39 protein-coding genes (1 of these 39 cut by a window edge) are annotated in these 41,576 nt (G+C 66.2%); 18 read left to right on the forward strand and 21 right to left on the reverse strand.

The features are described 5' to 3' along the window. The 3 genes in view from GVL61_RS13460 to flhB are tightly spaced (at most 4 nt apart) and all read left to right on the forward strand, a layout consistent with a single transcriptional unit that may run on beyond the window. Positions 1-211, forward strand: partial view of a flagellar biosynthetic protein FliQ gene (locus GVL61_RS13460; RefSeq protein ID WP_159980854.1) — the 3' portion only. Its footprint begins 53 nt before the window's first position; 211 of the gene's 264 nt are visible here — the last part of the coding sequence; the start codon falls outside the window, past its left edge; its stop codon occupies positions 209-211. A gap of 4 nt (positions 212-215) precedes the next feature. Further along, the gene (gene fliR, locus GVL61_RS13465; RefSeq protein ID WP_159980856.1) at positions 216-995 is read left to right on the forward strand and encodes a flagellar biosynthetic protein FliR; all 780 of its coding nucleotides are present in this window, start codon (positions 216-218) and stop codon (positions 993-995) included. Position 996: 1 nt separating this feature from the next. After that, entirely contained in the window at positions 997-2,070 is a 1,074-nt protein-coding gene (gene flhB / locus GVL61_RS13470) for a flagellar biosynthesis protein FlhB (RefSeq protein ID WP_159980858.1), read from the forward strand. Positions 2,071-2,099: 29 nt separating this feature from the next. Here the strand turns inward: flhB and GVL61_RS13475 are convergent, their stop codons facing one another. Continuing rightward, on the reverse strand, positions 2,100-2,486 hold the full coding sequence (locus tag GVL61_RS13475; RefSeq protein WP_159980860.1) for a hypothetical protein: 387 nt from the start codon (positions 2,484-2,486) through the stop codon (positions 2,100-2,102). A 244-nt stretch (positions 2,487-2,730) separates the two neighbouring features. Here GVL61_RS13475 and GVL61_RS13480 point away from each other — a divergent pair, with 244 nt between their 5' ends. From GVL61_RS13480 to GVL61_RS13490, 3 genes are read left to right on the forward strand one after another with little or no spacing between them, the layout of a single operon-like run. Beyond that, positions 2,731-3,843, forward strand: coding sequence for a flagellar basal body P-ring protein FlgI (locus tag GVL61_RS13480; protein ID WP_159980941.1), 1,113 nt, complete (start codon positions 2,731-2,733; stop codon positions 3,841-3,843). A 1-nt stretch (position 3,844) separates the two neighbouring features. After that, the gene (locus GVL61_RS13485) at positions 3,845-4,168 is read left to right on the forward strand and encodes a rod-binding protein (protein ID WP_159980862.1); all 324 of its coding nucleotides are present in this window, start codon (positions 3,845-3,847) and stop codon (positions 4,166-4,168) included. Next, positions 4,158-4,580, forward strand: coding sequence for a flagellar biosynthesis protein FlgN (locus GVL61_RS13490; protein WP_159980864.1), 423 nt, complete (start codon positions 4,158-4,160; stop codon positions 4,578-4,580). The genes GVL61_RS13485 and GVL61_RS13490 overlap by 11 nt, the downstream gene beginning before the upstream one ends. Positions 4,581-4,637: 57 nt before the next feature. Here GVL61_RS13490 and GVL61_RS13495 read toward each other — a convergent pair whose 3' ends face one another. The 7 genes from GVL61_RS13495 to GVL61_RS13525 form a co-directional block, all read right to left on the reverse strand. Further along, a complete protein-coding gene (locus GVL61_RS13495) occupies positions 4,638-5,099 on the reverse strand; it encodes a hypothetical protein (protein WP_159980866.1) in 462 nt (153 codons plus the stop codon). Further along, positions 5,071-5,517 (reverse strand): hypothetical protein, encoded by a 447-nt coding sequence (locus tag GVL61_RS13500; protein WP_159980868.1) that lies wholly within the window; start codon positions 5,515-5,517, stop codon positions 5,071-5,073. Before GVL61_RS13500 ends, GVL61_RS13495 begins: the two co-directional genes overlap by 29 nt. Before the next feature lie 58 nt (positions 5,518-5,575). Then, positions 5,576-5,914, reverse strand: coding sequence for a hypothetical protein (locus GVL61_RS13505; protein WP_159980870.1), 339 nt, complete (start codon positions 5,912-5,914; stop codon positions 5,576-5,578). 49 nt (positions 5,915-5,963) lie between these two features. Next, a complete protein-coding gene (locus GVL61_RS13510; protein ID WP_159980872.1) occupies positions 5,964-6,473 on the reverse strand; it encodes a helix-turn-helix transcriptional regulator in 510 nt (169 codons plus the stop codon). 261 nt (positions 6,474-6,734) lie between these two features. Then, positions 6,735-7,829: a helix-turn-helix transcriptional regulator gene (locus GVL61_RS13515; RefSeq protein WP_235037684.1), complete on the reverse strand. Its 1,095-nt coding sequence runs from the start codon at positions 7,827-7,829 to the stop codon at positions 6,735-6,737. A 501-nt stretch (positions 7,830-8,330) separates the two neighbouring features. Beyond that, positions 8,331-8,759: a flagellar basal body protein gene (locus GVL61_RS13520; protein ID WP_159980876.1), complete on the reverse strand. Its 429-nt coding sequence runs from the start codon at positions 8,757-8,759 to the stop codon at positions 8,331-8,333. 23 nt (positions 8,760-8,782) lie between these two features. Beyond that, the gene (locus tag GVL61_RS13525; RefSeq protein WP_159980878.1) at positions 8,783-11,488 is read right to left on the reverse strand and encodes a hypothetical protein; all 2,706 of its coding nucleotides are present in this window, start codon (positions 11,486-11,488) and stop codon (positions 8,783-8,785) included. A gap of 104 nt (positions 11,489-11,592) precedes the next feature. On the opposite strand from GVL61_RS13525, the gene GVL61_RS13530 reads away from it, so the two are divergent. Together GVL61_RS13530 and GVL61_RS13535 are read left to right on the forward strand one after the other, a co-directional pair. Further along, on the forward strand, positions 11,593-12,621 hold the full coding sequence (locus tag GVL61_RS13530; protein WP_159980943.1) for a flagellar motor switch protein FliG: 1,029 nt from the start codon (positions 11,593-11,595) through the stop codon (positions 12,619-12,621). 11 nt (positions 12,622-12,632) lie between these two features. Continuing rightward, the gene (locus GVL61_RS13535) at positions 12,633-13,334 is read left to right on the forward strand and encodes a FliH/SctL family protein (protein WP_159980880.1); all 702 of its coding nucleotides are present in this window, start codon (positions 12,633-12,635) and stop codon (positions 13,332-13,334) included. 347 nt (positions 13,335-13,681) lie between these two features. Here the strand turns inward: GVL61_RS13535 and GVL61_RS13540 are convergent, their stop codons facing one another. Beyond that, positions 13,682-13,876: a hypothetical protein gene (locus tag GVL61_RS13540; RefSeq protein WP_159980882.1), complete on the reverse strand. Its 195-nt coding sequence runs from the start codon at positions 13,874-13,876 to the stop codon at positions 13,682-13,684. Between GVL61_RS13540 and GVL61_RS13545 the strand changes: the two genes are divergently transcribed. The 7 genes from GVL61_RS13545 (at position 13,876) to GVL61_RS13575 (ending at position 21,720) form a co-directional block, all read left to right on the forward strand. Then, positions 13,876-14,757: an OmpA family protein gene (locus GVL61_RS13545; RefSeq protein ID WP_159980884.1), complete on the forward strand. Its 882-nt coding sequence runs from the start codon at positions 13,876-13,878 to the stop codon at positions 14,755-14,757. The genes GVL61_RS13540 and GVL61_RS13545 overlap by 1 nt on opposite strands. A 206-nt stretch (positions 14,758-14,963) precedes the next feature. Next, complete coding sequence (gene fliF, locus GVL61_RS13550) at positions 14,964-16,502, forward strand: flagellar basal-body MS-ring/collar protein FliF (protein ID WP_159980945.1); 1,539 nt, start codon at positions 14,964-14,966, stop codon at positions 16,500-16,502. Between the two features lie 10 nt (positions 16,503-16,512). Next, the gene (gene fliN, locus GVL61_RS13555) at positions 16,513-16,881 is read left to right on the forward strand and encodes a flagellar motor switch protein FliN (protein WP_159980886.1); all 369 of its coding nucleotides are present in this window, start codon (positions 16,513-16,515) and stop codon (positions 16,879-16,881) included. Then, positions 16,881-17,348: a helix-turn-helix domain-containing protein gene (locus GVL61_RS13560; protein WP_235037685.1), complete on the forward strand. Its 468-nt coding sequence runs from the start codon at positions 16,881-16,883 to the stop codon at positions 17,346-17,348. Before fliN ends, GVL61_RS13560 begins: the two co-directional genes overlap by 1 nt. A gap of 103 nt (positions 17,349-17,451) precedes the next feature. Next, a complete protein-coding gene (gene flhA, locus GVL61_RS13565) occupies positions 17,452-19,551 on the forward strand; it encodes a flagellar biosynthesis protein FlhA (RefSeq protein WP_159980890.1) in 2,100 nt (699 codons plus the stop codon). Between the two features lie 609 nt (positions 19,552-20,160). Then, entirely contained in the window at positions 20,161-21,033 is an 873-nt protein-coding gene (locus tag GVL61_RS13570; protein WP_159980892.1) for a flagellar hook-length control protein FliK, read from the forward strand. Between the two features lie 12 nt (positions 21,034-21,045). Then, positions 21,046-21,720: a flagellar hook assembly protein FlgD gene (locus tag GVL61_RS13575; protein WP_159980894.1), complete on the forward strand. Its 675-nt coding sequence runs from the start codon at positions 21,046-21,048 to the stop codon at positions 21,718-21,720. A gap of 63 nt (positions 21,721-21,783) precedes the next feature. Here GVL61_RS13575 and GVL61_RS13580 read toward each other — a convergent pair whose 3' ends face one another. Next, on the reverse strand, positions 21,784-22,128 hold the full coding sequence (locus GVL61_RS13580; RefSeq protein WP_159980896.1) for a hypothetical protein: 345 nt from the start codon (positions 22,126-22,128) through the stop codon (positions 21,784-21,786). 199 nt (positions 22,129-22,327) lie between these two features. Further along, a complete protein-coding gene (locus GVL61_RS13585) occupies positions 22,328-23,812 on the reverse strand; it encodes a DUF2779 domain-containing protein (RefSeq protein WP_159980898.1) in 1,485 nt (494 codons plus the stop codon). Positions 23,813-24,186: 374 nt separating this feature from the next. Between GVL61_RS13585 and GVL61_RS13590 the strand changes: the two genes are divergently transcribed. Then, a complete protein-coding gene (locus tag GVL61_RS13590) occupies positions 24,187-25,443 on the forward strand; it encodes an MFS transporter (RefSeq protein WP_159980900.1) in 1,257 nt (418 codons plus the stop codon). A gap of 43 nt (positions 25,444-25,486) precedes the next feature. On the opposite strand, the gene GVL61_RS13595 is transcribed toward GVL61_RS13590, so the two are convergent. From GVL61_RS13595 to GVL61_RS13620, 6 genes are read right to left on the reverse strand one after another with little or no spacing between them, the layout of a single operon-like run. After that, positions 25,487-26,533 (reverse strand): glycosyl hydrolase family 8, encoded by a 1,047-nt coding sequence (locus tag GVL61_RS13595; RefSeq protein ID WP_200844892.1) that lies wholly within the window; start codon positions 26,531-26,533, stop codon positions 25,487-25,489. Beyond that, complete coding sequence (locus tag GVL61_RS13600) at positions 26,523-26,984, reverse strand: hypothetical protein (RefSeq protein ID WP_159980902.1); 462 nt, start codon at positions 26,982-26,984, stop codon at positions 26,523-26,525. The genes GVL61_RS13595 and GVL61_RS13600 overlap by 11 nt, the downstream gene beginning before the upstream one ends. Beyond that, positions 26,985-30,530 (reverse strand): cellulose biosynthesis protein BcsC, encoded by a 3,546-nt coding sequence (locus tag GVL61_RS13605; RefSeq protein WP_159980904.1) that lies wholly within the window; start codon positions 30,528-30,530, stop codon positions 26,985-26,987. Then, the gene (bcsA, locus tag GVL61_RS13610; protein WP_159980906.1) at positions 30,527-34,984 is read right to left on the reverse strand and encodes a UDP-forming cellulose synthase catalytic subunit; all 4,458 of its coding nucleotides are present in this window, start codon (positions 34,982-34,984) and stop codon (positions 30,527-30,529) included. The genes GVL61_RS13605 and bcsA overlap by 4 nt, the downstream gene beginning before the upstream one ends. Continuing rightward, entirely contained in the window at positions 34,981-35,733 is a 753-nt protein-coding gene (locus GVL61_RS13615; RefSeq protein WP_159980908.1) for a cellulose synthase operon protein YhjQ/BcsQ, read from the reverse strand. The genes bcsA and GVL61_RS13615 overlap by 4 nt, the downstream gene beginning before the upstream one ends. After that, positions 35,733-36,083 carry a hypothetical protein gene (locus tag GVL61_RS13620; protein ID WP_159980910.1) on the reverse strand — a complete coding sequence of 117 codons (351 nt, stop codon included), beginning with the start codon at positions 36,081-36,083 and terminating at the stop codon, positions 35,733-35,735. Before GVL61_RS13620 ends, GVL61_RS13615 begins: the two co-directional genes overlap by 1 nt. Before the next feature lie 434 nt (positions 36,084-36,517). Here GVL61_RS13620 and GVL61_RS13625 point away from each other — a divergent pair, with 434 nt between their 5' ends. After that, complete coding sequence (locus GVL61_RS13625) at positions 36,518-36,796, forward strand: hypothetical protein (protein ID WP_235037686.1); 279 nt, start codon at positions 36,518-36,520, stop codon at positions 36,794-36,796. A gap of 4 nt (positions 36,797-36,800) precedes the next feature. On the opposite strand, the gene GVL61_RS13630 is transcribed toward GVL61_RS13625, so the two are convergent. Beyond that, positions 36,801-37,865 (reverse strand): LD-carboxypeptidase, encoded by a 1,065-nt coding sequence (locus GVL61_RS13630; protein WP_159980912.1) that lies wholly within the window; start codon positions 37,863-37,865, stop codon positions 36,801-36,803. 102 nt (positions 37,866-37,967) lie between these two features. Here GVL61_RS13630 and GVL61_RS13635 point away from each other — a divergent pair, with 102 nt between their 5' ends. Next, on the forward strand, positions 37,968-38,843 hold the full coding sequence (locus GVL61_RS13635) for an LOG family protein (protein WP_159980914.1): 876 nt from the start codon (positions 37,968-37,970) through the stop codon (positions 38,841-38,843). Between the two features lie 42 nt (positions 38,844-38,885). Here GVL61_RS13635 and thiD read toward each other — a convergent pair whose 3' ends face one another. From thiD to glmM, 3 genes are all read right to left on the reverse strand, one after another. After that, entirely contained in the window at positions 38,886-39,635 is a 750-nt protein-coding gene (gene thiD, locus GVL61_RS13640; RefSeq protein ID WP_159980916.1) for a bifunctional hydroxymethylpyrimidine kinase/phosphomethylpyrimidine kinase, read from the reverse strand. A gap of 152 nt (positions 39,636-39,787) precedes the next feature. Further along, positions 39,788-40,015 (reverse strand): DUF1272 domain-containing protein, encoded by a 228-nt coding sequence (locus GVL61_RS13645; RefSeq protein ID WP_159980918.1) that lies wholly within the window; start codon positions 40,013-40,015, stop codon positions 39,788-39,790. Beyond that, on the reverse strand, positions 40,015-41,355 hold the full coding sequence (glmM, locus tag GVL61_RS13650) for a phosphoglucosamine mutase (protein ID WP_159980920.1): 1,341 nt from the start codon (positions 41,353-41,355) through the stop codon (positions 40,015-40,017). The genes GVL61_RS13645 and glmM overlap by 1 nt, the downstream gene beginning before the upstream one ends. Positions 41,356-41,576: the final 221 nt, after the last annotated feature.

Below are 41,576 nucleotides of genomic sequence, written 5' to 3' on the forward strand. Positions count from 1 at the left end.
GACCATCACGGGGCCGATGCTGATCTCCGCGCTGATCGTCGGCGTCGTCATCGGCCTGGTCCAGGCGCTGACGCAAGTGCAGGAAATGACGCTGACTTTCGTGCCCAAGCTACTGGTGCTGGGCGTGGTCATGCTGATCAGCCTGCCGATGATCGGCCATGCGCTGGGCGCCTTCATGGACCGCATCGCCGACGTCATCGTCTCGGGCTGAGACCGTGGACGCGCTCGACCTGGCTACGCTGCTCAGGCTGCCGATCGATACGGCGACCTTCCTGATCCTGTTCTGCCGGGTCGGCGCGGTGCTCATGCTGCTGCCGGCCTTCTCCGAGGAATCCGTGCCTCCGCAGATCCGGCTGGTGATGGCGCTGGCCTTCACCTTCGGGATGTACGGAATGCTGGAAGGCCGCGTGGCCCCGGCGGTGAAATCGGACATCTCGCTGCCCCTTCTGGTGATGGGCGAGGTCATGGTGGGCCTTGCCATGGGCATGGTGGTGCGCATCATGTTCAGCGCGGCCGCCATCGCGGGCGCCATCGCCGCGCAGCAGGTCGGACTGTCTTCGGCGCTGGTGAACGATCCGGCAATGGGCGGGCAGGCACCTCTGCTCTCGCGCCTGATCGGGCTGGCCGCAGTGGTGGTGTGCATGGGCACTGGAGTCCATCACTTGTGGATTTCCGCGATCTTCGGCTCCTACGCGACTTTCCCGGTGGGCGGGATGCCGCCGGCAGCGGATTTCGCGCACCTCGCCGTCTCGGTGATGGGACAGACGCTGGCGCTGGGGCTGAGCCTTTGCGCGCCGCTGATCCTTTACGGGATGCTGTTCAACCTTGGGCTGGGGCTGGCAGCGCGGGTAGCGCCTTCGATCCAGGTGTTCTTCATCTCCCAGCCGCTCAACCTGCTGCTGGGCCTGTCGGTGCTGGCGATGTCGATCGGAGCGATGCTGACCGCCTTTGCCGCCGCGATGGCCACGTTCATGCAGGACGGGTGGAAGCTGTAGGATGGCCGACGAAGCCGACAAGGACCAGCGGACTCACGAACCTACCGCCAAAAAGCTGGAGGACGCCCGCAAGCGCGGCGAAACCGCGATGGCGCCGGAGATGCGCCATGCCACGATGATGGCGGGCGCGCTGGCGGTGACCGGGTGGCTGGGCCTCTCGGCGATACAGCGGCTGGGCACCATGCTCAAGCGCCTCTGGGGCAGCGCAGATGACTATCCGCTCGACCCGGACGGCGCGCAGAACCTTGTCACCGGGGTCATGTGGCACACGGGTTTGTCGCTGCTGCCGATCTTTGCGGTGCTGCTCGCCACTGCCATCGCCACCGTGTTCCTGCAGGGCCGTGCCACGCTGAGCTGGTCGCGGGTGGCGCCCAAGTGGTCCAAGCTATCTCCCGCCAGCGGGGCCCAGCGCCTGTTCGGCACCCGCGCGCTGGTGGAATTCGCCAAGACCCTGGCCAAGATCAGCGCCATCGGCCTTGTCGTGTGGATGGTGCTGGCGCCCCGTCTCGAAGGGGTGGACGGGCTGGTCGGCCGGGCACCCGGCGCGATCGGCGCGGCGGCGGCGGGGCTGGCGTTCGAGGCGCTGCGCGCGGTCGTGCTGCTGGTTGCCGCGTTGGCGCTGTTCGACTTCATCTACCAGCGCCGCGCCTTCCTGAAACGGATGCGCATGACGCTGCAGGAAGTGAAGGACGAGCACAAGCAGGCTGACGGCGACCCCAAGATCAAGGCCAAGATCCGCCAGATCCAGATGCAGCGGGCCAGCAGGCGGATGATGTCGGCCGTGCCCGGCGCCAGCGTGATCGTCACCAATCCCACGCACTATGCCGTCGCGCTGAAGTACGAGCACGGCGTCACCGCCGCGCCGACGGTGGTGGCCAAGGGCGTCGACGCGGTCGCCTTGCGCATCCGCGAAGTCGGCGCCGAGGCGAACGTGCCGATCTTCGAAAGCCCCCCGCTGGCCCGCGCGCTGTTCGCGGCGGTGGAAATCGACCACCCGATCCCCATCGAACACTACGCGGCCGTGGCCGAGATCATCGGCTATGTGATGCGCCTCGCCCGCGAGAAGAAGAAGTAACGGCGCGGGCCCCTGCCCGGATGCCTGCGCTAATGGTGGACGGCCTTGTGCTGCAAGGAGGCGGCGACTTCTTCCGCCGGAGCGGCTTCGCCCTGATCCTGGCTTTCATCAGCAGCCATGTCGCCGTTTCCGTAGCACCACTTCATCAGGCGAGTGAAAGACGGGCTGCCGGCAAAGGCCACCTCACCGCCGCCGTAGAAGAAGGTTTCGGTTCCGGTGAACGGCCCCCGATCGTTCACCGCCTTCACCCTCCCGTGGTAAATCTTCCTGTCGCCGGAGCACTGTTCGACGGATTCGAATTCCGCTGAAGCGCCTTCGACGAGGTTCCTCTTCACGGCCTCCTCGACCTCGTTCTTGCACCCGCTCAAGGCGGCTGCCGCTCCCAGCAGCAGTGCTGCAATATGCACGGATTTCATGCTATACCCCTAGGGCTGCCCCGCCCCGGATAGTGTGTTTAACTATTTGAGGTCCGGCAATAATCAGGATCAACGTCCGAAAGCAGGGAGGTGGAATTGCCCCACTTGCGCGCATTGCATTTGTCCCCATGCTAGAGCGCCAAAACCTGCCGGGCAGGGGTTAGCCATCCATAAAGTTCTGCGCGGCGATAAAACCGCATGGCCTGCGCCCGGTCCGCGTCCGATTCGTCCTATAATGACCACGATGCCCAGGCTTTCGCTCTCGATGCTTCTTGCCGCCTTCGCGGTATGGCTGCTCATGCCGGCGAACGCGCTCGCCGGGCCGCAGCCGCGCATCAAGGATATCGTTGACGTCGAAAACGTGCGGACCAACCAACTGGTCGGCTATGGCCTCGTGGTGGGCCTGCAGGGCACCGGCGATCGTATCCGCAACGTCCCCTTCACCGAAGAAACGCTGCAGGCCATGCTGGAGCGCATGGGCGTGAACATTCGCGGCACCCAGATGCTCACCCAGAACGTCGCAGCGGTGACGGTGACGGCGACGATGCCGCCCTTCGCGCGCTCCGGCTCGACGGTCGACGTGCAGGTTTCCGCCTTGGGCGACGCCACCAGCCTTCAGGGCGGCATCCTGCTCGTCTCCTCGCTGCGCGCGCTCGACGGAGAGATCTACGCTGTGGCGCAGGGGCCTGTCGCGGTGTCGGGCTTCAAGGCGCAGGGCGCGGCGGCCAAGCTGAGCCGCGGCGTGATGACCACGGCCCGCATCGCTGGCGGCGCCATCATCGAGCGCGAGGTCGCCTACGACCTGCGCTCCGCCCACAGCCTGAAGCTGGCTCTGAAGAACCCCGATTTCACCACCGCCCGCCAGATCGCCGCTACCATCAACCGCGAGGCGCCCGGCTCGGCCGAAGTGCTCGACCCCGGCACCGTGGAACTGCGGCCTTATGGGAGCGGCTCGATCATCGACCTCGTCACCCGGATCGAGAACCTGCCGGTCCAGGTCGACCAGCCCGCGCGCATCGTCATCAACGAGGCGGCGGGCACCGTGGTCATGGGCGCGGACGTGCGGGTCAGCCCGGTCGCCATCGCGCAGGGCGGGCTGACGATCAGCGTCACCGAAACGCCGATGGTCTCGCAGCCCGGACCGCTTTCGGGCGGACAGACCGCCGTGGTCCCGCGCACCACCATCCAGGCCGACGACGGCAGCGGCGCCTCGCTCGCGGTGCTGAACAGCGGCACCTCGCTGCAGACGCTGGTGGCGGGCCTCAATTCGCTGGGCGTCAGCCCACGCGACCTCATTACCATCTTGCAGGCCCTGCGCACGGCAGGCGCGCTGCAGGCCGAAATAGCGGTGCAGTGACATGACCGATCCCGTCGTTTCTCCGCCGGCCGCGCCGGTCAGGCCCCGGCCCCAGGTCGTCACCCCGGACCGCAGCCCCGCAGGCGTCGCGCGGCAGTTCGAGGGCGTGTTCGCAGGGCAGATCACCAAGATCATGATGGAAACGGTGGACCAGGGCGACGAATTCTCCGGCGGTCACGGCGAGGAGATGTTTCGCGGCATCCTGGCCGAGCAGATCGGCAACCAGATCGCGCAAGGCAAGGGCCTGGGCATAGCCTCGGCTGTGGAAGCGCAGATCATCCGCCTGCAGGGAGGCCAGAATGCCGGAGCAGCCGATGGCAAGTGACGTGATCGAGATCATGACCTCGCTCTCTGCGGTCATGCGTGAGGAAACCGCGCGGCTGAACGCGCACGAGCGGGTGCTGGATCTTGCCGAGCTGGCAAGCGCCAAGGCGCGCCTCGTCGGTGCGCTGGAGGAGCGACTGGCCCGCCTGGGCCGACAGGAGCCCAGTTGGTCGGCGCAGATGGACGATGCTACGCGCGAACGGTTTGCCGATGCACTGGGCGAACTGCGCGCAGCCTCGATGGTCAACGCCGCACTGCTGGAACGACAGATCGAACTGTCTGCCGACATGATGTCTGCGATCTCCGCCGAGGCGAAGCGGCTCACCGGCAACCGCGCCTATGCCTATGGCGCCAGCGGCAACCTTGCCCGCACAGACCTGACGACGCCGATCTCGCTCAACGGCGAATTCTAGGACGCGACCCGAAGCGCACAACCGCCACGCGGCGGTGCGCCGCCCTGAAAACGCGCCTCAGGACGGGCTACGACCGGGCAGTGTACGAAGCGCCGACACGATGGAACCTGCCGTGACATCAACCTGTCTGCGCGCTTCGTGGTGCATCAGCGCCAGCCATTCGCTGATGACGTTAATGCCCTGCTGCGTCAGTACCAGGTAGACACGGCGCTCGTCCGAGCTGTCTTTGATATGTGCCACCAGGCCCTTTTTGGAGAGCTTCGAAACATGGTCGATGGCCGTCGTCGTCGGATAGGTGGAAGCAGCGCAGGCGCGTGACACGGTGGTGCTGCCGCGCCCCTGGTTACGATAGAGGTCCAGCAGCATCAGCCAGCCGCATTCCTCCACTTCCGGCGCGACCCGGCGTCTGACGGCTATGGCGTCCAGGTATACCTGGACGTTGTCGATCTCGCATTCGATCCGGGCGTGATCACCCAGAGCCGTCTGCAGTTCATCTTTCAATTCTTCGATCTTCAGCACTGCGCAGCTCCTGCGAAGAGGACTGTCGCAGGTCCAGGATCGGACCCACGCACAGCACGATAAGTTCCGGTATGCTCCAGATGCCCGAAATCGCCTTGAACAGCAGCGGCGAGTTCGGCACGAACTGCCAGGCAAGGAACGACAAGACACTGAGCATGTGGAAGGCGCAGATCCAGAGCGGCCAGTACCGGTCCGTCCTGACCGCCACATGCAGCAGGCCGCCGAGCAGGATGAGGTCGACGATGATCGTCGCATCCGGCAGCGTGACCAGTTTCTTCAGTGTCGTGGCGCCGAAGTACGTCGCCAGCGCGGCGATGAGAAACATCAGGCATATCTTGCGCCCTTCCGACCCGCCCCAAACGAGCGCGGGCACGCAAGCGGCGATCATCAGAAAGGAAAAGGCGAAGTTGAGAAGCATGGCCTTGAGTTTAACCTTTGAGAGCCTCCGTCAAGGTCACCTTTCCAACGGGATCGGATCAGGCGCGTGCCATCTCGACTGACTTCAGCACGCCGTTGGGGCTGTCGTCGCCCAGGCAACCCCAGTCGGTCTCGCAGTGCTGCGACTCGCCTTTGATGACGGCGAGCTTGCGGTGCATCTGCACCATGTCCTTGCGGCTTTCGACGAGCTTGGAGAAGCTTGCTGCGGTCGAATCAAGTGCGCCCTGCAGGCGGGCGGGCAGGACCGACGAGGCGGCGTTGGCTTCCATGATCGTGGCCGCAAGACGCGCCACGTCGAACAGTGCGGTGTCTACGCTTTTGAACATGCACGAAATATCTGCAGCGACGGCACGGCCGCCAGCATCCGAAAGGCGCATAATACTTCTCCGTTGCGTGAAGCACGCTGAGGTAGCTCTGTGATGGAGTTCACCTGCCGAGCAGGTTGAGGATGCCGATCATGATCGTGACGATGGCTGCGAGCACCGCAATGGCAACAAGTCCGATCTGACCCATCGCCATTATGCGTTGCACCAGCGTCAGATCATGACGAGGCCCCCCGACCGGAGGAAGTCTCAACTGCGAGGGGAGCACCGTCCGCGGTGTGGACGATTGCGCCTGATCCTCGCCGAATGTTGCGATTTGCTCCGGCTGACCTGCTTGTGCACCGGGACGAGCGGCCGGGTCGAGGCCTTGCGAGGTACTAGGTAGCCGCTCCCTATGCGTTGAAATATCTAGGAAAATCCTGGCGGCATCGGCGCGGCTCGAAACGCCCAGCTTCATCAGTAGGTCGGCGACGTGATTGTCGATCGTCTTGTACGAAAGACCTAGGCGCACGCCGATCTCCTTGGACGACAGGTGCCGCGCCACGAGTGACAAAACCTCATACTGCCTAGCCGAGAGCTTCTGCCGAAGCTCGGCCTCACTCCATTCCTGCATCGTGCGACCCTTGCACCCTGCCCAAGGGCAGTTCTTCGCGTCCGAACCTCGGCTGAATATCAAAAGTTAACGATTTGCAATAATTAACATTATTCAGTGACGGATATAGTTCGGCGACCCGCAGGCATACCCGGATCGGCGCCGCCAAAATCAGCCCCATCCGGCGGCGAGGCGCCCGGCTGCGGCCATCATTGGTGAAAAGAAGGTGGCGGCGTTTTCGCAACCTGCCCCCGTCCCTGCCGAAGGCGGCGACCGGAGTTGCTACTCGAAGACGGCTGACAGTACGGCGGCGACAGTGGACGGGTCCAGTGCGTCGATGGCGACTTCGAGGTCCGGGCTCATGCTATAGCCCTGCATCCTGCCATGCCGGTCCGCGGCGACCGAGAGGACGCGCAGACCGCCCTCCTCGCGGATCACTGCCAGACCGCCGGTCGCGGGATAACGGTCGGGGTCGACCACAAGGGTCGCGCGGCCGGGCAGGCCGGCGCCCAGCGTGGGACGGCTCAGGCGCAGGCCGTAGGCGCGCGGGCCAGCGCCGCGCGGGGCCTCGACGACGGCGCCGGTGGGTGTCTGGGCAATCAGGCCCTCGGGCAGCGCGGTGCCGAAAACGGGGAGCAGCCGGATTCGCGCGGTGCCCGCTTCGGTCTCGGCGGGTTCCTCGGCAGCGGTTTCGGCGAGCGGGGCAGCCTTTTCCGGGATCGGCGCGGCGCTGGCAGGGACTGCCAGTTCCTCACGCAGGGCGGCGATGCGGGCGCGCGACTTGGCGAGCCGGATTTCGGGGTTGGCGACCAGCGGCAGCACCGGATCAAGGTCGCCGCGCGCGTGCATCGCTTCCACCTGGGCAACAAGCGCCGCATCGCTGGCCGCACCGAACAGGCGGCGCAGGGCGGCGCGCACATCCTCGTTCCAGCGGTCGAGCGGCTTCAAGGCGTTTTCGATGCGCGAGAGTACGACCGGGGCGATGCCGTAATCCTGTTCCAGCACGGCGATCGTCAGCGCCGCATCACCGCCGCGCCGCGCGCGCAGGGCAGCGGCAAGCAGAACCGCGCCGAGTTCACCCTCTGCATCGGCAGGAGCGGCGCCGTGGAGCGGTTCGGCCCATGCAGCGATATCGAAAGCGGGGTCGTCCACGTCGACCAGAAGGTCGTCCGGCTCGACGCCGAGCGCTTTGCCGAGAGCGCGCAGTTCGTCGGCGCGGGCGAAGATCTCTCCGCGTTCGATCTTGGACAGGCGGATATAGGTGATCGTCGGAAGCCGCTCCGACAGTTCGAGCAGCGAACCGATATTGAGTTGCTTGCGGAACTTGCGAATACGGTTCGGGAAGACCAGAGTACGATAACAATCGATTTCAGTCACGACCGTGCCCGTTACTTTTTCCTGTGCCGGTTGCTGCCATAACCTTGGCGATTTCTCGCTCATCGTGTTTCTTGTCCGTTCGTGGGGTGGGCAGGCTTTTTCATGCCTGTCCTGTGCGGTCAATGTGGCCAACCGGGGCCGTTCCGAATCGGGTCTTTTTCACTGCCATGCCCCGCGATCCTGATAACTTGGCGGTGTGGCCGCTATCCTGCTTCGATCTCCTTAAAATTACGGATATTTTACGCAAAATTGGTGCGCAATCCGCAAAAAGGGCGCTTGGACACGCAAAATGCCGGAAATCAGCGGTTTCGAACACGGGCACCGCCACACCGGATGGGCAGTCTGCACCTCCGAAATGGATGCAAAATTGTGGATCACAGGCTCGCCCTCGTCGCGCCCCCGCATTTTTCGAGGATCAATCCTTTAAACTCGCACGCCCGATTGCGGTTCCCACGGCCGCCTTTCCAGGAGCGACTCGGTGCAGCGGGAACGCTCCTGCCTTTAGCCCTTGCCGATCGCCGTCTTCATCAGGCCGATCTGCTTGCGGTAGAGGTTCGTCATCGCGGCATAGTCGGACTGCACCTGCCCCAACGAAAGGAGCTGGTCTTCCAGCGTCACGTTGTTGCCGTCGGGCTTGGTTTCGCTTGTCTCGCTGTCCAGGATGACGCGGCCGCCAGCCTGCGGGGGCCTGGCGCCAAGGGCAGCCATACCGCCCGACAGTTCGACACGCGGCCGCGCGACGCGCGGCGTGCCGCCGACGCCCGCCTGGCTTTCCACCAGTGCGGAAAAGTCCGGCGCCTCGACGGTACGGGCCTTGTAGCCGGCGGTCTCGCTGTTGGCGATGTTCTCCGAGATCACGCGCTGGTGCTCGGCCATGGCTTTCATCGCGCGGCCCATGCCGTCGAAGATGGGGGGGAGGGAAGAGGACATGGCGTTCCTTTACGAACCGGCGATCACGAGCCGGTCAGCCGCGAAAGCGCGGCCTGGTAATTTGCGAGCTGGGCCTTCTGATAGGCGGAACCGCCGCCGGTGGGCAGCACTCCGTTCACCAGCGAGGCCTTGGTGGTATCCCAATAAAGCGAGCGATAGGCCGACTGCGTCATCGAAACCGCCGACTTGATCTTCGACAGCGCCGTTGCCGCCGTCTTGGCATCGAGCAAGGTCAGCGCATCGCTCAGGCCCAGGTTGTAGCGCCCGCCCGGCGTGACCTTGGGATCGGTCTTCGCGGTGATCTTGGGCGGCACGAGACGTACCGGATCGAGGCCCAGCTTGCCCAGCGCATCGCGCCCGTCCGCACCGGCGACGAGTTCCAGCGTATGGCCGGACATAACCTCGATCTTCAGGCTGGAGCGGCCATCGGTGAACGGGGTGGTGATCTTGGCATCGGTGCCGGTGATCCGGCGAATCTTCTGCGCGAGGGTCACCATGGTCTCGCCGTCCTCGATGGTGACGGTGCGGACGGTCGCGCCATCGACGCTGATCTTGAAACTGTCGCCGACGCGCAAGCTGGTCTCGTCCACGAGATCGCCGGTGGTCTGCTGGTTAAGCAGGCCGCGGTGAAGTCCCAGCGCGCCCAGCGCGGTTGCCCCGCCGGCCACGGCGGTCAGGCGCACCGGCTCGACCGAGGAACTCAGCCGGCCCCACTGCGACACGGTCTGCACCGATCCGTCGGCCGCGTCGACGCGGGCCACGAAGCCGTCGACCTTCCCGACCTTGCCACCGTTTAGGGTACCTGCCGTGCGCCCGCCCACATAGAGAGCGCCATTTAGGAAGGCGACGCTGTCGGCCTGGTCGCTATCGGCCGTGCCGATGTAGCTGGTACCGGCAACGGTCAGGTCGGAGCCGATCAGGGTGACGAAGGCGTCCTGCCCGCCGCTGGGGGCATTGACCTGCGGACCGTTCAGCGCTGCCCCGGTCGCACCGACGACCGCGATCTGGCCGGTTTCCGAAACCGCGATAGCCCGCGCCGAGGCGTTGCCCAGAGCGACGGAGCCAAGGTCCTGCGTCAGCGATCCGGCCGCGATCCGGCGCAGGGTGGCAACGCCGCTCTCGTTGGTGAGGGCCAGCAGGTTGCCGTCGTTGTCGATGGCCAGCGCGGAGATCGAATCCGACCCGCCGCTATCGATCGTGCGCCGCTCGGTCAGCTTGCCGCTGGCATCCAGCTTGACGATCACCGCATCGCCGCCCCCGCTGGAGGCGCGCCCTGCGACGTAGATCGAGCCGTCGTTGCCCACCGTCAGCGCCGAAGCGGTCTCGTTGCCGACCTGCCGGATCGCCGTGCTGGAAAGTTCCTCGCCCTTGGTATTGAAGCGGGTGACGACAAGGTCGGTCTGGGTATCGTCGCTGCCATTGAAGGCGCCGCTTACCGTTCCCGCGACGACGATCTCGCCATTGGGGGCGATGCCCACCGCCGCGCCCTTGGCGCTGCCGGCCGCGCCAAGGCTGCGCTGCCATACGACATTGCCTTCGCTGTCGACCTTGGTGAGGAACAGGTCGTCCTTGCCGTCAGTGATCTGCGCGCCAAGATCGCCGTCTGTGGTGCCGACGATGTAGCTGTAGCCCTGCGCGTCGGTGACGATGCCGTTTGCCGCCGTGTCGGCGAAGACGGTATAGTCCTTGCCCTCGACGTCGTCCTTGCTTGCGGCCGCCTTGGCGCGTGCAGTGGCGGCGGTGTCCACCGCGTTGATCTTGTTCAGCCGCTCCCAGGTGAGCGAACCTTCGAGGTCCTCTATACGGTAGATGTCGGCGCCCGTGGGGGAGGAAGGTCCCGTCACACCGCTGGCCACCATCAACGCATCGCCGGCGTCGACCTGATCAATCGATACCTGCTCGATCCCGGCAGGATTGAAGACGAGGCCCCATTTGCCATCTGCCTTCTCGACAGTGAAATTCGATTTCCAGTGGCTGGTCGCATTGCCATCGGCATCGAGTACCGGATTGCCCTGAGCGTCGAGCGCGGGCCGCGCACCGATCGCGGCGTTGATCGCAGCGGCGACCGAATCGAGCGTCGGCGGCTGGCTCGTTTGCCCCAGATCGACCTGGACGACCTCGCTGGCCCCACCTTTCGAAAGTGTGACCTGAAGAATTTCGCTACCGGAAAGTCCCTCGATCGTCGCTGCGCGGGTCTTGGAAACGCCGGTCCCGACCGTGGCGCTGGTGGAGTAGCGCGCCTCTACGCCGAGCGTCCGGGTGCTGCTTGTGGTGTTGCCGAACGCCAGCGTCAGCAGGTCCGTATCGGCCGATCCGAGGTAGGATTGCAGGTCCGCCATGCCCTTGGCAAAGGTCTTCTGCAGGGCCGCGCGCTCGGTGGCGGAGATCGTTTTCGAGGTTGCCGCGTCAGCAAGAATACGAAGATTTTCCAATGCTTTGTACGCAGTGAAAGCGGTCTGCACATCGGGCAGATCTTCCAGCGCGCTGTCGCCCTTGGCGTCGATGATCGTGGACAGGCGCTTGATCGCGGCGATCTGAGCGGCAGTGCTGCCGGTGGGCTCGGTCAGCCCCTGCCACGGCGGCGTGGTGGCAGGTGTGGTGAAGGCCTTCCTGGCTGCGACCACCGCCGGGCTGTCGGTCGAAGAGGCATTGCTGAGGTAGGAGGAATAAGCCGTGCTTCCGCCCAGGACGGACAATCCTATCAACCCGTTATTCAGACTTATCGTCAATTGTGCCTCCTGGGCCGGTTGCGCGGGTGTTCCTCCTATAAATAGAAGGAACTCTCCGGGATCGGATTGAATCGGACAATTTTCGAAGGGTCTCGCAGGTGAACATGATGACCGCGGTGGGTGAACCACCGGAGCTCAAGAAGTACTCAGGCCTCCAGCGCGCGGCCGCGCTGCTGCTGGCGCTGGGTCAGGAGCACGGCATCCCGATCTGGCAGCAGCTGAGCGACGAGGAGATCAAGGAGCTTTCGGGCAGCATCTCCCAGCTCGGCCGCGTGCCCGCCGTCGTCGTGGAATATCTGCTTGCCCAGTTCTCGGGCGAGGTGTCCAGCATCACCACGCTGCACGGCTCCTACGAGACGACCGAGCGCCTGCTGGAAGGCGTGCTTGCGCCCGACAAGGTCAAGGACATCATGGAGGACATCCGCGGTCCTTCGGGCCGCACGATGTGGGACAAGCTATCCAATGTCAGCGAGGGCGTGCTGGCGGGCTACCTCAAGAGCGAGCACCCGCAGACCGTGGCGGTGATCCTGCAGAAGCTGAAGCCCGATCATGCCGCGCGCGTGCTGGCTTCGCTGCCGCGCGACTTCGGCACCGAGGTGGTGATGCGCATGCTCAAGACCGAGACGGTACAGAAGGATGTGATCGTGCAGGTCGAGCAGACGCTCAAGACCGAGTTCATGACCAACCTCTCGCGCTCGCAGCGCCGCGATCCGCACGAGAGCATGGCCGAGCTGTTCAACGCGCTTGACCGTTCCACCGAGGAAGACATGCTCGGCGCGCTGGACGAACGCGCGCCCGAAGCGGCGGAGCGCATTCGCGGCCTCATGTTCACCTTCGAGGATCTGGGCAACCTGCTGCCGTCCGCGATCCAGGTTATCGTGCGCAACTGCAACAAGCGCGAACTGGCGCTGGCGCTCAAGGGATCGCCGGAGGACATGAAGAAGCTGTTCTTCGGGGCCATGACCGAACGCGCGGCCAAGCTGATGCGCGACGACATGCAGGCGATGGGGCCGGTGCGCGCACGCGAATGCGAAGCGGCGCAGGGCAACCTGGTGCGCCTCGCCAAGGAACTGGGCGAACGCGGCGAGATCATGCTCGCGGATCCCAAGAGCGACGACGCGATGATCTACTGATGAGGTCCTGAGTGAAGGCAACAATGGACGGCTTTGCGACGATACAGCCATTCGGTTTCGACCGGGTGTTCCACCTCGTGGACACCCATGCGCCGGAGCCGCTGGCAGGCGGGGAAGCAGGCCTCGTCCTGCCGCCTGAGGACCTTCACGAAAAGGTCGCCGAACTGGAGGCGCGCATCGAGCGCCTCCACGCCGACCACCGCGCCGAACTTACCCGCGCCCGCGCCGACGGTTTCGAGGCCGGGGCCACGCAGGCACGCTCCGAACGGGCCGAGGCGCTGCTTTCGGCCACCGACGCGCTCCACGCGGGCCTGAGCGACATCAATGCCCGCTTCGACACTGCCACACGCGCCATGCTGGCCGAGGCCGGCGCCGTCGTGCTCCACGCCGCGCAGCTGCTCGCCGGCCATGCCATCGACGCGGCGCCCGCGCGCGCCGTCGACGAAGCGCTAGGGCGCGCCCTCGAACAGGTCGCACAGGGCACCGCGCTGGTGGTGCGCGCCAACCCGGCGATGCGCGGTGAAATCGAAGCGCTGGTCGCCGAACGCAGGGCCCGGGCAGGTCGCAATCTGGCGGTTACGGTGGTGGATGACGTAGGCGTGCCGGAAGGCGACGCGCGGATCGAATGGAGCGCAGGCGGCCTCAACGTTGATGCCGAGGCGCGGCGTGCGGCAGTGATGGCGGAACTGGCCGGGACGCTGGCCGCCGCATAGGCGCGTGTGGCCGGTGCTCAGGCAGGCATTTGCGGGGGGACTGAATCGCAAAGGCTCTCCTTTGCGAATAATCCCGGTAATTCAATGCCGGTCAAAGAATCGTCGCAAGCACATTTAAAGATGCTATCCGACAAATTCTTCTAATTATTTGAAAATCTGCCCCTGGCTCTCCCTCGCAAGCCCAGCCTTGCGCCGTTCGGAACAACTTCCTTCGAATTGAAGCCGTACCGGCAAATCCTACCTGATAAATCTACCCAGGTATGAAGGTTTGCGCGATCCGGTCTGCATCGGTTCACCGCATGATCCACTCGAATTAGCCTGACAGCCACCTGTGTTACGGGGGGTGTTCATGTACCCGCAAGGTTGGGATGAACACGCAGGATGTCCATGATGTTCAGGTTCAGGTGCAGCTCCATGCCGCACTTCTCATGAAGCCAGATGGAGGGGTTCCGACAGCCCGATACGCCATCACGGCGGTGGTAGTTGGACGAAAAGCTGCGATCTCGCAGGCCCGACAGGTCGAGTTTGAAGGAGTAGCCCAATGAGTGTCATTTCCCACAGCCCCCGCGTTCTTTTGATGGTGGCCATGCTTGCCGGCACAGCGGCAGGCAGCGTGTCCGCCCAGACGCAGGGATCGCCCGACGGCGATCTCTCGGTGACCGTGTCCGACACCAGCCCGACCGACCGGTCGGCAATGACGGAAGGTCCCGAAGTGAAGGGCATCATTTCCGCACGCAGCGGCGCCAAGGTGCAGGTCACCTCCGACGACGGTAACCGCACGGTCGTCACCGTCGACGATGCCACCAAGATCAGCGCCAGCAAGGGCCTGTTCGGCCTTGGCAACAGCAAGCTGGCAGCAACCTCGCTGCTCAACGGCCTGCCGGTGAGCATCAAGACGCTGCAGGGCGGCGGCACGCTTCTGGCGAGCGAGATCAAGCTGCAGAACAAGGATCTCAAGACCGCCACCATGATCCGCAACGGCACCGATCAGGGCTTTGCCGAACAGACGGCGGCCACTGAAGCGCTGCGAGGCCGCATGGGCGATATCGGCAAGTACAACATCAAGGGCACGACCAACGTGAACTTCGATACCGGCAAGTATGCCCTGTCGCCCGAGGCGAAGCAGAGCCTCTGCGCCGCGGCATCGAGCGCCGAGGGCATGGACAACGCCCTTCTGCTCGTCGTGGGTTACACCGATTCCACCGGCAACCCGGAATTCAACCAGGTGCTCAGCGAAAAGCGGGCTGGCGGCGTCGTCAATTTCCTTCAGCAGGCCTGCCACTGGAAGCCCTACCGGATGCTTACCCCAACCGGCATGTCCGAAGCGGACCCGCTGGCGGACAACTCCACCGAAGAAGGCAAGGCACAGAATCGCCGCGTTGCGGTCAACATTCTGGTCAGCAAGGGCCTCGACGGTCTGTAAGGCGTTTGGGGGCGGGCTTTGTCCGCCCCCATCCCATTTTCAGCGACACGCGCCGGGCGACAGATTTTTCCATCGCCCGGCAAGTCTTGCCTAGTTCTTATCCTATAATGCCCGGGGGCGACGCAGGGGCGCGACGCCATTGACCTTAGAGGCCGGGCTTGGACGCGCTACGCAACTTCATCGGGCAGATCGGTACGCGCCGGGCCATGGCGATGGGCGGTGTCGCGCTTGCGCTGCTGCTGGCGCTGGGCTGGATGGCCATGCGCACGCCGCAAAGCGCGATGGGCTATCTCTACACAGACCTCGACCCGTCCGCTGCCGCCACGATCACCGAGAAGCTCAAGGGACAGGGCGTCCCATTCCAGCTTTCGGCGGACGGTTCGGCGATCATGGCCCCGGTCGACAAGCTGCCCGAACTGCGCATGGCGATGGCGTCCGAACAGCTGGGCGGCAAGATCGGCTATGAAGTACTCGACGAGGAAGAGCCGTTCGGCATTTCATCCTCCCGCGCGCGCCTGAACGAGACGCGCGCGGTCGAAGGCGAACTGGTCCGCTCGATCGAAAGCCTCGACCGGGTCACCCGCGCCCGCGTCCACGTCGTCATGCCCGAGCGCGCGATGTTCGAGACCGAAGCGCGCAAGGCCACCGCCTCCGTCACCGTGAAGACCAATGGCCGCCTGCCCGCAGAAGCGGTGCAGGCGATCCGCTACCTCGTCGCCTCGGCCGTGCCGGACCTGTCGCCGGAAGCCGTCTCGGTGGTGGACCAAACCGGCGCGCTGCTGGCCCGCGCAGGCGAGGGTGAAGGCGCCGCCAGTGACCTGGAAGACCGCCAGAAGGCCGTCGAGGCCCGCCTGCGCGACCAGATCGAGACGATGGTCGAGCCGATCGTCGGACGCGGCAAGGTCCGCGCCGAAGTGGCCGCCCTGCTGGAACGCGATCAGGTCCGCGAGGAATCCGAGACCTTCGATCCCGATGCCCAGGTCATCCAGCACCAGGTCACCGTCGAATCGGGCAGCCAGAGCAACGAAAACGACCCCGGTGCCCAAGGCGCCAGCGTCGCGACGCAGCTTCCCGACAATCAGGCCGCCCCCGCCGGTACGCCCGGTGACAGCCGCCGCTCAGCCCAGAACGAGACTTCCGAGGACGTCACTTACCAGAACAGCCGCACCCAGAAGGTCGCGGTGCGCAACCCCGGCCAGATCAAGCGCCTGACCGTGGCAGTGATGGTAGACGGCGGCGAAAAGGGCCTGCCCGCGCCGCAGATCGAACGGCTCCAGCGCCTGGTCGAAAACGCGGTCGGCTACGACGGCCAGCGCGGCGACAGCGTGGTGGTGGAGAACATGCCCTTCGCCGCGCCCGGCGACCTTGACGGGATCGATGGCGGACTGCCCTTCGGCCTGACCGTGGACCGTATTCTCGACGTTCTGAAGATCCTGCTGGTGGGCGGCATCGTGCTGTTCGCCATCCGTATGCTTCGCCGCCCCAATGCCCCGGCATTGCTGCCGCCTCCCGGCGAGCGCCTCGACGACGACGAGCGCCGCGATCTGGCCGGCGGGGTGACTTATGCCCAGCTTGAACCCGGCGAGGAAGGTTCGCTCGAAGCGGGCGGGCTGCTCGATCAGGAAGTGGCGCTCGCCCATGTCGACGGGCGGATAAAACTCTCCGCGCTGCGGCGCATCGGCGACACGATTTCGGCTAATCCAGCCGAATCCGCCTCCGTAATCCGCCAGTGGATGAACACGTGAAAGGTATCCGATGAGCGACGAGCCAGAGACCCGGCAGCTCGCCCCCGTGCATTTGCCCGAAGACGACGCCGCCGGCGATGCGGCCGCAGGCCTTGGCACAACCTCGCTGCCGCCGCGCCCTTCGGCGCCGCCCTCGCCCGACGATCTCCAGGCCGTGTTCGACGTGCCGGTGAAAGTGCAGGCAGTACTGGGCCGCTCGCGCATGGACATCGGCGACCTGCTGCGGCTCAAGCCCGGCATGGTGGTGGAACTGGACCGCCGTGTGGGTGAGCCGGTCGACATCTTCGTCAACAACCGCCTGATCGCGCGCGGCGAAGTGGTGCTGATCGACAGCACGCTGGGGATCACGCTCACCGAAATCATCCGCAAGGAAGGATGATGACCACCCGTCTCATGCTCGTGGGCGAACTGGGCGACGCGGTGGGGCTGGCGACCGAGATGGTGCGTGGGTCCGCCGCGCGGATCGGCGTGGAGACGGCAGGCCCCGCAGCCCTCGAAGCATGGGCCGAGCCGGGCGAGGAGCCGGACGGCGATGTCGTGGTGGTGGACCTTGCGGTGAACCTCAAGGACGTGCTGGCACGGCTGCGCGGTGACCGCCGCGATTTGCAGTCAGTCCCCGCTTCGGTCTCCGGGCTGGTCGGGCAGAACATCGCCGACGTCGAGCGTGAGCTGATCCTGCAGACACTGCGCCACTGTGACGGCAACCGCAGCGCGGCCGCAGTGATGCTGGGCATTTCGGTGCGGACCATGCGCAACAAGCTGCGCAGTTTCCTGGCCGACGGGATGGCGGTGACGCCCTCGCTGGCCGGCGGCGCAGTGCGCCACGAAATCGCGGCCGGGGCCTGAACCTTTCATGCCTGCATGCAACCCTGAAGCGGCGCCGTGCCTTGAGCGCCTGGGCGTCGACGGGGCCTCGTCCTAAACCATGGCCTCCGCCCCGAACGAACCCATGAAAGACCTGCTTTCCGGCAGGATCGCCCCGATCCTCGCCCGGCTTGGGCCGGGGCGCGATCTGGCGCTGGCGCTGGGCGTGGGCGCGATCATCGCGATGCTCATTCTGCCGATGCCGGGTTGGCTGCTCGACATGGGGCTGGCGCTCTCGATCACTGCCTCGGTGCTGATCCTGATGACGGCGCTGTTCATCGAAAAGCCGCTCCAGCTATCCAGCTTCCCCACGATCCTGCTGATCGTGACGATGCTGCGCCTTGGCCTGAACCTCGCCTCGACCCGCCTGATTCTGGGCCACGGGCACGAGGGGCATCAGGCGGCGGGCGGCGTGATCGCGGCCTTCGGCGAATTCCTGATGGGCGGCGAGACGGTCATCGGCCTGACCATCTTCGCGATTCTGATCGTCATCAACTTCGTGGTCATCACCAAGGGCGCGGGCCGCATCGCCGAAGTGGCGGCGCGTTTCAGCCTCGATGCCATGCCCGGCAAGCAGATGGCGATCGACGCCGATCTCAACGCCGGCACCATCACCGAAGTGCAGGCCCGCGAACGCCGCGCCGAGATCGAAGCGGAAAGCGGCTTCTACGGCGCGATGGACGGCGCCTCGAAGTTCGTGAAGGGCGATGCCGTCGCGGCACTGCTGATCACCGCGATCAATATCGTGGTGGGCCTGATCGTGGGCGTGGCGATCCACGGTGTGCCGTTCGGGCAGGCCTTCACCACCTACACCCTCCTCACCGTGGGCGACGGACTGGTCAGCCAGATCCCGGCGCTGATCGTCTCGACGGCGGCGGGCCTGCTGGTGTCCAAGGGCGGCGTCGTCGGCAAGACCGGCGCGGCGCTGGGCGACCAGCTGGGCCGCTACCCCAAGGCGTTCGGCATAGCGGGCGCGCTGATGGGATCGCTGGCGCTGGTGCCCGGCCTGCCGTTCCTGCCTTTCGCGGTGTTCGGCGGCCTGTGCGGATGGCTCGCCTGGACGATGACCAAGAAGGCCGAAGGCGAGGCCGCCACCGCGCGGGTGGAACACGCGGCCGAACAGGCCCGCCAGTCCGCCGCGCAGGCGGAGGAACCGATCTCGCGCACGCTTGCGATCGACGCGCTGCGCATCGAACTGGGCTACGGGTTGCTCCCCCTCATCAACGATGCCGTGGCCGAACCGCGCCTCGACGATCAGGTGCGTGCGCTGCGCCGCCAGATGGCGATCGACTACGGCTTCGTCCTGCCATCGGTGCGCATCCTCGACAACATGGCGTTGCAGGCCAACGAATACGTGGTCTACGTCAAGGAAACCGAGATCGCGCGCGGCGAACTGCGCATCGGCAAACTGCTCGTCATCAATGCGGGCGGCGGCGACACGGGCCTGCGCGGCGAAGCGACCAGGGAGCCGGTTTTCCAGCTGCCCGCCCTGTGGATCGAACGCGAGATGCGGCAGGAGGCTGGCTTCCGGGGCCTGACCGTGGTCGATTGCGGCACCGTGGTGACCACCCACCTGACCGAAATCGTCAAGGACAACATCGCCGACCTGCTCTCGTACACTGAAACGCAGAAGCTGCTGGACGAGGTCCACAAGGAATCCGCCAAGCTGATCGCCGAGCTGGTCCCCTCGCGCATCTCGATTTCCGGCGTGCAGCGGGTTCTGCAGAACCTGCTGGGCGAGGGCGTCTCGATCCGCGATTTGCCCACGATCCTCGAAGGCATCGCCGAGGCCTGCGCGGTGACTTCCAACCTCACCCAGGTAAGCGAGCATGTCCGCGCCCGCCTTGCCCGGCAGATTTCCGCGCAGCACACGCTGGACGGGACGATTCCGATCGTTTCACTGGGCCCGGTGTGGGATGAGGCCTTCGGCGAGGCGATCATCGGTCAGGGCGACGACCGGCATCTGGCGATGGCGCCCTCTCAGTTGCAGGCCTTCATCGCGGCCGTGCGCGAGACGTACGACCGCCTCGCCGGACAGGGCGAGATTCCGTGCCTCCTGACCAGCCCGGCACTGCGTCCCTTCGTGCGCTCGATCATCGAGCGCGTGCGGCCCGCCACGGTGGTCCTCTCGCAGAACGAAATCCATCCTCGCGCGCGCCTGCGCAGTCTCGGCGCGGTCAACTGACGGGCCTGCCTTCGCGTCAACCTGCCCTGACGGGGATCGACGCTGAATGACACATTCTCGAACAGCAAGACCGCCCCGCGCGACCACATGGAGGCCGATCGCTCTATGATAGACTTGATGGCCGTTCCCGCGATCTCCCTTTCCCCGATCAAGACGCTCGCGGCAGCCGAAGCGGTGCCCCCGCGCGCGGCAGCTGGCGGCGAGGGGTCAGCGGAAGGCTCTTTCGGTGCCGCACTGGAAAATGCCGCTAAGGTGGCCCTGCAGACCACCACTTCTGGCCAAGCCCGAACTACGGCCCCCACGCCTGCACCGAAGCATGCGCCAGCCGACGAGACGGCTCTTCCTGCGCCCGTTGTTGACATGCCCAGCCCTGCGCCGTCGCTGACAGCCCCCAGCCCCGTAGCGCCGGAAAATGTTCCCAATCCGTCCCAGCCGGTCCCCGCTGATGAGGCAGCGGCAAAGCCTCAACCTCACGTGCCACCGCTGCCCCAAAGCACTGCAGAGGTCGCCATTGCCGCGCCCAAAGCTCCCGTGACTGCATCCGAGGCACCGGAGGATACCGAAATCCAGGAGCCTCGCCGCGCTAAGCACGAGGATGCCCCCGTCCTCATGCCCCTCCCGACCGGACTCCAGGATACCCCTCAGCCTGCGACCACGCCCGCCGTGCCGCCGCAGCCGCTTGCGTCTCCGGCAGCGTCTCCGGCGGCGACTTCGGCCCCCACACCGGCCGGATCTGAAGTTGCTCCGACCATCACCGCCACGCCGCATGAGACAGCGGCCAAACCGGCGGAACACGCCGCCCCGGATCAGGCCGCACGCACCCACGCGGCGCCTGAAACGGCGACCACTCGCACCCATGGCGACACACCCGCCCCCGCAGACGGCGGACCGGCTAATACCTCTCCCACGCCCGAGGCCCGCGTCTCCGCCCCGCTATTTTCCCAGACGCTGGAAACCGTGAACACCCGCCATGCCGCGCTTCCCTACGCCCCCGCGCAGGCAGAGATGACCAGCGCCACCGTCGCCCTACGCGAGGGCCGCTTCGGCGCGGACGTGGGTGTCAGCATCGCCCGGGCTCTCGGCGGCGGGCAGGACGACACCCAGGATGGCGGGGCACGCGACCTTCTGATCCGCATCGACCCACGCCACATGGGCCGCATCGACGTGCGCATGTCGTTCGACAACGACGGCGTCCTGCGGGCGGTGGTTTCGACGGACAGCCCCGCCACGCTCGACATGCTGCGCCGCGAGAGCGCCGACCTTAGCCGCGCGCTAACGGACGCCGGCGTGCGCTCGGACCCGCAATCGCTGCGCTTCGACAGCAGCGCCGGCGGCGGTTCAGGCGGCCAGTCCCGGCAAGGCCAGCGTACGCAGGCACAGGCCCCCGATTATGGCGGCGCCTCCGATTTTGCCGGTAGCGGCGATGAAATTCCCATCCACAGGTCGCTGCGGGGCAGCGGCCATGTCGATCTCATGGCATAAGGCAGCGCGAACATGACGACGGTTACCGACACCGCCTCGACCAAGAGCACGACGAGTGCGACCACCGCCGCGTCGACTTCGGGCCTGCTGACGGACTACAACCTGTTCCTCAAGCTGCTGACAACGCAGATGACGAACCAGGACCCGCTCGATCCGATGGACACCTCGGAATATACTGCCCAGCTGGTCCAGTATTCACAGGTGGAACAGTCGATCCAGCAGACCGGCGCGCTCGGCAATATCCTCAGCCAGCTTCTCTCGCAGCAGATGGCGCAGGCATCGAGCTACATCGGCCGCGAGGCACGCTTCGATTCGCCCGTGGCGGGCCTCGATACCAACACCCCCGCGCGCTGGACCTACTACGTCAACGGCACGCCCGGTTCGATCACAGCGACCGTCAAGGATTCGCTGGGCGCCACCGTAGCCACCGTCAACCTCGATCCCGAGGCGCAGGGCTCCTACGAATGGGATGGCACCATGACGGACGGCAGCAAGGCACCGGCAGGCGCCTATACCCTGTCGATCGACGCGAAGGATGCGAGCGGGTCGAGCCTCGACACTACGATCAATTCGATCGGCGTGGTCAACGACGTGGTGACCGACGGCACCGACATCATGCTGGGTGTGAACGGTATCCGCCTGTCCGCTTCCGGCCTCGTCGCGCTGGCGGCCCCGAAGGCGGACTGAGCGTACGGAGCGGGGCCCAGTCGCACCCCGCTATCCCAGCCGAACCTGTCGCAAGCTCCGCAGCTATCCCCGGCCGAGTGCTTCGGTGGCTTCGCAGTCGGCCTGCCCATTGTCCTGCAACAACTGGGCGGGCTGCAGCGCGGTATCCAGCCTGGTACAGCCGGGCAGACGCTCAGGCAGGGCCAGGACCATCAGGCAGTCGGCAATGGAAGGATCGCCGGCCGGGCCGATCAGGTCCTCGACCTCGTCCTGGCTCAGGTCGGCCTGGCTGAGGCAGCGCAAAGCCGCCGCCTGCCAGAGCTGGGCCGCGGAATCGACCCGCAGCCTGAGTGAAAACCAGTATTCCTGCTGCGCCCCGGAGGCTTGGACATTCCCGCTGCCCAGGCCCCAACATGAATTTTCCGCCATCGCGCTCTCAAAGTACTTCAGACCGAATCGCTACAGTCCGTGCCCCCGGACCCGAGAGGTGAAATCGCCCTCGCATCGCCAAATGATGAACCGAAAATTCAGCAGTCGACCGACTGTTTCTCTCTATACGACCCCCGCGCATAAAAAAGCGGGGCCACGAAACAATGCGTTGATAACGAATGCGTCCGTCGCAGGACCGTTACCCTGCGCCCGCCAGCCGGCGCGCCACCAGCACCATCGCCCAGGTATCGCGCATGCAGTAGGCTTTCAGCGCTTCCTCCAGCGCCCAGCGGCGTTCAAGCGTGGTTCCGGGGTCGACGGCCTCCAGGAAGCTGTCTTGCGCCATGCCGCCGTCCTTCACCTCCAGACTGGCGTAATCCAGGTCGGCGATCGTCGGGAGCAGGGCCTTGATCGACCACGAACCGCGCTGGTCGCGGTGATACCAGTGCTTGCGGGCGACCGGCAGCAGATCGACGGTACGCTCGGCCATGGCCAGCAGGGCGGCACCGTGTTTCGGCACGTGCGCGGCCAGGGCCCGCAGTACCCCGCGCTCGAACCCGGCATTATAGGCGATCACCGTGGCGCCTGCCGGGATCGCATCGACCAGCGCCTGCGCACAGGGTCCGCGCGGGTCGGAGCCGTCGCATTGCAGGAATTCGTGATGGGTGATCGTGCCGTCCGCCTGTTCCAGATGCAGCGAGAACTGGAAGGGAACCTGCTGATAGGGCCGCATCCCCAGCCAGCGCGGCACGGCTGCAGAGATCGTCTCGAAATCGAGCCAGGCGCGGGGGTACGACCATTCGGCCATAGCTGCGCGCGCGCCCTCGCCGTCGTGGAACGGGATTCCGGTTCGGGTGGCGGCGACGATCATCGCCTCGCGCGGCTTGGTCATGGTCATCTCGTCGAGGTCGAGAAGGTCGGTCACGCCCTGCCGGGCCCATTTCTTCCAGGCACCGTTTGGCAGCACTGTGACCGGCCACTCCGGCCCCGGCGGAAGACCACGTGAACAGTAGGCGGTGAACTCGCAGGCGAAAGGGTCGGCGCAGTGCGGCCCCGGTTCGCGCACCGGCTCCTCACCGGCGAGCACCGCGCGGGCCTGCTCGACCAGTGCGGGGCGCGCCGCCGCGATCTTGCGCGCGGGGCCAAGCAGGTCATCGTCGGCGAACAGGCCAGCATAATCGCCTTCCCGCTCCAGCACGAAGCCGGTGTCGATATGCCGCACCGCTGCGCCGTCGATGCGCAGCCCGGCGCCTTCCATAACCCATACCTGCGTGGCGATATCGCCAAGGTGATAGTCCTTCGCCCGCGCAGAACTCTTCACTTCGGCCAGCGTCCAGCCGCCGTCCTTTGCCGTGCGTTCGAGGATGTCGGCGCGGATCAGCACGCTGCCGTGCTGGAAGGTCGCCTCGAACAGCGGTCCGGGATGCCCCTCGCCGATCAGCCGCGCGGTTTCGGCCAGGGCGGCGGACAAGTCCGGCTCAGCCTCGATCATCCTGCCTTCGGGGTGGAGCGAACAGGCCACTTCTCCCACGAAATGCCCAGCATCGAAGCGAGCCTGCGCGCCATCGTCGTATTGCGCGGCTTCGGGCCGATGAACGCCCAGCCAGAGGCGCTTGGGACATTGTTCGAAGGCGGTGATGCGGGATTTGGAGAGGCCGTGGGGACGGAGGGTAGCGCTTGTCATGGTATTTGCCTGAATTGGCGGCGCGTCATTTTCGGTCGCCCGTCCTTCTGCCCGGCATATCGGGCCAAGCTGGTATGATGCGCAAGGCAAATCCCGCAGCGGCGCGTCCGCCGCGAAGCGCTACGGCGCAAACGTCATAAATTGTTGCGCAAGTTCAGAGCGGTGGCGGCACCGCCGTCGTGCTTGGCCTTAGCCAGCCCAGCATCAGCCGTTCGCTGGCGCGGCATGACCCGCACCCTATCCCGGCGACGAACTGGTCGACCACGGGCAGGCAGGCGCTGCGGCCCAAAAGCGCTCATGCAAGGCCTCGCCAATCCCTGCGGAGCCGGTTAGGGGAGTGCCCGGATCGACAACGCAACGAGGGGGCCTGAGCCGTGAACGTCTACCGCCAGAACGCGCGTGTGCTCACCGCCAGCCTCGTGGGCACCGCAGTCGAGTTCTATGACTTCTACATCTACGCGACCGCTGCGGCGCTGGTCTTCGGGCCACTGTTCTTCCCGGCCGATTCCATCACCGTCCAGCATCTGGCTGCCTATGCCAGCTTCGCCATCGCCTTCATCGCCCGCCCCGTGGGTGCGGCCCTGTTCGGCCACTTCGGCGACCGCGTGGGCCGCAAGTCGACGCTGGTCGCCTCGCTGCTGCTGATGGGCGGCGCGACCGTGCTGATCGGTTTCCTGCCGACTTACCAGCAGGTGGGCTGGCTGGCTCCGCTACTGCTGTGCACGATGCGCTTTGCACAGGGGCTTGGCCTTGGCGGCGAGTGGGGCGGAGCGGCGCTGCTGGCAGTCGAGAATGCACCGCCGGGTTATGCGGCCCGCTTCGGCATGTTCCCGCAGTTGGGCGCTCCGGTCGGCTTCCTGGCCGCCAACGGGTTGTTCCTCATCATCAGCGCGACGCTCAGCGAAGAGGATTTCGCAAGCTGGGGCTGGCGCATCCCCTTCCTGCTCAGTTCGGTGCTGGTCGGCCTGGGCCTGTGGATCCGTTTCCGTCTGGGCGAGACCGCGACTTTCGTCGCGGCCGCCGATGATAACCACCACCGCTCCATCCCCGTGGTCGAGCTTTTCCGCACGCACCTGCGCGAAACCGTGGCCGGCACTTTCGCGGTCATCGCCTGTTTCGCGATCTACTACCTCGCGACCACTTTCGCGCTGGGCTACGGGACCGGCACGCTGGGGTACGACCGGCAGACCTTCCTGGGCGTCCAGCTTTTCGCCATCCTGTTCATGGCGGTGGGCATCCTGATCTCGGGCTATGCGGCGGATCGCCGCAGTTCGCGCAGCGTGCTCATCGTCGGGTGTTTCTGCGCGATTGTCGTCGGCGTGATCATGGGGCTGATGTTCGCGGCCGGATCGCTTTGGATGATCGGCGCGTTCCTGTGCCTTGCGCTGTTCACGATGGGGCTGGTCTACGGCCCGCTCGCCGAACTGCTGCCCCGCCTGTTCGAGCCGCGCGTGCGCTACACCGGGGCTTCGATCGCCTTCAACGTGGGCGGCATCTTCGGCGGCGGCTTCGCGCCTGCCATCGCACAGGGACTGGCAGACAGCGGCGGCGTGCTGTTCGTGGGGCTCTATATCTCGGGCGCGGCGCTGCTGAGTCTGTTCGGCCTGCTCTCGATCAGCGCGAAACGCTGACCAAAAATCTCTCCCCGAGACAGGCTCGGGGAGGAATTCGTTTCTACAGCCGAGCCAGCATCTGCAGCGATGCGGAGAAGTAATCCGTATCCAGCGCCGGAGGTGCCGGTGTAGCGATCATACGGCCGGCGATCGCCGCCCCGCCGCTGGAGAGGGGGTAGTTCGCCTCCTCACCCGTCACCACGTCGATCCACGCGGGGATCGGGCGGTGCTGCGAAAGGCACGTACGCCACCATTCGGCGACCGGCTCGACCAGCCCCGCCCGTCCGCCGACCACCGCATACAGCGGCACGCGGATCGCATCGTAGCCGAAGCGCGGCGGCTTGCCGGGCGCAGGCGCGACGTCGTTCTTACCGGTGACCGAAACCCAGTCGCAAGGCAGATGGTGCGGGCCGAAACGCGCCAGCCGGGTGATCGCCTCGCAGTCGCGGATCACCGGGTCCCAGGTGGAACCGCCGTCCATCTTCACGAAATGATCGAGCGCGGGCCATACGAAGTAGGAAGGGTTCACCAGCACCTGCGCGGGTTCGGCAAAGCCGACCACGCCGGGCAGCAGCAGGCTGCGGCCATGGCGCTGCTCCACGCAGTGCATGTGGATCGCCTCCCGCACTTCCTGCGCCCGCCTGGTCCAGTCGGAGCGCTGCCAGCGTTCCCCGGCCAGCGCCAGCGCCCAGGCAATGACGAGATCGCCGTCGGTGGCGTTGTTGGGATCGGAGACGCGGATCGCCTCGCGCGGGTCGTAGCGCCAGGAATGCAGCGCCATGTCCTGACGGCCCAGAGTGTCCTGCGTCCACTTCGCAATACGCTCGAACGCATCGCGGTCCCCTGCGCGCAGGGCAAGGATCATGCCGTAGCTCTGGCCTTCGGAATGGCTGATGCCGCCGTTGCCGGTGTCCACCACCCGGCCTTCGGGCGAAACGAAGCGGTCGCGCCACGCGGTCCAGAAACCGTCGGTAACGGCCTGCGCCCGGCCCTGGCTGGCGCCGGTGTTGCAGGCTGCGGTCAAGGCCATCAGCATTCCCAGCGAGAAAGTACGGCGATCCACGGGCAAGGATACCTTGGGCACATGCATGTTCTTTTCAGCGACCATGGCGAAGCTCGAGCGTGTCCCCCTTCCACTCGGCCGTGGTGCGCAGCGCCGGGCCGCTGCCCAGCACCCTGAACCAGTTGTCATAGGCGCCTTCCAGCACGCCGAGCAGCATCGCAGCCCAGTGTCCCTGGGGGTCCGGCGCGATCTTGCTGGGCAGGTCGCGGTGACGCACGATGATCGCGTCCTTGCCGACCGCCAGTTCGATCTCGCCCCAGTCCAGCGCTTGCCAGAACGTATTGATCCGCGCGCAGAGTACCGAGGCGTCGTTGACGCCTTCCAGCGGCTCCAGGTCGGCCATGCGCCGACCGATCGCCAGGAAGAACCCGCGCGCCTGCGCTTCGGGCACACCCTCGCAGATTTCGGCCGCCATCGACATGGCCATCAGCGCAAGCCCGCCGACTGCGGTTTCGCCGGCACCTTGCCGCGATTGAGGAAAGGCCTGCATCTTCATTTACTTGTTGCTCCCGAAGCTCTGCCGCACGCCAAGCATGCTGCGGAATTCGTCGTAACTGCCGAAGGTATTATAGCTCATGTCGCCGCCGATGCGCGTGCCGGGCGTGATCTTGTAATAGAGCGAACCCTGCGCGGAGAGGGCGAAGCCGGTCTTGCTCAGGCTATCGTAGTTCGAACGCACGTCGTCGTTGAGCGTCTTGAGGTTGTCCAGCTGCGCCTGGGCGATAAGGTCCGTCGGGTAGAGCGGGCTCTCGTTTTCCTTGTAGCTCTGGAAGCCCGGCGTGAACGAGGCGGAAGCGTCCCAGCGCTCATCCTGCATCGTGTAGTTCACCGGGAAGCCCACCGAGATGAAGCTGTCGGGGCTGAAGTAGCCGCCATTGCCGAAAGTGAAGTAATTCTGGCTCTTGTCGTAGCCCTGGTAATTGACGTTCAGGCCCACGGTAACCGCCGAGTGCTGGCCCTTGTAGGCGCGCAGATAGCCGCCGACATTGGCCTCGAAACCGTCGTTCTTGGCCACGTTGGTGCCCCGGAAGCGGTAATAGCGGCCTTCGCCGTACACGCCGCTGCCGTTCTCGTCATAGGACATGCCCGCGCCTGCACCGTCGCGCATGACCTGGCCCCAGCGCTCGCCCGTGACGGGATCGCGGGTGCCGGCATAGGAGACGACCGAATCGGTGACCGGCTTGCGTTCCGCAAAGGCGGTGGCGCGCAGGCCGGGGCTGAGTTCGGGCGAGACGGCAAGGCGGCCCGCAAACTTGGTCTTGCCCATGCCGACCGGCGTGGTGCCGGCCTCAAGCTGGACGGAATCGCTCTCGTATCCTGCCGAGAAGGCAACGCCCGAGGCCTGCTGGCTGTCAGCATTGACCAGCGCCGAGGGTTCCGCCGCGACGATGCCCTGTGCTTCGGGCGTGCCGTTGCGGCCAAAGCGGGCAAGGCCCGAGCCGCTGGGCTTGCCGGCATCGACCACCGTGGCTTCCGCCTTGACGAAGACGCGGCCGCGCAGGGCGCCGGTCGAGACTTTGGCAGACCCCTTGATCTCGTCGAGCTGGGACAGCCCGGTCTCGCCCGAGCGGGCGCGGTAGGCGGTCTGCACGTCGACGCGCGGGCCGCTGTCCTGCGCCAGCTGGTCGATCTGCGACTGGATCTGGGTCATCACCGGATCACCGGCATACGCGACGGGAACCTGCGGAGCGCCGAAACCGGTGGCGGCGCCGGACATCGGCGATGCCGATGCGCCCCATGCCTGCGCAGGCGCGGTGGCGGTCGTCGGGGAGGAATAGCGGTCCGGTGCGGCGAAGGAAGTCTGCTGACCGGTATAGCCGCCAAAACCGCCCTGAGGTGCAGGCGCGGCGGCGGCGAAGTTGCCCTGAGGCGCGGCGTAGCCGTAGCCGGAAGGGTCCGCCGAAGCCTGCGGATAGGCGGTCGGCAGGCGGGTGCCGCCGCCCAGTGCGAAGGGGTTCACCTGCGGCGCGGCGGCCTGCGGCTGACCTCGGAACGGGTTGGCGCTGCCCGGACCGGCCACGCTGGCGTTGGCGAAGGGGTTGCCGCCCATCGCCGTTCCCGCGCCGCCCTGACGGGCATAGAGTTCACGCGCTTCCTTGAGGAAGCTCACCGCCGCACGCTCGTTGCCGCGCGAACGCTCGACATCGGCAAGCGCCATACGCACGCGGTAATCCTGCCCGTAAGACTGCAGGACCTGACGCTGCGCCTGCTTGGAGAGGTCGCCGTCGCCGGCCGCCTGCGCGGTGGCTGCAAGCCCCAGCAGCGCGTCCTTGTCACCCGGCTTGCGGGCCAGGACGAGCTGGTAGCTCTGCGCCGCCTTCGCGGGCATGCCGCCGGTCTGGTAAAGACGCGCAAGGCCGGAGAGTATCTCGGTATTGTCCGGCGCGGCCGAATAGGCCTGCTGGAGGATGTCGAAGCTCTCGGCATAGCGGCCGCCGGTGCGCGCGGCATCGGCCTGGCTGACCATCAGCCCCGCGCTGATGCGGGCATAGGCGCGCTGGCCGTCAGCCGAAGTGCCCGCCAGTTGCCCGGCCCGCTGGAGCGCCAGCTGGGCAAGGTCATCCCGGCCAGAGCGCGCAAGCACACCGATCAGGCCTTCGTAGTCGGCGATATTGTCGATCCGGCCGTTCATCGCCGTCTCCGCAACCTGCGCGGCGCCCTGGGTATCGCCAAGGTCGAACAGGGCGTTGGCGACGGATGCCTGCTTGCCGGCAGGCACCGAGGCCATCGCACCCAGCTGGCGCAGCGCCGAAACCGCCTGCCCCTGCTGCCCCGTCGCCGCCATGGAGCGGGCGCGGGCGATCGCCGAATCGGTCTTCACGCTGATCGCCAGACTGCGCATCGGCGCGGTGCGCTGTGCCTCCGGAATCATCGAGATCAGGCGGTCGGCATCGGCCACCCGGCCCATGTCATTGCTGAGCAGGGCGGCGGCATAGAGCGAGTCCGGCTGGCCATTCGCGGTGAGCGAGCGCAGCAGCGATTCGGCTTCCGGCAGGCGCCCGCGCTTGATCTGGAATTCCGCGAATTCGTAGCGGATCCAAGGGTCGGTCGGGTCGAGCACGAGGCCGTTCTGGAACTCACGCGTGGCGCCCAGATCGTCGCCGCTTTCGGCTGCGGCCAGTGCCCGGCCGCGCGCGGCGCGCAGTTGCAGGCGCTTGTCGTCCGCCGCGCTGCCACCATTGCTGGCCTGACGGTAGAGGTCGGCCGCGTCGGCATAGCGGCCCTGCTTCTCGTAGACGTCGGCGAGGATTTCCAGCGCGGGGCCGGGTTCCTTGTAGCCCGACCGCACAAGGCCTTCGGCTTTCGCCTGGGCATCGGCAAGACGGTTCTGGCCGACCAGCGTGCGGGTCTCCTCGACCCCGGCGAAGAAGCGTGCCGAGGCGAGCCCTTCGGCCCACTGGCTGGCCTTGCCGGCCTGCGAGGCCTGCTCAAGCAGGCTCGCGGCTTCGGCGAAGCTGCCTTCGCGCAGGCGCACAAGGCCAAGACCGCCCAGCGCATCGGGATCGCGGCGATTGACGCCAAGCGCGCGCTGGAACTGCGAGGCGGCGGAAGCCAGATTGCCATCTTCCAGCGCATCGAAACCCGATACGCGGGCACGGCCGGCGCGGTCTGCGGCGGAAACGGGAGCAGGCGCCGCAGCCGCCGGCTTGGGCGCGGCAGGGCGCGGCGTGGCGGCGGCAACTTTCGCAGGGGCCGGGGCGGGCGCGGCCTTGGGCTTTGCCGCAGCCGCTTTCGGCGCGGCAGGCCTGGGGGCCGTCGCGGGCTTGGCCGCAGGCTGGGGCGCAGCCGCCGCACCCTTGAGCGCGGGGTTGTTCGGATCGAGCGCACGGGCGCGGCGCAGCGCCTGCTGGGCCAGGTCCTCACGCCCCTTCGAACGCCAGTACTGGGCCTGCTTGACCAGCGCATCGACACCGGCGCTCTGCGCCTGTGCCGCCGGCATGGCCACCGGCGCCAATCCGGTAACGGCGGTCGAAAGCAGCAACCCCAGGCCCAGCCTCGTGACCGGGCTAGAAGAGCGCTTCGACGTCATGGGATCGGTCATGCGTGGTCGTCCTGGCGGCCGAGGCGCTTATGTGCCTGTCGGCGGAAATAGAGGTAGGCGGGGCCGGCGAGGATGACTGCCAGCACCAGCGTGAACAGGCCCAGCAGCATCGGGTGCTGGCTGGTCCAGTACGCAAGCTTCATCCAGATCGGGAGCGAGCCGACCCAGTACCGCTCGCTGATCGCGAAGCTGGTCATGCCGTCGCCGCTGGTGACGGCAAGGTCGCCCTGGATCGATGCGTTGATCTTGGCGTCGGTCAGGCCGTCGACGAGCGCGGGCAGCGCGTTGCCATCGTCGGCCAGCAGCGCAACCACGGTGCGATCGGAGGCATAGGGCGAACGGAAGCTGACGATGCCCGAGAAACCGCGCGCGTCGTAGACGAGCGGGGCGGCGACCATCGGGTCATTCTCCTGCGAACCGCCAAACAGCGAGGTCACGTACTGGAGCGAGGACCGCTCCGCCACGCGCAGGCGGCCGTTTTCCCAGCGCACCGGGGCGCCTGCGAACATATCCGCGCCTGCAAGGCCGGTGCCGCCGACGACGAGGACGTCCTGCGACGAAAGCTGGTCGGGATCGATCGTCGAGGTAACCGTCACTGCCGTCACCGGCACGCCCGTCGAGTCGCCGAAACGGCCCATCAGCGTCAGGAAAGCCTCCACCGAAGCCATCGACGGGTTCTGCGCGACGACCACGGTGGTCTGGGCAAGGTCCGGGCTGGCAGTGAAGGGGAAACCGGCGCCCGCGAATGTCGCAAGGTCCGGCATCATGATCGCGTGATAGGCGCTGGTGAGGTCGATCGTGCTGGTCGGATCGATCGAGACGCGCACGTTGTCAGGCAGGGTGCCGGTGCACTTCTTCTTGTCGGCGATGATCAGGTTGTAGTCCATCGTCAACTCGTTCTGGCCGAACAGGTTGTAACGAGGGAGGACCACCGACGCGTCGGAATCGAAGCTCTTGGCCCCCGAGGCACCGAACAGCTCGCTCCACCAACGGGCGCCGAGCGGCAGGGTCTTGAGGTACTGGCCGTTGATCGAGACGTCGAGGCGCGAGGCCCGGCGATCGAGCCACTGCGCGATCGGGTAACGGTAGGTGAGGTTCAGCTTGCCGCCTTCGCGCGGCCAGAAGAACAGGTCGGGCGATACACGGAAGCGCGCCGAAAGCGGGCCGGGCGGGATGCCCATGCCCTGCAGTGCATAAGGCTCCATGATCGAGCCGAGCTGGACCGGCTTTTCGGTGGAGAGCCAGCGCAGTGCGCCGTAGCGCGGCCAGGCGGGGATGCGCACGCCGTCGAAGGACATGCGCTGCCCGCCGAAGACACCGCGTCCAAGGGCGATAGCGGCGGCAGCGGTGCGCAGTTCGTCGTCGTTTCGGCCCATGATGACCAGCAGCGTACCGTTGGGATCGTTGGGGTTGCGCACGGCAGCGGCCGAGGCGCCCGAAGGTCCCGGAATATCGAGGCCGGGGATCGACTGACCGCCCTTGAGGAAGACCACCGCGTTGCCGCGCGGAATCGATCCGACCACCGGCTTGAACGAGAAGCCGCGGTAGCTGGCCTGAGCGCCCAGCCAGCTGGCCGTGGCCGCAGCCGCCTGCAGTTCACCACTGCGCGGCTGACCGGCAAAGACGAAGGGCATGCGCAGCGGCACGTTCTGTCCCTTGTCGAAGAAGGGCAGCGGCAGGCGCGACAGGTCGGGGCCGTAAGGGAGCGGCTGGTAGTTGAAATCGAACCACGAGCGCACGTTGCTGACATTCGCCCACAGCGAGGAATGGAACGGGTCCTCGCAGTCGCGGGCGTAGTGGCCGATCAGGCGCAGGTTGAGCTGGTTGTCGCCGGGCAGGAACAGCGCCGGGTTCACCGGCACGTCGATCACCTGGCCAGCCGAATTCGCGCGGGTCAGAGGGATGGTCTGGACGACCTCGCCGTTCACGATCACCACCATCTGACTCAGATCGTCGAGCATCGCCGGCGACCATGCCAGCTGCAGGCGCAGCACGGCGCCGGTGACGACACGGTCCTGGCGCATGCCGAAGGGAATGCCGATCTCGCCGCGCGTGCCCTGCAGACGGATCGGGCGGGTGAGGCGCAGGTCCTTGAGGGTCAGCCGCTCGGCCACACCGCCCGAAGGAGCGGCAGCGGCGGGCGCGGCAGCAGCGGCGCGGGCAGGCTGGGCGTGGACTTCTGTCGTGCCAAGGAACAGGCCGGCAGCACCGATCACCACCGCGCCGGCAATCGCCGCCGCCTTGGCGAAGGGCACCAACGACTTGCGGCCTGCCTTGTCAGCCACCTTGTCAGCGGCCTTGGCCTGCTTGGCCTCTTCGGCGGCGGCTTTCTTCCTTGCAAGGTCGAAGCTGCGCGAGGCGCGGCGTTCAGCGAAGTTCAGCCCAAGAATGCGCTTCAAAGTGACCATGTCCACCCGGATAATATCTGCAAGCGAGCGCAGGCTGGAAACCTGCTTGTAAGGCGCAGCCGGCTGCCACGCATCGGCGCGGCCCATGACGGCGCGGACAAGGTGACGCCCGGCAAGAATGTCGAGCTTTTCGAAGCGCACGTAGGCGTTTTCCGCATCCGTGCGCATCGTCTCCACCGGGATCGACAGCACTTCGTCACCCATGGCCAGCGTGATGTGGCGCACGGTGCGGTCCTTGGTCGGCAATTCGGCGGGGAGAGCCAGCGCCGCGCCGCCCATCGAGATGTCGATGGTACGGGCGGGCACGGCATGGCCCGAATGGAGGTAGGCGGTCACCGGCAGGTCGACCGGAATGCGAATGTCGACACGGGCCTGGCGCGTCTCGCGGGCGACCGAGACGGCGGCCAGCAGGATGATGAGGCTGAAAGTGGCCCAGGCGACGTTCAACACCAGCGTATCCGTCTGAATGTTGAACAGATAGGGGAAGAACGCCCATTTCACGACCGCCATGGCGATGCCGGCAACGACGAGGCCGATGCAGATCAGGTGCGGCTTCACCACTTCCCAGTCGAAATAGGTCTTGTCGAGCAGCGAGCCCTTGTCGGTGACGTTGAACTTGCCCTTGCGCGGCTGGAACCAGGTCATGACCGTGGGCTTGACCAGGTGGAAGGCCAGGATCGTTTCGTAGACTTCACCCCAGTACGGACGGCGCTCTCCGCCCTGCGTACGCTCGTTGGCGACCGACGAGCAGAACAGGTGCGGCATGGCGTAGGCGAAGATCAGCGAGGCCGAGGCCTGGACGATGTTCTGCCCGAAGATGAGGTAGGCCAGCGGGCTGGTCAGGAACACGATGCGCGGCAGCGGATACTGGAAGTGCAGCATCGCGTTGAGGTAGCAAAGGCGCTGCTGCCAGGTCAGGCCGCGGCCCATCAGCGGGTTGTCGATGCGCAGGATTTGCGTCATGCCGCGCGCCCAGCGGATGCGCTGGCCGACGTGGAGGACGAGACGCTCTGTCGCCAGACCGGCGGACAGGCGCGCGCTGATATAGGCGGTGTTCCAGCCGGTGCGCTGCAGCTTCAAGGCGGTGTGCGCATCCTCGGTCACGGTCTCGCCCGCGAAGCCGTTGGTTTCCATCAGCGCCTCGCGGCGGATGATCGCGCAGGAACCGCAGAAGAAAGTCGCGTTCCACAGGTCGTTGCCGCCCTGCACGGCACCGTAGAACAGGTCGCCCTCGCCCGGCATGTCGCCCATGGTCGAGGCCAGGTTGCGCTGCACCGGATCGGGAGAATACATGTGGTGCGGGGTCTGGATCAGCGCCAGGCGCGGGTCCTTCTGGAACCAGCCGACAACCAGCTGAAGGAAGGCGCGGGTCGGCACGTGATCGCAATCGAAGATCGCGATCAGTTCGCCGTCGGTCTTCTTCATCGCCGCGTTGAGGTTGCCCGCCTTGGCGTGCAGGTTGTTGTCGCGGGTGATGTAGCCGCAGCCCGCTTCCTTGGCGAAGGCGCGGAATTCTGCGCGCTTGCCGTCATCGAGAATGAACACGCGGTAGCGGTCGATCGGATAGTCGAGGTCCTGCGCGGCGAAGACCGTGTTGCGCACGATCTCGAGGCTCTCGTTGTAGGTCGGGATGTAGATGTCGACGGTGGGCCAGGTGTCCGGCTCGCCCTCGGGCTCGATGACCGGGCGGTCGAGCGGCCAGCTGGTCTGCAGGAAGCCCAGCAGCAGGATGACCCAGGCGTAAAGCTCGGCCAGGTACAGCATGCCGCCGAACATGAATTCGGGGAAGGTGTTGAAGGCCAGCGTCTGGGTGGTGCGCCAGAAGATGTAGCGGGTCGACACCATGATCGCCAGCAGGCCAAGCGCGAGGGCGCCCTTGCGGCCCTTCCAGCGCTTGAGGATCAGCGCCCCGAACATGGTGACGCCAGCGCAGGCCCACTGCGAGGCCCCGTCCAGCGGCACGCCGATCACCAGCGCCGCGATCAGCACGATCGGCACGATGGCAAGGTAACGGAAAGCCCGGTTCGAAGTGAGCCGTGCGATCATGCGGCGCGGCTCGACGAAGGAGCGGCAAGCTCGCCGCGGGCCACCCAGGGACGGCCCGCCGTTTCGAGCGCGGGAACCATTGCGGCGCCGATGGCGCGAACGTCAGCCAGTGCGGCGCTGGAAGGCGCATAGCGGGCCAGCGGCTGGAGCATGGCGATCGCCTCGGGCACGGCTTCGTCCAGACGGATGCGGCCGATCAGGCGCGGGCCGACCAGTTCGCGGATGAAGGCGGCGCTGTGGCGCGAAAGGCGGCGCGTCTCGTCGAGCGCGTTGATCGCGAAAGTGGTGCGCGCGATCGTCTGGGCGCTGGATTCGTCCAGGACCTGGGGAAGCAGGGCAAGCGTGTCGGGCGCGGCGTTGAGGACGCACAGGTTCGCGCTGGAATGGGGGATGATGCGGCGGGCGAAAGCGAATTCGCTGGCGGGCACGTCGATCACCATGACGCGGTCGGGGCCAGGTTCGAGATAGCCGAGATCGTGCAGCGTGGGTACGAAGTCCGCGTCGTCGACCGCCTTGATATGGCTGCGAAGGTTGATCCCGCTGGCCAGCACGGCATCCTCGGCCGGAGCGAACAGCGACGGCAGCGTCAGCGCCGGCTGCAGCCCGAAGTGAAGCGGCAGGGTATCGCGCTGGGCGACGGAAAGGACCGTTACCTCGGCTCCGGCTTCGGACAGGGTCATGGCCAGATGCGCGGCGGCGAAAGTGATACCAGCCCCGCCCTTGAGGCCATGGCAGACGATGACGGCCATCAGATTTCTCCCCGCGAGCCGAGATCGGACAAGTGGCGCAGCATCGCGCGCACGTCCTGCGTCTGTACACCGCGCCGCTCGGCAGCAGCGTCGGAGGGAGCAGCCGGTTCGCGGCCGTAGCGGCTGAACAGGGCGTTCAGCGGTTCGGGCGCATGCGTTCCGACGGCCTCGCTGACAACGGGTTCCGGCGCGGCGGTTTCGACCGCATCGATCGCCTGCAAGCGCGGGTCGCGCAGCAAGGCTTCGAGAATCGGCCAAAGCTCCAACTCGGTGAAACGATCCTCGAATTCCTTGTAGGCAAAATCATTTTTGCCCAGTCGGTCGAGCAGATGTCTGGCATCGATGCGCATAGGAACCCCTGTATCAACACGTATTTTCTGCACAAACAATGGTTAAGAAAGGGTTGTTGGCGGTAACGGCTCATCGCTTCACCCCCCTTGTGTCCCTCTGATTTCCGCCGTTTTTTCGGATTCAGACCCATAGCGATGCCTTGGCGCCACAGGTCATTTTGCAATCCTTTGCATTTTTACCACGCCCGGGAACTGCGAAAGCCCGCCGGCGAACCCGCGAATCGGGAGAAATACGCAGGGTGATTCAAGTGGGCCCGGCAAGGATTCGCAGGTTATCCTGCGCCCTCAATGAAACTGGTTAATTCCGCCGAAGGATTTGCTGGATGAACAGACCATCGCCCCACCGGGCCATCTTGCAAGCCGCCCCCTGTCCTGCCCCTCAGCCATTCGCCGAAGAGCCGAGCGAACGCATTTTCCCGCGCGAGGAGGTGGAGATGATGGCCCGCTTTCGCCGCGACATCGCCAGCAGCACGGTCATGCTCAAGGACCTCACCCCCTTCGGTGCCCGTGTGGAGGGGGTGGGGCCGCTGGAGATCGACGAAATGGTTACCATTTCGCTCCCCGGCTGCCGTCCTTCGCTGGCTTTCGTCGCCTGGGCCAATGCCCACGGCGCCGGGCTGGAATTCATCGAGGCGCTACCTGCCGATCGCTTCGACGATCTCGTCGCCCGCTATGGCCTGAGCGGCGGCAAGGAAGCTTCGGCGGCGGCCTGAAGGCTCAGTTCACCGCCGGTTCGAGCAGCCGGATGGTGCCGGCATCGGCGTCGATCTCGGCCATGGCGCCGACCGGGATGCTGATCTGCCCCGCCACATGCCCGATCATCGCCCCTTGGAAGGCCGGCACGCCGAGAGCGGCGAATCGCCGGTCGAGCACTTCGTAGACGGTGAAGTTGGAAAACCCGCCGTCGGGATTCTCGCAGTGGGTGCACTGGCCGAACACCACCCCTGCGACCTTCTCCAGAATGCCCGCCAGCGCCAGTTGCGTGAGCATCCGGTCGATACGGTACTCGGATTCGTTGGTCTCCTCCAGGAACAGAATCGCCCCGTCGAAGTCCGGCAGCCACGGCGTCCCCACCAGCGCGGCGAACACCGCAAGGTTGCCCCCGAGCAGGCGCCCACGCGCCTTGCCGCCATGGAAAGTCTTGATCGGTGAAACCCGCCCGCCCAGATTCGGCCCGGAATAGGCCGTGGCCGAATAGGTCGGCATGGCGCCTTCGAAAGCGACCTGCCGGAATGCCTCCCATGCCGAGGGCGGCCACGAGGCGGCCGCGTTGGGACCATGGATCGAAACCACCCCGGCCCTCGCCAGTGCCAGACAAAGCGCAGTATTGTCGCTGAAACCGGCGAACAGCTTGGGCTTGCGGGCGATGCTCGCAAAATCGAGGTGGGGCAGCAGCCGCGCCGAACCCCAGCCGCCGCGCACCGCCATCAACCCGCGTACCGTATCGTCCGCGAACATCGTCATGAGATCACGCGCGCGCGCCTCGTCAGAGCCCGCCAGATAGCCCTCCCGCGCGGTGAGATGCGGGGCGAAGCGCGGCTCCAGCCCCATCGCCCGCACGGTCGCCGCGATCTCGTCCAGCCCGAAACGGTCGGCGATGAAACCCGCCGGCGCTACCAGTCCGAGCACGTCGCCATTGCGCAGTCGCGGCGGGCGAACCATATTCCCTGAAACCGGCGTCGGCGCCGTGCGTGCGAAAGCCCCGAGGGCAGGCAGCACGCAAAGCCCGGCGCCAAGATTCACAAGCGCGCGTCTGCGCGTTAGGGTTTGCCCGATAGTCATCACCGCAAGCCTACAGTCTGTTCGCGCCCCTGCAATACCATGCAGCCGGGTGCGTCCCTATCTCTGCCCGGCGGCGCAAAGGCGCCGGGCCATGGAGTTCCAATGACCGAAGAAGAAGACAAAGACCTCACCCAGCGCCGTTTCTACAAGGCTGAGCAGGAGGCGGGTTTCGCCGAACAGCAGGCCGAAACGATCCAGACCGGCCACCCCGCTTACCAGCTGGCCTTCCGCGACACCGATTTCCTGCTGCGCGATGAACTGCGCCCGGTGCGTTTCCAGCTTGAGCTGCTCAAACCCGAAATGCTGCTGGAGGAAGCCAATATCGGCTCGACCCTGGTGATGTACGGCTCCGCACGCATTCCGTCGCCCGAAAAGGCCGAGGCGCTGATTCAGACGGCTGCCACCGATTATCAGAAGAAGGTCGCAGGAAACCTCGCCGACAAGGCGAAATACTATGACGAGGCGCGCAAGCTCGCCCGCCTCGCCAGCAGCCGTGCGATCGTCGAGAAGGGCATGCGCCAGTTCGTGGTCTGCTCAGGCGGCGGCCCCTCGATCATGGAAGCGGCCAACCGCGGCGCCGCAGACGTAGGCGCGGAATCGCTGGGCCTCAACATCGTGCTGCCACATGAGCAGGCGCCCAACCGCTATGTCACGCCGCGCCTCTCGTTCCAGTTCCACTACTTCGCGCTGCGCAAGATGCACTTCCTGCTGCGCGCCCGCGCTGTGGCGGTGTTCCCCGGCGGGTTCGGCACGTTCGACGAGTTCTTCGAACTGCTTACGCTGATCCAGACCGGCAAGATGAAGCCGATCCCGATCCTGCTCTACGGCCGCGAATTCTGGGAGCGGGTGATCAATTTCGAGGCCCTCGCCGAGGAAGGCACGATCAACCCGGGCGACCTCGACCTGTTCCACTGGTGCGAAACGGCCGAGGAAGGCTGGGACCACATCAGCAAGTTCTACGAACTCGACGTCGACTGAGGCCTTCCTCCCCCTCTCCGTTCGCGGGGAGGGGCTGGCAGCCTAGCGGACGGCGTGATGCCCCATCGGGCCGTGGCCTTCGCCAAAGCCGGGTGCTGCCAGCAGGGCCGCGCGCACGAAGTCGCGCGCATCCTCGATCGCCTCGGTCAGCGGAGCGCCCTGCCCCAGGAACGTCGCGATCGCGCTCGACAGGGTGCAGCCGGTGCCGTGGGTGTGGCGCGTCTCGATACGCGGGGCGGTCCATATCTGCGGCTCCTGGCCGGGCAGGACCAGCCGGTCGATCACCGTCTCGCCCGGAGCGTCGCCGCCCTTGGCGATATAGCCGATACCCTTGGCCATCAGCACCTCGTCGCCGCCCAGCGCCGCCAGTTCGTCGACATTGGGGGTGGTGAGGCAGGCGATTGCCATGAGCCGCTCGAAAGCGGCAACCGTATCCGCGTCCGCCAGCACCGAGCCTGCGGTGGAGACCATCACCGGGTCGAAGATCACCGGCACGCCAAGGCCGGCCAGCCGGTCGGCAACCATGTGGGCGATCTCGGCGCTGCCCAGCATGCCGATCTTGACAGCGTCGACGCCGATGTCGCTGATGCAGGCATCGATCTGCGCCGCGACGATTGCTGCCGACAGGGTTTCCACCGCCGTCACGCCCTTGGTGTTCTGCGCGGTGATCGCGGTGATCGCGGTCATCGCGTAGCCGCCCAGCAGCGTCACGGTCTTGATGTCGGCCTGGATACCGGCGCCGCCCGAACTGTCGGAGCCGGCGATGGAAAGGATGCGAGGAGCCTGATTCATCCCAGCCCTCTACCCGCTTACGGCATGGCGAGTCGAGATGGCGCACGCACGGACATCCTTCGACGGGCGCAGGATGAGCGGATTCATCGTTCCTGCATTTATCCCGGCCCTGCCCCGCTGGTCCCGAGCCTGTCGAAAGGCCGGGCGCAGGGTCAGGCCTTGAAGCGGCGCAGTTTCGAAGGCGGGGCCGAATCCTGATGCCTGCGCGCCCGTGTCGGTCGGTCGACGAGTTCGCCTCCGCAGTTGGGGCACATGTCGTCGACATCGTCGGCGCAGGTCGCGCAGAAGGTGCATTCGAAGCTGCATATGAAGGCGCCGGGGGCCTCGGCGGGAAGGTCAACGCCGCAGCGTTCGCAGTCGGGGCGCATTTCGAGAGCCATTACGCCGCTGCCTCCGCCACCGCGTCGCAGATCGACGCGACGACCGCCTCGACCTCGCTGCCATCGTCGCCCTCGGCCATCACGCGGATGACCGGCTCGGTGCCCGAGGGGCGGATCACCAGCCGCCCGCGCCCCGCCAGCGAAGCCTCGGCATCGGCGATCACCGCCTTGACGCTGTCCGCCTCCAGCGGTTTCCCGCCCGAGAAACGAACGTTGCGCAGAAGCTGAGGCACAGGGTCGAACAGGTGGAGCAGTTCGCTTGCCCGCTTGCCCGACTGGACAAGCGCCGAAAGTACCTGAAGCGCCGCCACGGTGCCGTCGCCGGTTGTCGCATGGTCCAGCAGGATCATGTGGCCGGACTGTTCGCCGCCGACGTTGTAACCGCCGCTGCGCATGCGCTCCAGAACGTGGCGATCCCCTACGGCCGTACGTTCCAGGTTCAGGCCAAGCCCGTTCAGGTATCGCTCCAGCCCCAGGTTCGACATCACCGTCGCCACCACGCCGCCGCCGCGCAGGATGCCCTGCGCGGCGAACTGGCTGCCGATCAGCGCCATGATCTGGTCACCGTCGACGGCCTGGCCTTTTTCGTCGACCACAATCAGCCGGTCGGCGTCACCGTCCAGCGCGATACCGATGTCCGCGCCGGAGGACACCACAGTTTCCTGCAACAACTCGACATGGGTAGAGCCGCAGCGCTCGTTGATGTTCTTGCCGTTGGGGGTCACCCCCACGGCGACGATCTCCGCGCCCAGTTCCCAGAAGGCGGAAGGGGCGACCTGATAGGCCGCGCCATTGGCGCAATCGACCGCGATCTTCAGGCCGTCCAGCCGCACCGTCGAAGGCAACGATCCCTTCACCGCGTGGATGTAGCGGCCGCGCGCATCGTCGATGCGGCGGGCGCGGCCGATCTCGGGCGAGGCGGCAAGCGCAAGATCCTGGCCCAGCATCGCCTCGATCGCCAGCTCGTCTTCGTCAGAAAGCTTGAACCCGTCGGGGCCGAACAGCTTGATGCCGTTGTCCTCATAGGGGTTGTGGCTGGCCGAGATCATCACGCCCACGTCGGCGCGCAGTTCGCGTGTCAGCAGGGCGACGGCGGGGGTGGGCATCGGACCCAGCAGCACCACGTCCATGCCCACGCTGGTAAAGCCCGCGACCATCGCGTTCTCCAGCATGTAGCCCGACAGGCGGGTGTCCTTGCCGATGACCACGCGGTGGCGGTGCGTGCCGCGGAGGAAGCGGGTGCCGGCCGCCTGGCCGACTTTCATTGCCATGGCTGCGGTCATCGCGCCCTGGTTGGTGCGGCCGCGAATGCCATCGGTGCCGAAGAACTGCTTGCCCATCACCTAACCCTCTTGGAAACCCTGCTTCCGATTGCCGCGCTTTCCATAGACGGCAGGCGTTACCGCCGACTGAACGCGTTCTTAAACTTCGTTTAGAAACACGTCCGATGCGGATTTTGCAAAGGGCCTCCTAAACCCAAGCCGAGCAAATTGCCATCGGGCGCGGGCCCGCCTATTTGTGGGCGCGATGAGCGCACCTTCCTCCCCCCAGGCCCCTGACC

Origin of the sequence: Novosphingobium sp. 18050, from assembly GCF_902706195.1 — a bacterium.
Classification (GTDB): domain Bacteria; phylum Pseudomonadota; class Alphaproteobacteria; order Sphingomonadales; family Sphingomonadaceae; genus Novosphingobium.

Bases quoted from the DNA above. Each gene is read 5' to 3' on its own strand.
- flhB (WP_159980858.1), top strand. From the start codon at position 997: ATGGCCGACGAAGCCGACAAGGACCAGCGGACTCACGAACCTACCGCC.
- GVL61_RS13475 (WP_159980860.1), bottom strand. From the start codon at position 2,486: ATGAAATCCGTGCATATTGCAGCACTGCTGCTGGGAGCGGCAGCCGCC.
- GVL61_RS13480 (WP_159980941.1), top strand. From the start codon at position 2,731: ATGCCCAGGCTTTCGCTCTCGATGCTTCTTGCCGCCTTCGCGGTATGG.
- GVL61_RS13485 (WP_159980862.1), top strand. From the start codon at position 3,845: ATGACCGATCCCGTCGTTTCTCCGCCGGCCGCGCCGGTCAGGCCCCGG.
- GVL61_RS13490 (WP_159980864.1), top strand. From the start codon at position 4,158: ATGGCAAGTGACGTGATCGAGATCATGACCTCGCTCTCTGCGGTCATG.
- GVL61_RS13500 (WP_159980868.1), bottom strand. From the start codon at position 5,517: ATGCTTCTCAACTTCGCCTTTTCCTTTCTGATGATCGCCGCTTGCGTG.
- GVL61_RS13505 (WP_159980870.1), bottom strand. From the start codon at position 5,914: ATGCGCCTTTCGGATGCTGGCGGCCGTGCCGTCGCTGCAGATATTTCG.
- GVL61_RS13510 (WP_159980872.1), bottom strand. From the start codon at position 6,473: ATGCAGGAATGGAGTGAGGCCGAGCTTCGGCAGAAGCTCTCGGCTAGG.
- GVL61_RS13520 (WP_159980876.1), bottom strand. From the start codon at position 8,759: ATGTCCTCTTCCCTCCCCCCCATCTTCGACGGCATGGGCCGCGCGATG.
- GVL61_RS13530 (WP_159980943.1), top strand. From the start codon at position 11,593: ATGATGACCGCGGTGGGTGAACCACCGGAGCTCAAGAAGTACTCAGGC.
- GVL61_RS13545 (WP_159980884.1), top strand. From the start codon at position 13,876: ATGAGTGTCATTTCCCACAGCCCCCGCGTTCTTTTGATGGTGGCCATG.
- fliF (WP_159980945.1), top strand. From the start codon at position 14,964: ATGGCGATGGGCGGTGTCGCGCTTGCGCTGCTGCTGGCGCTGGGCTGG.
- fliN (WP_159980886.1), top strand. From the start codon at position 16,513: ATGAGCGACGAGCCAGAGACCCGGCAGCTCGCCCCCGTGCATTTGCCC.
- GVL61_RS13560 (WP_235037685.1), top strand. From the start codon at position 16,881: ATGACCACCCGTCTCATGCTCGTGGGCGAACTGGGCGACGCGGTGGGG.
- flhA (WP_159980890.1), top strand. From the start codon at position 17,452: ATGAAAGACCTGCTTTCCGGCAGGATCGCCCCGATCCTCGCCCGGCTT.
- GVL61_RS13570 (WP_159980892.1), top strand. From the start codon at position 20,161: ATGCCCCTCCCGACCGGACTCCAGGATACCCCTCAGCCTGCGACCACG.
- GVL61_RS13575 (WP_159980894.1), top strand. From the start codon at position 21,046: ATGACGACGGTTACCGACACCGCCTCGACCAAGAGCACGACGAGTGCG.
- GVL61_RS13580 (WP_159980896.1), bottom strand. From the start codon at position 22,128: ATGGCGGAAAATTCATGTTGGGGCCTGGGCAGCGGGAATGTCCAAGCC.
- GVL61_RS13585 (WP_159980898.1), bottom strand. From the start codon at position 23,812: ATGACAAGCGCTACCCTCCGTCCCCACGGCCTCTCCAAATCCCGCATC.
- GVL61_RS13595 (WP_200844892.1), bottom strand. From the start codon at position 26,533: ATGGTCGCTGAAAAGAACATGCATGTGCCCAAGGTATCCTTGCCCGTG.
- GVL61_RS13600 (WP_159980902.1), bottom strand. From the start codon at position 26,984: ATGAAGATGCAGGCCTTTCCTCAATCGCGGCAAGGTGCCGGCGAAACC.
- GVL61_RS13605 (WP_159980904.1), bottom strand. From the start codon at position 30,530: ATGACCGATCCCATGACGTCGAAGCGCTCTTCTAGCCCGGTCACGAGG.
- bcsA (WP_159980906.1), bottom strand. From the start codon at position 34,984: ATGATCGCACGGCTCACTTCGAACCGGGCTTTCCGTTACCTTGCCATC.
- GVL61_RS13615 (WP_159980908.1), bottom strand. From the start codon at position 35,733: ATGGCCGTCATCGTCTGCCATGGCCTCAAGGGCGGGGCTGGTATCACT.
- GVL61_RS13620 (WP_159980910.1), bottom strand. From the start codon at position 36,083: ATGCGCATCGATGCCAGACATCTGCTCGACCGACTGGGCAAAAATGAT.
- GVL61_RS13625 (WP_235037686.1), top strand. From the start codon at position 36,518: ATGATGGCCCGCTTTCGCCGCGACATCGCCAGCAGCACGGTCATGCTC.
- GVL61_RS13630 (WP_159980912.1), bottom strand. From the start codon at position 37,865: ATGACTATCGGGCAAACCCTAACGCGCAGACGCGCGCTTGTGAATCTT.
- GVL61_RS13635 (WP_159980914.1), top strand. From the start codon at position 37,968: ATGACCGAAGAAGAAGACAAAGACCTCACCCAGCGCCGTTTCTACAAG.
- thiD (WP_159980916.1), bottom strand. From the start codon at position 39,635: ATGAATCAGGCTCCTCGCATCCTTTCCATCGCCGGCTCCGACAGTTCG.
- GVL61_RS13645 (WP_159980918.1), bottom strand. From the start codon at position 40,015: ATGGCTCTCGAAATGCGCCCCGACTGCGAACGCTGCGGCGTTGACCTT.
- glmM (WP_159980920.1), bottom strand. From the start codon at position 41,355: ATGGGCAAGCAGTTCTTCGGCACCGATGGCATTCGCGGCCGCACCAAC.